Genomic DNA, 57,671 nt, shown 5'->3' with positions numbered 1-57,671 from the left:
GACTTTCATGACTTCTGCGTAAAGTCGATCTACGATTGGTTTTGGAGTGCCTGCAGGCAAGAAGAGTGCGTACCACTCATACAACTCAAAGCCTGGGAAACCTGACTCCGCGATCGTTGGGATATCCTTTAAGGCCTCAGGTCGTGTCGCACCCGTCGTTGCGATAGGACGAAGCTTTCCACTTTTAACGTGTGGAATCGTAGAGGTTGGGCTGTTGATCAACATCTGGATATGTCCAGCAAGCAGATCTGTGAGTGCTGGACCGCCACCCTTGTAGCCGATCTCGGTGATGTCTACGGCGGCAAGCTTAATCAGGTATTGCATAGAGAGCTGGCCCGAGGTCAGGCCACCTGGTGTACCGTAAGCCAAGGAGCCTGGTTTCGCTTTTGCGAGAGCAACGAGTTCTTGTAGATTCTTGGCAGGCACACTAGGGTTGACGGTAAGAATGCCAGGCATCAGCGCGAGCATTGCAAGGGGAGTGAAGTCCTTCTTGGTGTCGTAAGGCAGGCTCTTGGTGATGTGCGGATTAATGGCGTGCGCACTAATGAACAGACCAATTGTGTTTCCATCAGGCGCCGCCCTTGCAACCTCACGGGTCGCAATTGTGCTGTTCGCACCTGGTTTATTTACTACGAGCACGGGCTGTCCGAGTGCTTTGGAGAGATCGGGAGCGATCGCTCGTGCCAGTACGTCTGAGGTGCCGCCAGGTGCAAAGGTGACGATGATTTGAATGGGCTTATTCGGCCAGTCAGTTTGTGCGAAGCTTGAGAGCGCGAAACTGCTCGCCGCAAGTGCAAATAAGAACTTAATTTTTTTCATCTAAAGTCTCCAAGTGTTATCTGTTTTAGTTTTAATCGTCTGCCGCGTATCTTATTTCAAAACCTCTTGCGTGTGCGCACCCAGTTTGGGACTAGTGTTATCGGGGTTTTCGCTAAGAAAGACCGCGCTAATAGGTGTTGGCAAGGCCGGCATGCGTTGTCCGCTGGCGGCAATGAGCCCTCGCTTAAAGACTCCGCGCACATTAAAGTGCGGATCTGAGACGGCTTGCTCCAGTCCAATGACCTCTGTGACGCAAGTATCTTTTCCTTCAAACTTCTCGAGCCAATAAGCCGCGGGCTGTTGAGCGATGATTTTTGCGACACTGGCTTTCACAAGTGCTGGATTGTCGATATGTTCCAGCTCAGTCGCGCCAAGAATATTCAGAAAGTTATTCCAGAATTTATCTTCAAGCGGAGCGGCAGCAAGGTATTTGTTGTCAGCTGTTTGATAGATCTGATAGCGCGGACTGCCGCCGGTTACCAGTTCGTCTCCTGGTCTGGGCCACTGACCGGCCGCCCAACCTGCGCCTAAACCCCAGTACATCAGCGGGAACAGATTGTCAGACATGGACACATCAAGATGGCAGCCAGTGCCGTTTTGATCGCGGCTGCGCAGCCCCAAAAGAATATTCATGACCGCCGGATAGGCGCCGGCCGCTAAGTCGGCGGTAAGCACTGGCGGCACAAAAGGCGCGCCTGCTTTGTCGCCTCCCAGACCAACCATCCCGGTACGAGACTGATAATTCATGTCGTGTGCCGCAACCTGCGCGTAGGGGCCGTGCTGACCAAAGCCAGTGATTGAACAGTAGATAATTCTTGGATTGATCGCCTTGGCAGCCTCGTATCCTAAACCCAGGCGATCCATCACGCCCGGCCTAAATTGTTCAACGATGACATCTGCCTCGGCGATCAGACGTTCAATTTTTGCGCGCGTTGCTGAATCCTTTAGATCTGCGACGATCGATTTTTTTCCACGATTCAGAAGGCAAAAATTTACGCTGTCAGGGCCAACCTTTGGTTCGTAATCCCGCATATCGTCGCCCGACGCGCGCTCGATCTTAATGACATCTGCGCCCGCATCCGCTAGCAGAAGCGTACACATGGGTCCCGGCAAGAGCGTACTGAAGTCCAGTACTTTGACCCCCTCAAGCGGTTGCATCATCGTCCTCAATCAAAAGATTCTGTTTTAGCCAAGCGTTGCGCGCACGTCTGGCGGGCGCATAGGCTTCTTGACCAAGCTGCTCATAGAGGTCTTGTGTGACCTCGAAATGATGATGCAGGCCAGAGCGGTTGAGAAGGGCGATGGGACCGTCCGGGTATCCGAGACCAAGTCTAAGGGTCATGTCCATGTCGTTGGCTGTTGCGAGCCCCTCGTCTAGACGACGCAGCGCTGCGTTGTAATAAGGACGCACGAGACGATTCAGAATTCTGCCTGGAAAATCATGACAAACTGCCACGACCAGTCCGGCAGCCTCAAATGCCGCGCGCGCGGCGGCAAGCGCTTGATCGCTGGTGTAGGGCTTGCGCACGAGCTCCACGAGCTTTGTCGGCGCATCATCACCTATACGGAAACGTGCAAATCCAAGCACATTCTGAGGACCGTTGTCGTCATCAATATGAACACCTAAACATTCGTTGCCTAGTTCGATCGCGATGAATGCCGCCTTCTCGTGATCAAACACTGAATTTGCAAAGGCGTCTGCGGCATCTTGGCCGAGGTAGACCAAGCTATTGCCTTTGGAATCCGCTTGATTGATAAACGCATGCTTGTCTGGAAAAGAGTGACTGTCACCCGCTGCGATGATTTGATAGGTCATGCTGTCAGGCTCCAAAAATCTTGTTGCTATCGTAGGTGTGGAAACCCTTGCCGGATTTGCGGCCGAGGCGTCCTGCACCAATCATGCGCTTGACCAGCGGCGGGCAGGCGGCTCTGGGTTCGTTCGTCACCCCATGAAGTGCTTCACACAACAAGAGCTGCGTATCCATACCCACCATATCAAGTAGTTCAAGGGGGCCTAAGGGATAGCCCAGTGCTGTCTTGACGGCAAGATCGATATCGGCAGGTTCGGCGACCCCTTGGTCGATTAAGTTAATCACGTCGTTGTGCCATGGGACGAGAAAGTAATTAAGAATAAAGCCTGGGGTATCACGCGTGCGTACCGGACGTTGTCCCAATGCTTCGCACAGCTGCCAGGCACGCTTAAAGGTTTCGTCTGAGGTGTTCATGCCCGGGGACATTTCCACAAGTTTCATGAGCTGCGCGGGTAAGCAGAAATGCATTCCTACAAAACGATCGTCGCGACCTGTTCCACCGGCAATTTCGGTAATGGAAATTGTCGAGGTATTTGAGGCAAAAATCGTATGCGCAGGGCAAACGCCATTGAGTTGTTTGAAAATTGCGTGCTTAACTTTGAGGTCTTCGAATACGGCCTCAATGACTAAGTCGCAATCGCTGAAGTCCTGGATGTTGGTGGTGGTTAAGAACTGCGCCATAATCAGCGTGTCTTCGCCCTCGGCCAGCTTACCGCGCTCGACAGATTTTTTTAAGAAGGCGGCTGCTTGTTTCCGAGCGTTTTCTAGTGGCTCAGGCTTCAAGTCGTAAATGCGCGTTTTAAAGCCGGCACGGGCTGCCACGATGGCAATGCCGGTACCCATCGTGCCGCAGCCAACAATACCAATAGTTTGCGTGGCGTTCATTTTTTATCCTTGCGTAAGAAACTGCGTCCAATTAGTTGTCGATGGACTTGGTTCGTGCCTTCCCAAATTTGAGTAATCTTCGCGTCGCGCATCAGACGCTCTACACGATAGTCCTTGCAATAGCCGTAGCCACCTAAGAACTGCACCGCGTCAGTTGCCATGCGCATTGCAAGATCAGTCGCCTTTAACTTTAGGATCGAGGCTTCGATACCCACGTCGGGCGCGTCGTCCTGAATCAGTTGTGCGACACGCCAAAGCCAGGACTCGACCAGTACGAGTTCGGCTGCGAGATCGGCAACATTGAACTGTAACCCTTGAAACTCGAGTAAGCGTTTGCCGGACTGGCTGCGATTATTCATGTATTCAATCGCATCTTCAAAGGCAGCGCGCGCAATGCCTAGGGCATGGGCTGCGACGCTCGGTCTGGATTTGTTCAGGGAAGCAAGCAGAATCTTAAGACCATCACCGGGTGCGCAGAGTAGGTTCGCGCGGGGGATGCGGGCATGATCGAAGGCGAGTGAGGCCGTGCCAGAGGCGCGTGTGCCCATCTTGTCTTCAGTGCCAGTGACGCTGAAGCCGGGTGTGCCTTTTTCTAGCACAACGGCAGAGATGGATTCTTTGCTACCAGGAATCTCGCTCCACTTGCCGAACATAATGTAGAGGTCAGAGACGTCTCCATTAGAGATGAATATCTTGCTCCCATTGACGATGATCGAGTCTCCATCTGGTGTGAAGGTTGTCTTCATCCCTGTGGCGTCGGAGCCCGCTGTGGGTTCGGTAATCACAAGAGAAGCTAGTCCGCCTTCCGCGATGCGGGGAAGCAGACGATTTTTTTGCTCTTCGTTACCAAAGTCCATTAAAGGTTTGATTGCGTGAAAATTTGTTGCCCAGATAATGCCAGTTGAAGCGCAGGCTTGGCTCAGCTCACGTACGCAGGCGAGATAGCATGCGTATGAGAGTGGAGCGCCGCCGTACTCTTCAGGAATAAACATCGCGTTCAGACCGAGCGCATTGATCTCTTGGACGTTATCCCAAGGAAATTCTCCAGACTTGTCATAGGCGGCAGCACGTGGAGCTATTTTTTCGCGCGCAAGCTGTCGGACGGAATCAAGCAACATAGACTCCTCTTGATTCCAGTTTTGTGCGGCGTCGAGGCGGGTTAATACATTCATGATGCGTGTCCGAAGTTATTGCAACATACCGTGCCCACCATCGATATAGATGGTCTCTCCGGTCATGTAGGGTGAGTTCAGTACAAAAAGCGAGGTCACGAGTTGACCGACATCTTGCGCATTACCGGGGACACCAGCGGGAATGCGCTTGGACAGAAATTCGCCAAGCGGACCTTTCTCGATCATCTCGCGGTTAAAGTCAGTCTGAATGTAGCCAGGCGCCACATTCAATACGCGAATCGCTTTCGACGCCCATTCAACGGCCATGCAGCGCGTCATCGCAGCAACAGCCGCTTTCGTTGCGCAATAGGTGAGGTGTTGCTTGATACCAAGCTTGTCAAAAAATGAGCCGATATTAACGATCAAACCGCCTTTGTTTTCAAGCAAGTGAGGGTATACCACCTGACTTGCGGCAAGGACTGAATAGGCATTCACATCCATGACGTTCTTGAACTCCGCTTCCGCGATATTCTCAACGCGACCTTGCGAATGTATTCCTGCATTATTGACTAGCCCAACGATTGGTTGGCCACTACGCTTCACGACATCGCTGAAGGCTTCTTTTAATTGCTCAGGACGACTGACATCACATTTTGCGCTAAACCACTGTGAGCGATCGGCTTCGGTGGCGCCCTCGACTTGGGGAGCTTCACCCGATCGCGATAGGCACCCTACGGTATAGCCTGCACGTACTAACCCAAGCGAAATTGCGGCACCGATGCCGCGACTTGCCCCAGTCACGATGATGCAACCCTTTGAAGTTGAGACAGTCATTGCTATTGATCCTTGAATACAGGAGGCCGTTTTTCTAGAAAAGCGGACATGCCTTCCGTCGCATCCCCTGAACGAAAAGCCAGTGTTGAACAATCGCGTTCGATCCGAAGCCCTTCGGCAAGCGTGGTTTGCATGCCGCGCAGGATAGCCTGCTTAGCCATGTCCAGCGCGATCAGCCCATGTTTGAGGTAGGGCTTTAAAAACTCGCGACCGACAGCGGTAGGATCTTGTGAGTCGACGACGCGCGTGACAAGTCCGATGCGCTCGGCTTCGGTTGCATCGACTGTGCGCGCGGACAAAATCATATCCATTGCGCGATCTTGGCCAATCAACCGAGGTAGACGTTGCGTGCCGCCGTATCCAGGGATGAGACCAAGTTTGAGTTCAGGTAGCCCCATTTTGGCGCCGGCGGTTGCGACGCGAAAGGTGCAAGATAGCGCGAGCTCAAGTCCACCACCGAAGGCGTAGCCGTGGATGACTGCGACTGAAGGGACGCGCAATGCGGCCAAACGATCAAAGACGCTCTGACCAAAGCGCGCGCCTTCATGTTCTTGCATTAAGGTACGCCCCATGAGCTCAGTGATATCTGCCCCCGCACAAAAAGATTTCTCACCTTCGCCGGTCACAAAGACGCCGCGTACCTGACCCGCCTCGATGCCTTCTTCAATTTTTCCCAAGGTAGTGTTGAGCTGACCGAGTATTTCAAAGCTCAAGGCGTTGAGTGCTTTAGGACGATTCAAATGCAGGTGAGCGAGTTGGTCCGCAATAGTAAGTTCAATGGCCATAAGGGTTCCTAGGTGCTACGAGCTGATTCAGGATTCTTCCAGCGTACGGGGGTAGGCTGCAGGTCGCCGCGTTTTGCCATCTCTACCAGTTCACGTTTCAGGATTTTGCCACTGGCAGTTAAGGGAAACGCTGGCATCACGATAAAGAACTCGGGCATGTCGTACTTTGACAAACCAACGGCGTACAGGTGCTGCAGGACTTCCTCGGGATTGAGATCGTCATCTGTGCGTTTGAGGACAGCTAGGCATACACGTTCACCTAGCCGATCATCGGCGATCGGGAATGCTGCAGCCTTAACGATGTTTGCGTGCCGATGCGCTAAGTCCTCAATGCGTGCTGGATGAATATTGTGTCCGCCGCGGATAATCAGATCTTTCTTGCGACCGACGATTTGCAGGCATCCTTGTTCGTCCAAGACACCCAGGTCCCCACTCATGAACCAGCCCGAGCTATTGAAGGAGCGTTCGGTCGCCGTCTGATCGTCGAAGTAGCCTAAGGTTAAGACACCACCTCGTCCGCCGATCTCACCGACTTGACCGATCGGCACTTCATTGTCCGGATGTTCTGCATCAAAAATACGAACTTCATAACCAAGACCGGAGCGACCGCAGGTCGCGACAATCGTGTTGGTCGGGTCAGTGGGTAAGGTGTATTGGTGTGAGCCGTTTTCTGTCATGCCGTACACGTTCTGCGGGGTAATGCCAATGCGCAGAAACTGCTCGGCGACTTCTCGTGGAATGGGGGAGCCTGCCATGTAAAAAGATTTCACCTGGCCGAGTGTTGAGAGCCCACGTTTGCGGAACTCTTCAAGAATATCCATGGCATGGGTTGGGACCCCCATCACATAAGTCGCTTGGCTGCCGATGATCCACTCAATGGCGGGTATCCCCGATGCGTAGTTATGAATGGCGAGTTGCATGCCGGCGCTTAACCATTGTTCGGCTGCTACGGTGCCGATGTGATGGCTAAGCGGACTTAGCGTCAACAGGATGGTGTCCGTATTGTGATGCCAGTCTTTCACCATGCTGCGACCATTCGCTAGCAAGGTGTTGTCACTGTGCATCACACCTTTTGGTAAGCCTGTTGTACCAGAGGTAAATGCCAGATAGACGATCTTGTCTGGATTCTCTACTGGTGCAGGTTGTGAGCCGACATTAGCCGCTTCCTTGGGGTAGGGTACGGTTCCCACGATTGGCGAAGCTGCTTGATCGAAGTGCGCACCACACACGAAGGTCGCACGCAGAGACTTCACTTCACCGAGTTTTTCAAAAACTGGATGTTTGGCAGCATCCGATCCATAGCCTGGGGTTGTAAAGAAGGCCTTGCAGTCAACACGCTTGAGTAATGTGATGATTTCATCTGCCGTGTAACTTTGATGCATTGAGGGGCAACACACATAGCCGTTACGCGAACAGGCCAACAAAATCATGACGCTTTCTACTCGGCTGGGCAACCAAATTGCGACACGGTCGCCAGCCTGAAGGCCTGTGTTGTGCAGTGTCTCAGCCAAGGCCTCGACGGCATGGAACACTTCACGCCACGTGAGCGTCGTGAAGTTATCTCGCAACGCCACGGCGCTTGGTCTTTGTGCGACGTGCTTTGCCAGCAAGCCGTACATCGTGTCGTGTTGCCATGCTCCGCTTGCGTAATGCTCGCGCGTTTTTTGTGGATCATGCAAAGTCAGCATCATGATCGGATGATTCCTTTCAGCGTAGGCAAGCCGTTATTGACCAAACTTAGAGGCGTCAGGCTTACGACGCTCAGCAAAGGACGCGGCCATTTCGTCGTGCTCCTCTGTGTCGAGGTATCCGCGCAAAAGTAAATCATGTGCCATGCGTGAAAGGCCACCGACACCTCCATGACGTGCATTGAAGGCTGCTTTGATCGAGGCGAGTGCGAACGCACCGCGGTCAGCGATTTCAAGTGCCCATTTGCGTGTTTCGGCGCGGAGCTCCGCTGCCGGCACAACCCGGTTAATCAAGCCCATATCCACGGCTTGTTGTGGCGAGATCTTGGGGTTCGAGTACCACATCTCTTTTGCTCGTTTCTTACCGATCAAGTCTTCCAGATACCAGGTGCCGTAACCTGCATCAAAGCTGCCTACCATCGGTCCTACTTGACGGAACATAGCGTTGTCAGCGGCGATGGTGACGTCACACACCATCTGTAAAACGTTGCCTCCTCCAACTGCGTAGCCATTCACAGAAGCGATCACGGGTTTTTGCAGACGATCAATGCTTTCGTACATTTCGAGCGTTGGTAGAACGCCCGCATAGAGTTGCGTGTCTTCCATGCCGTCCTTGCGGCCACCCAAACAAAAAAAGCGGTCGCCTGCACCCGTCAGTACGATGACGCGAGTACGGGTTTCCCTTCTAATTTCATTGATGCAATCGCGAATTTCGTGGCACATCTTTTCGGTAAACATATTGCCATCTTGAGGGCGATTTAAGGTGATGGTACCGATGGGACCATCTTCTTCGTAAATAATTTCGTCGAACTTCACGGGTTGTCTCCAGTAAATAAAATTTGAATTGTTGATTTAATTAAGAATGTATCTGATTTAGAGTTGAACGCTAGCAGTACCGATCCCGTCAAACTGGGCAACGACTAAGTCACCGGCTTGGGCTGCGGGCATACCGCACCAGCTGCCAGTAGTCACAATTGAGCCTGCAGGCAAGGTGACGTTACCGTTAGTGGCATGTTGTATCCAAAAGGGGATGACCCAGCGTGGATCCTGTAACGAATGGGTTCCGATAAACTCGCGCGTTGGGTTGTCCCCGATTTTTACGGTGCAGCGTTGCTTGGACCAGTCTCGATGTACCTCGCGTTCGCTGTAGGGTAGCCAGTCACCTAAGACTAACGCGCCGTGCGATTGCATGTCAGCAAGTTTGAGTAGCGGCGAAGCTTTGTCGTTCTGGATCCAGCGCGAGTCGACAAGTTCGATAGAGACTGTCAGTGCATCGATAAGGCCATGACCTTGTTCTTGTGTCATATTGACTGCTTCTTGAGCCGTCACGCTGCGTTTGGTTTTGAAGGCGATTTCAATTTCGATCAAGCGGATATTGAAGGCGTGATCGCCTGCTTTGGCCGGGCTTGACCAAATACCGCTTTCGAGCAGTGCCGTGTTGGCGATGTCACTTTGCCTAGAGGGCCCACCTGACTTCCAGAAGCGCGCTGGTATACGTTGGTTGGGCGCAAGCGCCTCCAACACCTGCTCCTGCACTGCTTGTGCCTCTTGTGCGTTCTGTAGCTCAGTTAACAAGGGCGTAGGATCGATGGGGCTCTTGTCAGCCCGAGCTGCAAGCAAGGCATGTGTGACTGCAGCAATATGCGAATTTGTCATTAAATTTCACTCTGTGGTCGGGAATCAAGGATAATCCAGATCTCTCTTGCCGGCACCCCGCTGTCGTCCACAATCTAAGAATTCCTATGGCTCTGCGTGCAACGATTTATAAGGCTGAACTCAACGTGGCGGACTCGGATCGTCACTATTACGGAAGCCATGCGCTGACCTTGGCTAGGCATCCCTCCGAGACGGATGAGCGCATGATGGTGCGCTTGCTCGCGTTTGCCCTGTATGCACAAGAGGATCTGGCATTCACAAAGGGTTTGAGCGACACGGACGAGCCCGATGTTTGGCTCAAGGACTTAACTGGCGCGATCGATCTGTGGATAGAGGTGGGTCAACCTGAGGAGCGCCGCATCCTCAAGGCCTGCGGTCGCGCTAAGCAAGTTGTTGTTTATTGTTATGCGGGACATAACAGTAAGCTTTGGTGGGAGTCTGTGCGCAGTAAACTCGAACGCACGCGTAATCTTCGCGTGGTCTGCCTGCCTTCAGAACAAACAAAAGAGCTTGCTTCCTGGGCGCAGCGCACGATGACACTGCACGTAAACATTCAGGATGGTGAGCTATTTGTGTCAAGTGATCGAGGTCAGCTCACCATTGAGCAAGAGGTCTGGCGGGAGTAGCCCCAACGCTGCTTTAGACACCCATCTGGGTAGCGAGATCTCGGATGTCTTTGGCGACAATATCCCAGTTCTCTGAAGCACTTAGATTGGTCTTTTGTTCAGGGCCATGTTCTGTCGGTCGTGGCCAAAAAGCCGTTTTTAGTCCCACTTTGCGCGCCGCGGCTAAGTCGTCATTGTGTGCGGCACACATCATGACTTCGCTTGGGTCGAGTTGCAGGATATTGGCAACGCCCAAGTAAGACTGTGGCTGCGGTTTGTAGCAACGAAACACCTCGGTCGACAGGTTCAAATCCCAAGGCAAGCCTGTGTATTTGGCGATGTCGGTCAGCAGCGAAACATTTCCGTTAGACAGTGGCGCAATAATGTATTTGCTCTTTAGGCGTGTCAGACCTGCAACGGCATCTGGCCAGCCGTCCAGCCGATGCCAAACCTTATTGACATGCTGGCGTTGGGCTTCTGTCATTTTCTCAAGACCAAACTCTGGCAATAATTGCTCGAGTGACTCACGGTGTAATACATCAAGAATGGTCCATTCCCTCTGGCCGCTCCGTACTTTTTCCATTGAGGGCTGGTAGAGCGAGCGCCACTTCACCGCAAGTGCAGTCCAGTCGCAGCTGTAGCCGTTCTCTGCGCCCCAACGAGTGAGATCGCGCGTAATGCTGCCGCGCCAGTCCACGACGGAGCCAAAGGTGTCGAACACCATTGCTTTAACGCTAGAGGTGAGTGCGCTCATGATTACATGACCGCCGAGGTGCCGCCGTCAAGATTGACGCTGCTGCCCGTGACGTAGCTCGAAGCCTCTGAAGAAAAGAACGCCACGACGTTAGCGACCTCTTCGGCGCGACCTACACGACCGAGTGGAACCTCTTTGCCCTGTTTTTCGTACAGCTCTTCGACGGGAATTCCCGCTTTTGCTGCCTTACGCTCATGTTGACCTGCGCGAATCAGACCGATACATACGCTGTTGACCAAAATGTTGTCTGCTGCAAATTCTTTAGACAGTGCTTTGGTCATTGCCAAGCCTGCCGCACGCGTCACAGTGGTAGGCATAGACTTGGCCTTGGGTTGTTTGGCGCCGATATTTGTGACGTTGATAATGCGACCCCATTTGTTTTTGCGCATTTCTGGAATCGCGAGGCGCGACAAACGAATCGCAGCGAATAATTTAAGATCAAAATCAGCCTGCCAGTCTTTGTCGGTCACTGATTCAAACTCGCCGGTCGCTGAGGTACCAGCGTTATTGATCAGAATATCAATACGCCCATAAGCCTTCAGGACCTCTTGGATGATACGAGCACACTCTGCGTCCTGGCTGACGTCTGCTGCAATGGCTAGCACTTTGCCGCCCGCTGCGCGGATTTCTGCAGCAACTTGATCCAAAAGTTCACGGCCGCGTGCAGCGATCACCACGGTGGCGCCTTCTTCGGCTAGCTTGATCGCACAGGCCTTACCGATGCCTTGTGATCCGCCTGTCACGAGTGCGACCCGATTTTTTAGTCCGAGATCCATTTGATGTCTCCGTTGAGATATTTGTAAATTGTTATCAGTTTTACCGAAATACCGGACTGCTGACTAGTTATTTTGATTCTCGGCAGCGACTTGCCTGAGTGCTTGTTCGAAGGCGTCAGCAGGCTGCGCGCCTTGCAGCAAGTATTTCTCGTTAACGATGATCGAGGGGACAGAATGAATCCCCATCGAGGTGTATTTCACTTGCTGTGCGCGTACCTCTGCAGCGAACTCATCGGTCGCCAAGATACTTGCCGCACGGTCTGTGTCTAATTCCGCGCGGCTGACTGCGTCGAGAACGTTCTTGGGATCATCCAGATCGACCGCCAACTGAAAGTAGGTGATGAGTAATTCACGTTTAAGGCGATGCTGCGCTTGTGCACCATGTTCAAGTCCGGCCCAATACAACAATCTGTGTGCATTAAATGTGTTGTAGACGTGTTTGCGCCCTTCGGGATGGAAGGGATACCCCACCGCCGCGGCGCGCGCCTTAATGTCGTTTTGCGTGGCGCGCACTTGCTCAACCGTTTTGCCATATTTTTGGGTGAGATGTTCAAAAACCTCTTGTCCGCCCGGTGGCATATCGGGATTTAACTCGAAGGGTTGGAAGTGAATCTCAACTTCAAACTCGTCACCAATATTTTTGATGGCTTGTTCGAGGCCGCCGAGACCAACCGCGCACCAGGGGCACGCAATATCTGAAACATAATCAATTTTGACAGTCATGGGCTTTCCGAGTTTGTGCGCGCATTACATTCGTGCCATGTTAGCCCAATTGCCCGTTGGAGAAGGGTTTGAAGCCTGTATCATGGGAAAATTCCTTGCTTGTTAATTAGCCACTTTTGTGTGCGCCACCGTTCAGGAGAGATGTAATGCTTGCCAAATATCAAGTCGCCACAATCGAAGGGGATGGCATCGGTCCCGAAGTTTGTCAGGCAGCAGTTCTGGTCTTGAAGGAGGCGTTAGGGGAAGGCATCGTTTCGTTTGATGATTTTCCTGGGGGCGCAACCCATTACGTAAAGTCTGGCCAAGTGCTTCCGCCTGACACGTTTGAAGCCTGTAAAAATGCACACGCTATGTTGCATGGTGCAGCGGGTTTGCCCAATGTGACCTATCCCGACGGTACTGAGGTGGGCAACGATCTGCATTTGCAGTTGCGGTTCAAGCTCGACTTATACGCCAATGTGCGACCAATTCGGTTGTATCAAGCGGACTTTTCACCACTCAAGAATCGCCGTGCCGGGGACATTGATTATGTCATCGTGCGAGAGAACACGGAAGGTTTATACGCAAGTCGAGGCGCTGGCGTATTGCTGCGCGGGGAAGTCGCGACGGACACGCTGGTGCTCACTCGAAAAGGTTGCGAGCGGATTGCACGTTTTGCTTTTGACTTGTCACGCAAGCGAAACGGTGCGCCGTCTGATCACAAGCGACGAATAACGGTATGCGATAAGGCCAACATCCTGCGCAGCTACGCCTTCTTTCGTTCGGTGTGTGATGATGTTGCGAAAGACTATCCTGACGTGTCAATTGACTACTCGTATGTCGACGCAATGACAGTGCATTTAGTAAAACGTCCCGAGTTTTATGATGTGATCGTGGCAGAAAACCTTTTTGGGGACATCATTTCGGACTTGGGCGCAGCAACGGTCGGTGGAATGGGTATCGCCCCTTCTGGCGAGCTTGGTGACCACCACGGCTTATTTCAGGGGGCGCATGGGTCTGCCCCTGATATTGCTGGCCAAAACATTGCGAGTCCCTTAGCGACGATTTTGTCGGGCTCGTTCATGCTGCAGTGGTTGGGGGATCGCCATGCTGATCCTCGTTTGACTGAGGCGTCACAGCGAGTGGATCGGGCGGTCGAGCTTACCTTGGCACAAGGAAAGACGATTCCGAGAGATTTGGGCGGCTTGGCGTCATGCACCGAGATGACGCAGGCGATTTGCAGAAACTTAAAGTAAGCCTTGCAGCGGAGGGATTGCTGAGGTTTACCCGTATAAAATGATAAGTTCAGGCATATAAGCTAGGATTTTTCATGATCAAAGCAGTAGCGGGTGAAGCGATCTCTTTCAAGAGATTGGTCGAGGCGTCTTGGCTGATGAAGTTAGTGGTGCCGGTGTGTCTGGTCGCGGTCGCACCCCCTGTTTGGTCGCAGGGCGCACCCGCAGCACCGCTGGCGGTATCCGTTATTGAGGCGCGTGCCACCTCGGTGCCGAGCACGATTGAGGTCACTGGGCAAGCCGAAGGCGCAAAAGAGACCGAAGTTCGCGCCCGCGTGAACGGTATTTTACTGAAGCGCTTGTATGTCGAGGGGTCCGTCGTTAAAGAGGGACAGCCACTGTTTCAAATAGACCCAGTTCCATTTCAAAATGCTTTAGATGAAGCGCAGGCGCGCGCTAAGCAAACAGAGCGCGAAGCTGCGCGACTCAAAAAACTTTTTAGCCAACAAGCCGTTAGCCGGAAAGAGTTTGACGATGCGACCTCAATTAATGAGATTGCTCAAGCCACACTCAAGACTGCAAAGTTAAATCTAGCTTGGACAACGGTTACGGCACCAGTGGAAGGTGTGTCAGGTCGTGCATTACGTCCTGAGGGCCATCTCATTACGAGCACTGGTGATGCCGGCTGGCTGACATCGATTTATCAAGTTGATCCGATTTGGGTACGGTTTGGTTTATCAAGTGCAGATGCGTCCCGATTGCCGTCAGGAAAGTCAGAAGCGCCAATCGACGCGCCGGTCCAATTGTTGTTAGGGAATGGGCGAGTCTACGATCAGCCAGGCAAACTAAATTTCCGATCGGTATTTATTGATCCCAAGCTGGGCACCCAGCAGCTCAGAGCGGAGTTTCCTAATCCAGACCGTGCCATATTGCCGGGACAGTTTTTGCGCGTAAAAATTACGACAGGTAGTCTCAATAATGTGTTTTTAGTTCCGCAGCGGGCGGTCATTCAAAATGATCGCGGCTACATGGTCTGGACCGTGGGCAACGACAACAAAGTGGTGCCAACTCCCTTGAAGATGGGGACGTGGCTCGGGCAAAACTGGGTGGTGTTGTCTGGCTTGAAAGAGGGCGATCGCGTTGTCGTTGATCAGATTATCAAGATACGCCCCGGCGCGGTGGTTCAGCCCACGGTGGTTCCGCTCGAGCAACAAACCCAGGCGTCGAAGGACACTCGATGAGCTTTTCGAGCTTCTTCATCAGCCGGCCGATTTTTGCGGCTGTGATTTCCATCACCATCGTTATCGCGGGCTTGATGGCTGCACGGGGATTGCCAATCGCGCAGTACCCACAGATTGCACCTCCTACGGTCATCATCACCGCAAACTACCCCGGGGCCTCGACTGAAACGTTGACGCGAACCGTCGCTGGCCCCATTGAAGAGCAGCTTTCTGGCGTCGAAAATTTGCTCTTTTTTAATTCTGTTGCGCAATCGAGCGGAACCTTGGTGATTACGGCAACGTTCGAGGTGGGTACGAATGTTGACACAGCGACGGTCAACGTCAATAACCGCGTCAAGATCGCAGAGCCGCGTTTGCCGGATATCGTCCGTCAGTTTGGTGTTACCGCTCAAAAGCGTTCTAACGACATTTTGATGGTGGCCGCAATTACCTCGCCCAAGGATGAGCACTCCAATCTTTACTTGTCCAACTATGCGTTGGTCAATGTCTTAGATGAGCTCAAGCGCTTGCCTGGCGTAGGTGATGCGGCAGTCTTGGGCGCTAAAGATTATGCAATGCGTATTTGGCTCAAACCTGATCGCATGGCGCAGTTGGGTTTGACTGCGACCGATGTGGCTGCTGCAATCGCTGCGCAAAACAAGCAGAATGTGGCCGGCAAGATTGGTCAGGAGCCCGCCCCAGAGGGGCAGCAGCTCGTCTACACGGTTACTGCCAAGGGGCGGCTTGTGACCCCAGAGCAATTCGGCGAAATCGTGATTCGATCCACGGGTGCGGGTGGGGTGTTGCGTTTGAAGGATGTCGCGCGTGTCGAGCTCGGAGCGGCTGACTATGACGCCAATACGATGCTGCTCGGTAAGCCGGTTGCGTTGGTGGCGACGTATCTGCAATCGGGCGCAAATGCGCTTGCGGTTGCGGAAAGTGTCCGCAAGAAAATGCAAGAGCTTGAGAAAAAATTCCCGCCAGGTATTGAGTATGTAATTCCCTTTGACACCACAAAGTTTGTGACCGCCTCAATCAATGAGGTGTTGAAAACGCTCGCCGAGGCAATGGTGCTGGTGGCGATAGTCGTTTTTGTTTTCTTGCAAAATTGGCGTGCAACGCTGATTCCCCTAATAGCGGTTCCCGTATCCTTGATTGGCACGTTCGCAGGTCTTTGGGTCTTTGGCTTTTCGATCAACACGCTGACATTATTTGCAATGGTATTGTCGATTGGCATTGTGGTGGATGATGCGATCGTCGTGCTAGAAAACGTCGAGCGGTTGATGGCGGAGCGTCAATTGTCTCCGAAGGATGCAGCCTATGAAGCGATGCAGGAAGTGTCAGGCGCCGTAGTGGCGATTGTTCTTGTTTTGTCTGCCGTATTCATTCCTGTCGCATTTTTGGGCGGTATCGCTGGCAAGTTATATCAGCAGTTCGCCGTGACAGTTGCGCTTGCTGTTGTGTTGTCGGGAGTCGTGGCACTGACGCTTACGCCCGCACTATGCGGGGTGCTGCTCAAGCCTAGTCATCACGAGCCAAAGGGATTTCGTTGGTTCAATCGCGCCTTCTCCGCCTTCACAGAGAAATACACTGTTTTGGTCAAGTTCACGCTGTATCACCGACTATTTGGTGCCTCTGTGTTCGGAGCAATAGTCGTAGGTTGTTTTGTGATGTTTCGGTTGGTACCGGGTGGCTTTGTTCCGCCAGAAGATCAGGGCTATTTGATTAGCGCGCTCGTGTTGCCCGACGGTGCAAGCTTGCAGCGAACACAAGCCACAGGGGATGCCTTTCAGAAAAAAGTTGCCCAAGATCCAGGCGTGGCGAGGGTATTTGTTATCGCTGGTAATGACATTATCGGAGGGGGGCGTCGTACGAATGCAGGCACGATTTTTATTCCCTTAAAAGACTGGGATCAACGTGAGTCCTCCTCGGACCAGCTTGCGAAAAAATTTACTGGCCTGGGAATGACATTGCCCGACGGTATGGCGCTCGTATTCAACCCACCTCCAATTCGTGGTTTAGGCTCGGCTGGAGGTTTTGAGTTCTACGTGCAGTCTAAAGGCGAGCCATCGGTGCCTAATTTGGCGCTTGTCACAAATAATTTTATTGACGAACTGAAAAAGCAATCAAAGCTGACGGGTATCAATACGTTCTTTAGGCCGACATCGCCTCAGCTGTACGTTGAAGTGGATGAGGCGAAGGCGCTGTCTCTGGGTATAGCGGTGGCAGATGTGTATTTCAGTTTACAAGCGCTGATGGGCTCGCTGTATGTCAATGATTTCAACTTAAACGGACGCACCTACCGCGTGCAGATGCAGGCTGATTCCCAATATCGCGCCTCGCCCACCGATCTCGGTGAGCTTTACGTTCGCGCTGATAACGGCAGTATGGTTCCAATTGCAGCGTTGCTTACCGTGTCGAGTCTTGTCGGGCCAGAGCAGCTTGAGCGTTTTAACGGTTTCTTGGCGGCGAAGGTGCTTGGAAGTGCTGCCCCTGGTGTGAGTTCAGGCGAAGCGATCAGTCTTGTTCAAGCGGTTGCAGGAGCGAGTTTGCCGACGGGTTATGAGTTGGCATGGGCAGGTCAGGCTTATCAGCAAATTCGCACGGGTACTGCCTCAGGCTTAGCTTTTGCATTCGGAATCGTTATGGTCTTTCTGATCTTGGCTGCGCAATACGAGCGTTGGTCTTTGCCTCTTGCTGTGTTGCTTGCGGTTCCTTTTGCATTGTTTGGGGCCTTGTTTTCTATTTGGGTACGTTCGATGCCCAATGACATTTACTTTCAAATTGGCTTGATTGTATTGGTCGGACTCTCTGCGAAGAATGCGATTTTGATCGTCGAGTTTGCTGCCCAAAAGCGCGCACAAGGTTTGAGTAACATGGATGCCGCACTGCTTGCAGCAAAACAGCGCTTTAGGCCAATTGTGATGACTTCTTTGGCGTTCATTCTGGGGGTTTTTCCCTTAGTGATTTCCTCTGGTGCGGGCGCAGCAGCTCGGAAATCTATGGGGACTGGGGTGTTTGGGGGGATGTTGGTTTCTACCTTTATCGCGACAATTTTTGTGCCGATGTTCTATTTGTGGCTGACTCGCAAGCAAGACGTGGTCAAAGCAAAAGAGCCTAGTGCGAGAGCCGAAGAATCCACCCCCGAGGCAGGGCCTAAGTCATGAGGCCAATGCGTCATTTATGTGCGGCCGGGGTATTGCTCGTTTTAAGCGGCTGTCTTCTTGGGCCAGATTACAAACGCCCCGAGGTACCCTTGCCTGCCGATTTCAATACTGGCTACACGGTGAGTGGGGTGAAAAACGACACACCTTCTTCAGGTGTGTCTGTCAAACAAGATTGGTGGACGCTGTTTGAGGACCAAACACTAAGTGAGTTAGTGGAACGCGCACGTGTTGAGAATGCGGATCTTCAAATCGCGCTAGGACGTTTGGCGCAGGCAGAAGCAATAGCGCGACAGGCTGGGGCCGCGTTGTATCCATCCTTGAACATGACTGGTTCGGCCACCCGGGCCTCGACCGGGACCTCGGTGAGCCCTTCGGGCGTTGGCTTGCAGACAAATACGTCGCAGCTTGGCCTAGTGACTTCGTATGAGTTGGATGTCTGGGGGCGGGTGCGTCGCAATATTGAATCTGCGACGGCCCTAGCCACTGCGAGCACCTATGAGCGCGATAGCGTTGCGTTGACGGTCTCTGCGCTTGTGAGCAACACATATATGCGTTTGCGCTCACTAGATGCGCAAATTATGGTTGTTAGCCATTCTGTGCAGACGCGCGCCGATACCTTGCGGGTAGCACAAGCTAAGCTAGACGGAGGTTTGGTTTCACCGATCGATGTTAATCAGGCTCTTGCTGCCCGCTCTGCGTCACAGGCTACGTTATCCGAATTAAAAAGGCAGCGTGCAATCGCCCAGAATCAGTTGGGTATCCTCACGGGGAAGCTTGATCTGAAGCTTCAGCCTTTGGATCTGAGAAGCCTTCCGTTGCCACCAGTGCCTCCTGCCGGTATTCCCTCTACAATTCTTGAAAGTCGTCCTGATATCAACCGAGTAGAGCAAGAGCTGAGCGCAGCGAATGCGCGGATCGGGGTCGCAACCGCTAACTTCTTTCCCACTATTTCTTTGACGGGTGTTTTGGGTTCGCAGACGGTTGACTTTAGTGCCTTTCTTTCAGGCCGCAGCGCCGTATGGTCAGCTAGTATTGGTCTGTTACAACCGATCTTTTCTGGTGGTGCCTTGCAGGCAAGGTTGGATTTTGCTCGGGCTCAGCAGCAAGAGGTATTAGGGAATTACGTTAAGGTCGTCCGTGGCGCATTTGGCGAAGTCAGCGATGCATTGGTGTCAGTGAGCCAGACTCTTGAGACGGAGCAGTTTTTGTTGCAACAAGTTAAGGCGGCAACAAAGGCGCAGGAGCTAGCTGCTCTGCGTTACGAGGCTGGCTATGTGGACTATCTGAATGTGTTGGAGGCGCAACGGGCTGCGAATGAAGCGAACTTGGCTTTTGTCATTAATCGCTCATTGCGGCTTCAGGCTGGAGTGGATTTATTTAAGGCATTAGGCGGTGGTTGGACCGTTGGTCAATAATCGCCCATCTCGTAAATCGATCGCTATACCTAGGGGATAATTTTGATGAACGAAGCAGTCGAGAAACAATACAACCCGCGCACCACAGTAACGCCAGAGCAGTTGCTTGCCTTTACAGAACAAGGCACGCGAGCCAGTGAAGAGGCGCGCGCCCGGTATGAGGGCGTTTACGACTTGCGGTATGGCCCCGGCCCTTTAGAAACGGCTGATTTTTTTTACTCAGGAAAACCAAACCAACCTGTCATGGTGTTCTTTCATGGCGGCTACTGGAGAGCGCGTGATAAAAAGGATTACACCTTTGTTGTCAGCGGTGTCTTGCCGCTTGGCTGTTCGGTGGTGGTCATGAATTACGACCTATGTCCGGCCGTGACTGTTGCTCAGATTGTCGATCAAACGCGTCGTGGGCTCGAGTGGGTCGCTCAGCAAGCGGCGGGTTGGAATGTTGATGGAAGTAAGATCCTTGTGTCTGGCCACTCTGCTGGTGCGCACATCATTGCAGCGACCTTGGCTCAAACGGGTGCTGGTTTTCAGCTGAAGCAACACGGAATCAAAAAGGCTTATCTGATCAGTGGGGTATTCGATGTAGAGCCGGTCTTGCAAATTAGTGTGAACGAAGAGGTTCATCTTCAACCTGCGGATGTTCGGCTGCTTAGTCCTGTGCGGCATCCCTTTGCTCCCGACATCCATTACGAGGTTGTGGTTGGAGGGGCGGAGCCACGCGATTGGATCGGGGAATCAGCCAAGATGGCGGCCCATTTAAAATCGATGGGATGCGAGGTCGGCTTGCATGAGTTGGCAGGGCTGAATCACTACACCGTCTTACATGAAATGGATAGCCCATCCGGTTACATCGCTAAGCTTATCGCCCGCGATCTAAAAACACTTTAATTTGAATTATGATGTTGGTCTGACTTAGGTAAAGCACGTGGAAACAGTTGACCAGACTAAAGATACTTCAGAGCTCGGCGCCTCAATGCGTATCGAGTTGGGGATGCTTTTGCGTCAAGAGCGACTCAAACAGAAGAAAGAGATTGGCGATGTCGCCAAACGTTTGATCCTCTCCCCGAGCCAGGTGCTTAACCTTGAGGCCGGCACGATGGAGTCCTTCCATCATGAGCGCCGCTACGTGCATGCACTGAAGGGCTATCTTTTTTACCTTGGACTGAGTCGTGATCTGATCGTTAACGATAAGTTGCAGCAGCTCGAGTCGGCCAGCTTGCAGTCCGTTGCCTCCTCAGCGTCGGGTGTGGCGCGTTTGTACAAGGCGGGGCATGGCCCGGCGCCAATCGATGCATACACACAAAGACGTCGCATATATATTTTGGCCGGCAGTATTGTGGCGATTACCGTCTTTGTCCTGACGGTGAGCATCGCAGGCGGATTTTTTAGTAGTGCTGGGGATTCTGAGGTCGAGCAACGAGCTGCGCCTGACTCAGAGAAGGTCGCTGTTGCAGACACGACAGTGGTGCCGGCCCCTTCAAGCGCTGCCTCCGACTCGAGCTTGCAGCCTGGACCAACAGCGGTTCCAAGCACTACGGCCCAAAACACAGCGACCTCTCAGGGCGGCAAAGCGTCTGAGGCCGCCTCGACACCGGCAAGCGCAGGTACGCCAGCGACTAGTCTGCCTCTTGCCAGCACGACTGCCGGGCCCGCGGCATCATCACCTGGTGTGTCTGCCTCGCAGCCTGCTACGGGATCGACTGCTGATCCGTTCGCTAATTTAAAGAGTTCAACGCTTCGTATCGCGTTTGTCGGCGAGTGTTGGGCCTCACTAATCACGACGGATGGTCGCCGGACCGAGCGTATCTTTCAGGCTGGTCAGTCTATCGACGTAGAGCTTGATCGAGTCACCTCGTTAACGATCGGAAATAGTTCTCAAGCCAAGCTACAGGTAGGCGCCAAGCCTCTCGATCTTACAAAGAGTGGGGCGCTTACCGGTAACGTGGCCCGACTCAATCAAGCCATACTGCAGAAGTTAGTAAAGCAGTAGCGCGTGCTACTTGAGGATATCGATTAGGTTTGAAAAGCCATCGGTCCAGGCCTTAAAGCCAGGGCGAGGGACCAGCTTGACGCCACCTTGCAGTTCCTTGGGTAAAGTTGCGGCGCGCTCGGGTGACATCAACAGCGCCCATACTGTGTGTCGGCAAAATGGCTCACCCGAATTCTTAGGAAGGCTGTAAAGCAGACCGACTTTACCGTAATGCTGCGCGATCGCCGCCATCACCGGTTGCAGATCAAGGTACTGGTTCGTGATGTGTACGGCCAAAATGCCATCAGGCTTCATATGGCCGAGGTAGATTTTCATCGCCTCGAGCGTGAGCAAGTGTGTTGGAATCGAGTCGCCAGAAAATGCATCCATCGCAAGCAAATCGAATTGCTGGGGAGGTTCGCGCTCCAGCATCAAGCGGCCATCTCCAAGAATAGAGACCATTTTTGCGGGACTGTCGCTTAGATAAGTGAACTCAGCGCGTGCGACATCAAGAACCTGATCATTGATCTCGTACATACGCATCTCATTGCCAGGCCGTCCGTAGGTGGCAAGGGTGCCCACACCAAGGCCCACGATACCAATTTTTTGTGGCTGCGCGGTGCTCAGGCTATTTAATGCCAACCCAACACCAGACTGTGGACAATAGTATGCCGTTGGTTTGCGGCGTAAGTTCTCATCCATATATTGCTCGCCATGAATGATGTTGCCATGACGCATAATTCGTTTGATGCCATTTGCCGTCGGGACATCTTCAACGCGGAGTTGGCTGTAAAAATTACGCATGACGACACGGTAGCCACTGACATACTCGATTGAGAGATAAACGAGCCGTGCGCTAAATAGTACTAAAGCGATGGCAATTCCGATGCGTAATGCTTTGGGACTCTCTTTCCAAACCACGACGCTTGTCAGCGCTGCACATAGAAATAAGCCAATCGGTAATTCAAAATACGCATTGAAAATGGCGGGTGCGACAAGACCAACAAAGGTTCCGCCAAGTGCACCGCCTACCGACAGCATGAGATAAAAAAGTGTCAGGTATCGCACAGGTGGTTTTCTGCGGACGAGTTCGCCGTGGCACACCATGCAAAATACAAAAAGCGAAAGTGTTAGCAGCGTGACCATCACCGGAACGCTTTGGCCATGTGAAAGCACATAGTCCACCGTTACTAGCGCAATAGGCAATGCGATGAGGAATGCTGGTCTTACGTAGTAGCGCGGCGCATCAAAGCACAGAATAAAACTAAGTAGATAGATACTGAGTGGCAAAACCCAAAGAAAAGGCACAGGTGCGACGTCGTTTGTTAACTGTTGTGTCAGTGTTAACAGGAGAATCGATGCCGTTGCAGCTAGACCCACCCAAAGCAAACACTCGCGAAAGGAGGGGCGCACCGCTGGTGTCGCATCCACTTTTTTTGCCGCCCTTGGGGCGTGGCTCTTCCAAACAACGACTCCGGTTAATAGAGCACCAAGCGCGAACACGGCATAGCCCATTGACCACATGTTGGCTTGATGTTGAACACCAAAAAACGGCTCGATCACGATAGGGTATGAAAGAAGCGCCAGCATCGATGCGAGGTTCGATAGTGCATACAGGCGATAAGGCTTGATCTCTGTGCCTGGCTTGGAGAAAGCCAATGCATACCATGCTTGCATGAGGGGGCCAGTCGTGGATAGCATCAGGTAGGGAGCGCCTACGGCGATGGTCAGTACAACAAATACCGCCCAACTTGGGTCTGTCGATGCATCGCCCTTCCATGCAGGGTCTGCCGCGACAGGCAGCATCAGCAAACTCAAAATCAAAAGCGTCACATGCACAAGCACTTGTTTGTGGGGTGAGAGTTTCTCATGCAGCCAGTGCACGTAAGCGTAGCCCAGTAAAAGTTCTGCTTGAAAGAAAACCATGCAGACGCTCCAAACGGACGACGAACCCCCAAACCACGGGAGAATCATTTTGGCAACGATCGGTTGTATTTGAAAAAGTAGAAAAGCAGATAAAAAAACAGTGCTTGAAAAAATCAACATGCTTAATGCATCCCTAAATATGTTGTGAGGGAGTGGTAGAAAGAAACAGCCATTCTATTTTTTGTTATCCGTAGATAATTCAGGCTTGAGATCTCTGTAACCATCCCAGCCGCCACCTAAGGCTTTGACGAGTGCGATATTGGCTAAAAACTGGCCCCCATGCATTTGCCACTTAATACGCTGCGCAGTGAGTTGGTTTTGTTGGATTAAGGCTAGCGTTTGAGCAGTATCAAGGCCCTCACGATACCGAATCGCGCTGATTTGATAGGCCTTGTCCAGATTGCGTACGGCTTCGTCTTGTTTGTTGCGCGCACGCTCAAGTTGCTGCACGCTACTCATTGCATCTTGCGTTTCCTGGATGGCGACGGTAATTGTTTGACGGTAGCCCGCCGCTGTCGCCCGATAGCCGGCCTGGGCAAAGCGATAGTTCGCACTCGTGCGTCCGCCATCAAAGAGCGTTTGAGTTGCGGTCACGCCAAGAGTCCAAATGATTGACGGCACACTGAGTAAGTTCGCAATGTTTGTCGAGTCAGCACCCAAAAAAGTGGGCGCGATCAGGAGGGAGGGAAAGAATGCGGCTTTCGCGACACCCACTTGGGCGTTCGCCGCAGCCATTGCACGCTCGGCGGCAGCTACATCGGGTCGTCGCTCAAGAAGTGAGGAGGGTAAGCTGACAGGAAAGACCGGAGGCTGGTTGGGCAAGCGACCGGGTGCGATAGAGAATAAAGCAGCAGGCGTACCGGTGAGCGTCGCGATTAAATTTTCTTGGACATTGCGTAGCGATCGAAGCATCTCAAGCTGCGCACCACTCGACTCACTTAGGGCCATTTGCTGCGACAGCTCGGTGCGACCCGCTGCGCCTAGGTCGTAGCGCTTCTGAATGAGATCCAGTAACTTTTTCTGAATGGCAACAATATTGCTCAGAATGCGGATTTCTTCATCATATTGTCGCATTAAAAAATACGCACTAGCGAGTTGAGCAGTAAGCAACAATCGAACGTTTTCAGTATCTGCCGCCGCTTGCGCGGCCGTGTTGGAGGATGCCTCGACATCTCGACGAACCTTTCCGAGCCAGTCAATTTCATAGGTCATCACCGCTACAGGACGAAAATCGTTTTGAGTGGTGGAGGCGTTGACGCTTGTGTATGTATTGGTGGGTCTATTTTCCGATGTGCGCACACGTGTTGCCGTGGCTCCTAGGTTCAGGCTTGGCAAGAGCGCAGCGCCACGCGCCTCGCTTTGAGCAATTGCCTGATCGAGTCGAGCCAAAGAAACTTGTAAGGTATTGTTGTTGGTCAGACATTGCTCAATCAGGTCTTCAAGCATCTTGTCATTAAAGGCCTTCCACCACTTGTCTTTCGGCACATCGTCCGCTGGGGTGGCGGGCTTCCACAGTGCAGGGTTTGCACCCGGCAAGCTCTTCCAATTTTGAGGGAGTTCGATCTCTGGCCGCTCGTAATCGGGACCAATGGGCGAGCAGCCGGCACACGCAAGCGTGACTAGAGCAAGGGCAAGAGTGCGTTTCATGAACCGCGTCTAGCAGGAGCTGCTGGTGGTTTGGCAATCTGCACAATCACGCGCTGCCCATCTGTTACCGAATCGAGCGGATTTAGAATCAACCAGTCTTCCTTGGTGAGACCGCTTCGCACTTCCACTTGCATACCGAAGTCGGTCCCTAGTGTCACCTTTTTTCTTGTGACCTCATCATTTGCTACCGTTGCGACATAAGGTCCACCGGCACCAAAGATCAAGGTGTTGGTCGGTATGAGCAGATTGCTTCCAGGCGTCATCTTAAAGGCGATTTCAACATAGGTGCCGGGCATTAATGCGTTGTCGGCGTTGTCGATTTCGACATCGACTTGCAGGGTACGTGTTTGCATGTCGATAGCACCGGCCGTGCGAGCGATACGGCCTTCGACGATTTTATTGGGCATGCTCGGTTGGTATACGTCAACTTTGTCGCCCACTTTAATTTGCGACACGCGATCTTGGGGAAGGTAGGCGTAGACATGCAGTCTATCGACGCGCGCCATCGCAAACATGGCTTGAGCAGTGCCGACGTTGCCAGAATTAACCAGATCGCCCATATTGACGTTACGCTTAGTTACCCGGCCGCTAAAGGGCGCGACCACGGTGCCAAAGTCTTGTAATTGTTTTAGACGTTTTAGGACCGCTTCGCTTTGTCTGTACACGGCGGTTTTTTCATCGAGCTCTTGCTGCGATACCGCATCCTGAGCGCGCAGCTTTCTCCAGCGCTCATACGCGGTCTTCGCAAGTTGGAAGTTGGCGCTCGCCTCATCAACTTGGCGATTAATCTCCGGGATGTCGAGGACGGCGAGCGTTTCACCTTGCTTGACGTTATCGCCGATATCTTTGCGCCACTCTTTGACATAACCGTTTACGCGAGCATGTATTAGCGCTTCGTTGATTCCGAGTAATGTGCCAGGTAGAACAAGACGCAAATTCGGGTTGTTCGGATTAGGCAGAGTTGGTTGTGTCACGAGGACATGCAGTTGGGTCGCCTCCTCACTGCGTTGCGCCAAGACATCGCCATAGGACCAGCGAGAGTACAAGGTCTTACCCATGCCGAGCAGAAGAAAAATCAGCACCACTGCTGTGGCGATTTTTATTCGACGCATGGTCGCAGTCGTGCTTTGGCCTGAGTCCGTCATGTCGCTAATTCCTTGTTCAACTTGCGTGTTGCCAATCGTCCGTGAAAAGTGGCAAACAACACAGGGACAAATAAAACGGTGGAGACTGTCGCGAAGATCAGTCCTCCAATCACAGCCCGACCCAAAGGCGCATTTTGTTCGGAACCTTCACCCAGACCAATAGCCATCGGGATCATGCCAATAATCATGGCAAGCGCAGTCATCAGGACTGGACGCAGGCGCGTCGCCCCGGCCTCAAGGGCGGCCGCTAACGGTGTCAGCCCGTCGAGCAGTCGTTGTCGCGCAAAGGAAATGACAAGAACACTGTTTGCCGTTCCTACCCCCATCGTCATAATGGCTCCGGTGAGGGCGGGTACGCTTAGGTTGGTCGCCGTGAGAATCAACATCCAGGCGATGCCAGCGAGTGCTGCAATGAGCGCGGTGACAACGATAAATGGATCAAGCCAAGACTGGAAGTTAATCACTATCAATAAATAGACCAAAAGAATGGCGCCGATCAGACCGACCCCAAGACCTTTAAAGGACTCGTGCATTGTTTCAACTTGACCACGCATTTCAATGCGGCTGCCTCTGGGCAGAAGGGGCTTGGCTTCGTCGACAATGGCTTGAATCTCTTTGGCTACTGAGGCGAGGTCACGCCCACGTACGTTCGCGTAAATGTTGATCGCTGGCAGAATGTTGTAGCGCGTAAAGATTGCGAACTCTGTCGTCGGCGATGCGGTCACTAGATTTCCAAGTAATTGTGTCCCTCGCCCAGCAGCGCTATTGAGTGCCGATGCTGCATTGGATGCGGCCGCGTTTGACGGTCCGACCGGAAGTCTGAGCAGTTCATCGAGTGAACTAATGTTGGCCTGAGGCGCTTGAACCTGAATAGAGTAGTTGATGTTGTTGTTGGGGTTGAGCCAGAAGTTGGGCGAGGTCTGCGAGCTCCCAGATAACGGCAGTAAGATGTTTTGAGCTAGGTCAGCTGGCGTGAGCCCCATTGCTTGCATGCGCGTACGATCCATCGTTAACGCGATTGCGGGCCTGTCTAGGCGTTGGTGAATGTGCACATCAGCCGCGCCAGGTACGGCGGCAACTTTATTCACGAGTTTTGCGGCAAGTTGCTGGTTTGCGGCATAGTTGTTGCCAACAATCTGAACATCAATCGCTGCTGGGATGCCAAAGTTTAAAATCTGCGTAACGATGTCGGCTGCTTGATAAAAAAACTCTACGCCTGGAAAGCTCTTTCGCAACTCTGGTAAGAGCTTGTCCATGTAGTACTCGCTCGACTTTTTATGCCCACGCTTGAGCGTAATCATGATGTCTGCATCGAAAGAACCGATGGTTCCGGAGCTGCTGTAAGAGAGATTAATGCCGCTGTTTGGTTGGCCGACGTTATCTAAAATACCGTCGAGCTCTGCGGGTGGAATGACTCTTCGAATGACGTTTTGAACTTCATCAGAGATGATGGCCGTGCGCTCAACCCGGGTTCCACTTGGTGCGCGCATGTGCAATTTTATTTGCCCGGTGTCCACCGGGGGGAAGAGATCCCTGCCCAGGAGCATATAGATGCCGCACGAAAGGATGCAAAAACAGAGAAAGCCGATAATGAATCGCGTGCGATGCTCGAGTAGCTTACCCAAAAGGACGACATAGCCGGCACGAAAGTGCTCAAAGCCTTCATTGAAGCGCACATGTGCCTGATGAATGCGGTTAGTGAACCACCCTGGTGTACCTTGATTTTTTAAGAGTAGGTAAGCCATCGTTGGTACGAGCGTCCGGGACAGCACATACGAGGCCAGCATTGCGAAGCTGACGGCCTGTGCAAGCGGTACAAAGAGATAGCGTGCGACGCCTCCCAAAAAGAACATCGGTACAAAAACAATACAGATACAAAGTGTTGACACAAAGGTGGGTATAGCGATTTCTCCTGCACCATCCATCACCGCTTCATATAGACCTTTGCCCATGTGCAAATGGCGTTCGATATTTTCGATCGTGACGGTGGCGTCGTCGACCAAGATGCCGACGGCAAGAGCGAGCCCGCCGAGCGTCATGATGTTGATCGTTTGTCCAATCAGATAAAGCACGATCAGGGAAGTAAAAATTGAAAGGGGGATGGATATGGCGACGATGACGGTTGTGCGCCAATTTCCCAGGAACAGCAAGAGCATCAACGCCGTAAGTCCTCCGGCGAGAAGCGCTTCATGAACAACGCCAGAGATTGCTTGTTTAACGAAAATAGACTGATCAGCCAGCAGCGTGACATCGATACCCTCAGGTAGCAACGGCAAAAGCGTGGGGAGCCTTGTCTTGATTCTGCTGACGATATCGAGGGTCGACGCACCTCCGTTCTTTAGGGCTGTGAGCAATAAACCGCGTTCGCCGTTTTGACGAACGATATTAATTTGTGGAGAAAAGCCATCGCGTACGTGCGCCACTTCACGCAGGTAAGTTGTTGCGCCGTTAACAGTGCGCACTGGGATGTTGTTTAGCCCCGCAATGCTGACGGGCGACGAGTTCATCGAGATATTGAACTCCACATCATCAATTTTGGTTGTGCCGGAAGGGAGTGTTAAATTCTGCGTCGTAATAGCATTAATGACGTCTGAGGAGGTCATCCCTTTCGACCTTAATGCTTCTGGATCGATATCGACAGACACGGCGCGTGCCTTGCCGCCATAGGGAAATGGCATGGCAAGCCCAGGAATCGTAATCAGTTGCGGGCGAAGAATGTTGAGCGCGGCGTCGAACAGGTCCTTTTCGGATAAGGTCTTGCTCGACATCCCGACTTGAATCACTGGAATCGAGGAGGCTGTGTACTTGATCACGAGTGGCGGAGTGATGCCCGGAGGCATTTGTCGCAGTGCAGATTGGGAAACCGCAACAACCTGGGCGATCGCCATTTGTATATTTACATTTGGCTGAAAATAAATTTTGATGATTGTTAGACCACCGATTGAGCGCGACTCAATCGTTTTGATGTCACTGACCGTCGTGGTGAGAGACCGCTCGTGCGTTTGAGCGATACGGTTACCCATCTGTTGCGCCGATAAGCCGTTGTAGCTCCAGATAACGGTGACAACCGGGATGTCGATTTCTGGCAGTACGTCGACTGGGGTGCGCATGACCGCGAGCGGTGTAGAGAGCAGGATGAGGATTGCCATCACAATAAATGTGTAAGGCCGCTCTAACGCTGTCCTAACAATCCACATCCCAAATACCTATGCTAAGAATTGCCCCCACATGGTGGGGTGTCCCACCCAAAAAAGTGAGTGTTTTCCAATACTTGGTAAAGCGTTGGAGTATAGAGGAAGGCTTTCGACATGGGATAGTTGTATTTAAGACTTTTCCGGGCTGTTGCAGAACAACAATCAAGCCAAAATAAAGTAATGTTTAGTGCAATGCTTTGCTTTTTTTATCTCATCGACTGGCTGTGCATTTATGATCAATCAATCACTGATGGAGCAAAGAGCGATGAGTCATTCCAGTTTGCTGATGTTTGTTCAAGAAATGTCCCGAATGTTGCAGGGCAAGCCCGCCGAGCCGGAGATCTTGACGCGCGGCGCTGAGCTCTTGGCAACGCTTGTGGCAAACGACAACTGGTTGCCAGAGCCATTTACGAGACCTCACCCGCAGCACTACCAGCAGTACCTCCTATATGCGGATCCTTTAGACCTGTTTTCAGTTGTTAGCTTTGTGTGGGGACCGGGACAAAAAACACCAGTTCATGACCATATGACTTGGGGACTGATCGGGATGTTGCGAGGCAAAGAGGTCGATACGCACTATCACAAGCAGGCCAATGGTAGCTACTTGCCCAGTGAGAGCGTGGTCTTGCTGCCAGGTCAAGTCGGTTCGGTATCCCCAGCAACACATGATGTTCATGAAGTGGCGAATTTCTATCAAGATCGAACATCAATTAGCATCCATGTTTATGGTGGGAACATCGGTCGTATTAACCGCCATGTTTTTGATCCTGCAACGGGTCTACCGAAGTCATTTGTGTCCGGATACTGCAACAGCGTGGTCCCAAACCTGTGGAAATAATTGAAATGTCAGCGAGCGTGAGTAAACCGATTGAATTAACCCACTACGCCAATGTGCGCTCTGCATTGATTGAGCGACGAGAGATCGCCTTGCTTGATGTTCGCGAGGAAGATCCCCATGCGCAGTGTCATCCACTGTTCGCCGCAAATTTTCCGCTCTCGCGCGTGGAGGTCGACGCCTATGCCTTGTTACCTCGACGCGACGTGTGGATCGTGACGTTTGATGAGGGCGATGTCGCTGTAGAGCAAAGCGATGCAATGCTAGCCGCTCGACGATTGCGGGCGTTGGGCTACGTCAATGTATCGGTATTTCAGGGCGGCGTGAGAGCGTGGCGTGCGGCAGGTGGTGAGTTGTTTCGTGACGTGAACGTACCGAGTAAGTCCTTTGGCGAGCTTGTCGAGTCACGCAATCACACGCCCTCCTTGTCGGCGCAGGAAGTGCAGACCTTGATCGATCGGAAGGCGGATGTCGTGATTGTCGATGCCAGACGATTTGATGAATACAACACCATGAGCATCCCAACAGCGATTAGCTGCCCCGGTGCTGAGCTCGTGCTACGGATTGCAGAATTAGCCCCGCGGCCCGAAACCCAAGTTATTGTGAATTGCGCAGGACGTACGCGCAGCATTATCGGTACGCAGTCGTTAGTCAATGCAGGAATCCCTAACAAGGTGGCCGCGTTACGTAACGGCACGATAGGATGGACTCTTGCGGGCCAAACCTTAGATCGCGGACAGACACGCAAGTTCACAGAGGTGTCCGCCGCGACGACTGAGAGCGCTGGATCGCGTGCACGTCGTGTGGCTGATCGTGCTGGGGTAAAGCGTGCCACCGTTTCGAACCTCGCGGCGTGGTCACAGCAGACGGGACGTACAACCTATTTTTTTGACACGCGAACACCTGAAGAGTTTGTCTCGGGACATTTGCCCGCGTTTCGTTCTACACCTGGAGGCCAGTTGGTTCAGGAGACCGAGATGGTGGCCCCTGTTCGTGGCGCCCGGATTGTGCTTGCAGACAGCGATGGCGTGCGGGCCAACATGACGGCCTCTTGGTTGGCACAAATGGCCTGGGACGTGTATGTAGTCGATGGCATCTCGGCAGAGCAACTCTCAGAAAACGGACCCTGGGAGGCCCCCTCAGCGGCGGTGCCAGACGTAAAACCGATTAGAGCGGACGAACTGGCACAAGCGCAGAAAACGCAAGCGCTCGTTGTGATTGATCTGGGTAAGCACGCCCAGTATGTGAAAGGTCACTTGCCAGGTGCGTACTATGTGTTGCGATCGCAGTTCAAAGATGCGTTGAAGGCGTTACCGAAAGCAACGCGGTATGTATTAACGTGTGGTGATGGATTGCAATCACGATTTGCCGCAGCAGAAATCAAAGAGTTGTTGGGTGGCGAAGTGTTCGTGCTTGCAGGTGGAACAAAAGCATGGGTAGAGTCTGGCTATGCACTTGAGTCAGGATCGACCCATTTAGTTTCCGAGCCCATCGATCGTTATAAACGGCCCTATGAGGGTACGGATAACGCGCAAGCAGCGATGCAGGCTTATCTGGACTGGGAGTTTGGTCTGGTTGAGCAACTGGGCCGAGATGGCACCCATCATTTCTGGGTGCTCTGATCGTCTCTTGAACTCAGGGATGTCGAGTGATGACACCCCTGAATGTTGATGCACTAACGTAAAACTTTACTGGCGCGCGCTTGCTCGATTAACTGTGTTGCATCAATCGGGAGCAGGAATCCTTCTTTCACGGCACGCTCGGTGCCTTTGATCAAGGCGGCAACATATCCCTCGTGTGATCCGTAGCGCTCTTCTAGCGACAATCTTGGGTCGTTAGTCGCCGTCCGTTCGGCCGCTGTACGGGCAAAGGGAATCATCCCTCCGACGTAGTTGCAGATTTGTCCCTTGTGAAACGGTTTATCTCCGTCAGCAGTAATGTTCCAGCCGAGATAAGTTCCAAGCGGCGCATCGAGCAAAGCGACCGGCACACCACCAAGCTCGTTACCATCCTGATCTACTTTGGGTGCGTACATCTTGAGGACTTGCTTGACTGGAGGTGGTGCATTGGTGGGAATGCCCGAGCCATCTAACGCGTTGAACTGGGGGCCCCAATCGTAATCCAGCACCGGCATGATGAAGTCGGCTTCAGGGACCGTGGGCCGCAGACCTGGCAGCGTCGGGAACCCAATGTCCTGTTTGTTCGCTAAAGCCAGCGTTCCAGACTTCTGCCCTGGTTGCGCGGCCAGAGTCGGATAGCGGCTAGGAGGCGGCTCGATTCCTTTCATGACCCAGTTGCGAAAGTGCACGCGAATTGCATTCACTGTTTGGGTGTGCGGCACAGGATTGCTCGGTAAGATTCCCATCCCGAAGTTGTTGCCAGGGCATGTTGTTGGTGTTTTGGCCAAACCCACGCCAGGCAAGCTTGTATCGAAGCCTCCTGCACCACCGCCATGATGACTGCTAGCAATGTAATACCGTCTGACAGAGTTGGGGAGTGGTAAATCGGTTTTGCCATCCGTGCCCACCCACTCCGGAGTAAGTTTCAAAGCCCAGACCTCGGCCGAACCAAAATGCTCGACAACTTTAGGGCATGTGTCAGAAGCGGTACAGCGGCCCAAAATTCCAGCTGAAGGCAGGCCTCGCACAGGATCAGGGTGCGGCAGCCACCATTGTGGACCTTCGCTGCCGGCCTGATAGAGTTCCAGCACGCCATCAGCTTGGGCCCAACGGAAATTCAACGCGATACGACGACCCGCGATAATCGGCCAGATGCCATCGTGCACCTTGCCGCCTTGCTCGGCTTGGTTAAAACCCAAATGCAGCCAGCCGCGCAAGAAGTTTCCGGATTGGGATACCCCTCGACCAATACTGTGCTTTACGACACCAGCGATGGGATTGGCTGTTCCTGCATCATCCTTTGCGGCGGTTTTGAAAAAGTGTCCCAGATCTCGCCATGCAGCAAACCCGATGCCGAGTACATAGGGATCGGCAGCCGTAAAGACGACTTGGTAGAGACGTTTTGGGTCATAGCCATCTTTTAAACAGATCTGGGTTGCGTCTGGTGTGCCGGGGAAAGGATTCTTCTCATCGCACTTGGCCCATGCCCAATCACTATCAGCGATGCGCACCTCGTCAATAACTTGCCCGTGCATGGTTTCGCCCCCTCTGGACGTCAGTTTCGCCTTGCTCGTATCAAGTGAAACGGGTTTGTAGGGTAGGGGGTTGCTTTGAACAATGAGTGCTTGAGAGGCCTTGCCCGAGCGGTTGACGATGCGTCCAAAGACTTCACCTGTGACTGGGTCGCCGTTAGGTTGGCGTGCGACGGGAACTTGTAAGAACTGACCCGTTTTGGAGGAGTTGGTGGGACGAACGCGCGTGTTGCCGCTGTTATCACCTTGCCAGGCGGTCGCGATCATGATGTCGCCTAGCGCTTGCTCTCGCGGTGAAAATGCGTAGACGCGTCCGCGATTAGGGACATCGTGCCACATTAGGCCGCTAGCGGTTTTAAGATCAACGGGTTTGTGAATAACGAATGAGGCGACGTAGCGAACCTTACCGTCTGGATCTTTGGCCAGTTCAATATCTTGGATGATTGCGTTGTGTGGTTTGTTGGGATCGAGCTCACCAAAAGCGCGCCCAGAAATAATTTCGTAGGTGATATTGGATTGGTCTCCAGGGTGTTTGCTGCTGATTGCTGGCATCGCGACGGTTTCGTCGATGACAATTTTTGTCACGCGGGCTTGGGTAGGAGCGGCGAGTGCGAGGGTGACTGCGCCTACAAGTGATACGTGCCTAATTAACGCGTTTTGTTTTAATTTTTGCATGTTGTCTCCCTATGATTTTTTAATAGTTTGAACGCAGGTGCTCTAGAAATAATTCTTCACCATGGTTCACTTTTGTATTCCAATCTGACGCTGAATCTTCATTCGTGTGATCGGTCACATATTTCAGTGAGGTCCAAGGCAGACCATGCGCGAACGCAACTGCTGCAATGGCGTAAAGCTCCATATCGACGACATCGACCCCTTGCTCATCAAGCCAGGGGTCTTTGGCCGTGACAAAGCTGTCTCCTGTGGCGCATGTATGTTGTCCGGATTCCGCAAAATACTCGTATGGACGTTCGCAAAAGGGTACGCGTCCACGCGGCGAGAGAGGCTCTGCAATCATGTCGCGTTGTATGACGCGATTGATCTCAAGTAGTCCAGACAGATGAGGCTTGACCGACCCCACCGTTCCAAAGTTAATAATACGTTCTGGTTTGTATTGTTCAATCGCTTTGAGCGTCACCATTGTTGCATTGATTTTCCCAACGCCCGAGTACACCAACTGTGCGCCTGTCGGCAATCGTGCTTGATCGAGTTCGTTAGGCAGTGCAGTAATAATTAATGTGTTCTTTGGCATGTGGCGAGGACCATCAAGTTGCGTGTGGAGTAACCGCTCAGGCTTGTTTCGGCCAGAGAATCATTTGTGTGCAGCGAAACAAGGCAATTTTTTTTCCGGTCGCGGCATCGCTAACGATAGCATCCCACACCTGAGTGTTGCCTCCTAGGTGTTGAGCAGTTGCGGTGCACAAAATAATTTCGCCCTCGCCGCGCACGGTACCTAAGTGGTTGCTCTTGAGTTCTATCGTTGTAAAGGAGAGTGCACCAGGCGGAAGGTGTGCAACCGTCGCGTAACCACAAGTCGTATCTGCCAAGGCAATCACGCTTGCTGCATGCAAGTAGTCGTTCGGTGCGAAGTGCACCTTACGTAAGACCATTCGACTTTTAAGCGTCTTCTCAGATAGCTCAAGGATTTCGACGCCCATTAGGCCGGGTAGGTTCTCTCCACTGCGCTTATTCAACTCTTGGACGGTCATTTCGGGGCGAAGCTTAGTCATGCAGCGTATTCCTTTGGGGTGCGATGAGGGGTTTTGCCGTAAGATTATGCCGGAAGTCTGCACTATACGATGGTGCTCACTCGCGCCTCGCCCACATCAAATTTATAAAAAAATCATGACAATGTCCTCAAAGCAAACTACTTCGGCCTACACGCACCTCGCTGAGGCCGATTCTGGCCTTGTGCAAGGTCTTTCAACAACGCGTCTCGACATGATTGCAGGTGTCATGCAAGAGCAAGTTGAGGCTGATTGCTTTCCGGGTGCAGTCACAATGGTGGCGCGTCATGGCGAAATTGTGCATTATGCGGCGCACGGCTTTCTGGATGCGGCGAAATCCAAGCGTATGTCCAAAGACAGCATCTTTAGGCTTGCCTCGATGACCAAGCCGTTGGTAACCGCTGCGGCGATGATTCTGGTTGAGCGTGGTCGGATGAATATGTTCGATCCCATCGTAAAGTGGCTACCTGAGCTAAAAGATCTTAAGGTCGAGACGGCACAGGGCGACGTCCCACTCGAGCGTCCTATCTGGGTGCAGGATTTGATGCGACATACGGCGGGCTTCGTCTACGGCGGTCGGGCAGCCTCACCGCGCATCGCAAAGCTTTACACAGACCTAAATATTGAGTCACGCGAACACGACATCACGGCTCAGGACATGCTGCGTAATTTGGGGAAAATCCCTCTCGCACATCAACCTGGAAGCTTTTGGGAGTACTCGATTTCAATTGATGTGCTTGGGCTGCTCTTAGAACGGCTAGAGAATAAATCTCTCGATTTGATCGTTAAGGAGTTGCTCACGGATCCGCTTGAGATGCCAGATACGACGTGGTGGGTTGCGCCTGATCAGTTTGGTCGTGTCGCAGAAGCACTTGATAGTGATCCGCTTAAGGCAGAAATGCTTAAAGGCTATCGCCAAACGCAGAACCCTGTGGGACGTACCTATTTGCGTGGCGGTGGTGGCATGCTTGGCACGGGCCAGGACTACATGCGCTTCTTGCAAATGATGTTGAACGGGGGCGTGTTCGAAGGGCGTCGCTATTTGTCACGCAAAACGGTTGAGTACATGTTGTCGAACCATTCTGCTGGCATGGGTGGCAGCACCATCGCCAACACGGGCCCTGGCTATGGGTTCGGTTTGGGATTTGCGGTGCGGCTAGAGCAGGGTATGGGGTGGGTGCCTGGCTCCGTTGGTGATGCGATGTGGGCGGGTATTTGGGGGACGAGTTTTTGGCTTGATCCCCAAGAGAATCTTGCAGCCCTGATCATGACGCAAGGCCCTACTAGCAAGACGCACAGTCGGATGCTGTTTAAAACCTTGGTGTATGGCGCGCTAATGAAATGAGCTCAATGATTGATCCGTCGTCAGGCTTGCCGATTGCACCTAAGGTATTTAGTGCGTTTGCTGCCGCCGTCTACCGTAGCGCAGGTGTTCCAGAGGTCGATGCAGCGCTCGCGGCGGATACGTTGGTCCAGGCCGACTTGTGGGGTCATCAGTCGCACGGCATGCTCCGTCTTGGCTGGTACTACGCACGCTTGCGCTCCGGGGCCATGAAGCCGGTTACGCACACCACGCTTGCGGTCGATGCGGGTGCAATCGCCGTGATGGATGGACATGATGGTGTGGGGCAAGTGATCACGCGTCGGGCGGTTGAGGAGGCGGTGACCCGCGCAAGAAATCATGGCGTGGGCGTTGTATCGATTCGGAACTCCAATCACTTTGGTACCTGTATGTATTACACACGCATCGCGGCAGAGCAAAACTGCATCATGATGTTGATGAGTAATGCGGGACCGAATATGGCTCCGTGGGGTGGTTTGAAGAAGAAAATCGGCACGAATCCTTGGTCGATTGCCGTGCCGGGTGGTGACTATGGGCCAGTGGTCATGGACATGGCGAACTCCGGGGTTGCGCGCGGGAAGATTTATTTAGCAAACAAGCGTCGCGAGCCGATACCTGATTATTGGGCTGTCGATGCACAGGGGCGTCCTACAACCGATCCAAAAGCGGCGTTAGAAGGCTTTATCCTGCCGATGGCGGGTCACAAGGGCTACGTGATGGGCGTCATGGTTGACCTCTTGTCTGGCGTACTGTCGGGTAGCCAGTTCCTTGATACGGTACATGGGCCCTACGACCCTGTTAATCCCAGCGGTGCGGGGCATTTCATGGTGGCACTCAATGTTGCGGCTTTCATGCCAATCGCAGAGTTTCATCAGCGAATCGATGCCTACATTCGCTCGTTGAAGGACGTGCCACTCGCAGTAGGACATAAGCAGGTTTATTATCCTGGCGAGATGGAGCGTTTGGCTGACTGCGAGAATCGAGGCAAGGGTCTGCTCTTGCCTCAGGACACACTGGAAGACTTGCAGCGCGTAGGGCGCGAAGCAGGCGTACCTTTCTAATTTGGAGACCAACATGAAATTCAGCATCCAGCACGCGAAGGACAAGGCTTTTGCACATGACGGGTTACGTGAATATTTTGATTACCGTGACTTAGGTATTTTTGATGCAACGGATGGCAAAGCGGTTATGCATGTCATTCGTGCCAGTAAGGGTAGTAACGCAACCGGAGAATGGCATCGTCACGAGCTAAATTTCCAGTTTGTTTATGTATTGAAGGGTTGGGCGATTTTTGAATATGAGGGGCATGGTCAACACAAGCTCGTGGAAGGGACGTGCGTGCATCAGCCGCCGCATATCCGCCACCGCGAAATCGAACACTCGGATGACTTTGAAGTGCTTGAGATCGTCTTGCCTGGTGAGTTCAAAACCATCACCATGTGATGGCAGCGGGCGTGTTTAATGCCGATGGGACAGATCACATCGATCCGTTGCGTAGACGTGTGGTCGCGAGTGCGACTTGGGTCGCTAGCGCCATGGGGTTAAACGCGACGGTGCTTGGGCAGACTCTGGGGACGACGACTAACGGTTTAAACGTCGATCCAGACATGCTGGTGTTGATCGATCCCAAAACAAAGCGACGAATTAAGTTACGCACTCGACTTCCCGACGGCTCCGGCAAAGCGGGGTTAATCCTTTATTCGCCTGGTCTTGGTAGTGGGATCTCTAATGGTGCGGCTTGGTGCGAAGCCTGGCGGCAAGCTGGATTCGTTGTGGTCACACTCGCACACCCTGTGACTGATGATTCCCTTTGGACGATCTCACCCGGCAAGTCTTTTAAGACAAACGTTAGCGATGCGATCGCTGGACCGCAGTATGGATTGCGTGTTGCCGATTGCCGCTTCGTAATTGACTATTGCCTGGAAAAAGCAGAGTTTGCACCACGTCTTGATGCGGGGCGGATAGGATTAGCCGGACATTCTTTTGGTGCCTTAACTGCACAGTCTATCGCTGGGCAATCAGGTGGGGCTCAGTCGTTACGTGATGCACGTGTGCGCGCAGTGATTGCGTTATCGCCTACAGCGATTTCGGCAGAGCGTGCGCAAGCACTTAAGAGTGTAGACATCCCTTTCTTCTGTGTCACTGGCACGCATGACCACTATGTGACCTTTAAGAAAGGTGGGGAGTCCGTTCGTCTGGGCGTGAGCCTGGCGCAACGCGAGCTGGTGTACGAGCATCTTCCTGCCGGCGAAAAAATTCAGCTCAAACTGAACTCGGCTGATCATATGAGTTTTGCGGGTGAAGCTGTTGATACCCAAAGCTTTAGTCGTGATGTCTCAGTCACAAGTGAGACGAATGCGCAGATTTGGGAGCGCGTGAGCATGACGACAAGTCTGTTCTGGCGGTTTTATCTTGATGGGCCCCAGCTATCGGGCATTCAAACGCGTCAAGAGCTGGAGCAGCAGATGCGTCAGCTGATTGGTCCGTCTGATGAGTTGAAGTTTGGTTGAACGTGTTGGCAAGGGTACTTATCTTTGCTATATAAACGGTATTCACTTTAAAGAGAGATTGTTCATGAAAATTATTGTCCTGCCAGGTGATGGCATTGGTGCAGAGACGGTCTCTGTCGCGGTAGAGGCCCTCGAACTTGTTTCTAAGAAATTCAAACTTAACTTGAATTTGCATCATGACATCGCAGGCCATGAGAGCTTGATTAAGCATGGGACCACGATTCATGCGGGTTTACTTGATGCTGTCAAAAATGCAGATGGCTTGATACTCGGGCCAATGTCTACCTATGACTTCAAAGATGAATCTAAGGGCGAGATTAATCCATCAAAGTTTTTTCGTAAAAGCTTAGATCTCTTCGCCAATATTCGTCCGGCCAAGACCTTTCCAGGTAGTGGCGCAGTGCATAAGCCACTGGACCTCGTCGTCGTACGTGAAAACACCGAAGGCTTCTATGCTGATCGCAACGTAGAGTCTGGTGGCAGTGAGATGCTCATTACTTCTGACGTTGTGGTTTCGCTCAGACGCATTACGCGTCAGTGCTGCGAGCGCATCGCTCGCGCAGCATTTGAGCTGGCCATGACGCGACGCAAGCACGTGACGGTCGTGCATAAGGCAAACGTACTGCGTTTAGGGGATGGGATGTTCATTGACTCTTGCCGCTTAATTGGCAAGGAGTTTCCTGAAGTCCAAATCGAAGAAATCATTGTGGATGCAATGATGGCGCACGTGGTGCGTACGCCTGAGCGCTATGACGTGATCGTCACCACAAATATGTTCGGCGATATTCTGTCGGATCTGACGGCTGAGCTTTCAGGTAGTTTGGGTATGGCAGCCTCGATCAATGCCGGCGTGAACTATGCGATGGCACAGGCTGCGCATGGCTCTGCACCGGATATCGCAGGTAAAAATATTGCCAATCCTTTTTCTCAGGTCTGGTCTGCAGCGATGCTCTTAAACTGGTTTGGTCAGCGCAAGGGACGTCCCGAGTTTACACAGGCCGCACAAGTGCTAGAGACTGCGGTCGCAGGGGCTGTCGCAGCTGGCGAGTCCACCAAAGACGTGGGCGGTAAGCTGGGAACTAAAGAGACTGGTCAAGCGCTAATGGCACGTCTAGCGAAAGTGTAATTCGCTTGGTTTTAATGAGAAAGGCTGATCCCTACAGGGGATCAGCCTTTCTCTTTTTAGGGCTGTGTGCGTCGCGTTATTGCATGACGATGTTCGCAGCCTTGGCGATCGCTTGGTTCTCTTCGAAATCCTTCTTTACGTAGGCGGCGAAGGCCGAGCGATCCAGCGTGATGATGTCCACGCCAAGGCTATTGAAACGCTCTTTCACGCTTTGTTGTTGCATTGTTTTCTGAAGCGCTGCAGCGAGTTTTTCTACGACTGCAGTAGGCATGCCGGCCGGTCCGAAAATCCCTGTGTAAGTCACCATATCGAAATCTTTGATACCTAACTCTTCAAAGGTGGGTACGTTGGGTAAGAGGGGCGAGCGGGTTTTTCCCGTCTGAGCCAAGGGAATGATCGCGCCGCTCTTGATATGGGAGATCGAGGCGGTCAGTTGATCCATCATGGTCTCGATTTGTCCGCCAACCAGATCGATTAGGGCCGGGCCGCTGCCTTTGTATGGGATATGGTTGAGCTTGACGCCCATACGCAAGGCCAGCATTTCAAGTGCGAGATGCTGACTTGAGCCATTTCCTGCCGACCCGACTGAAATTTGCTCTTTGCCTGCTTTGGCCTTGGCGGCAAAGTCTGCAAAGGTTTTCATGTTCCCTTTAGCGGTCGCACTGAGAACGATCGGTACGGCGTGGATTGGTCCGATAACGGTAAGGTCTTTGACGGGGTTGTAGGGTGGGGCGGCAACGAGTGCAGGTGCAACCGAGACGGAGCCGCTAGAACCAAGTAGCAACGTGTAGCCGTCCGGGGTCGATTTCACGACGCCTGTGGAGCCAATAAAGCCACCTGCGCCTGGTTTGTTCTCAACAATCACTTGTTGACCCAGAATTTCGGAAAGGGAGGGAGCGACGGCGCGCGCGGTGATATCAACGTTTCCGCCGGGCGCCCAGGGCACGACGAGTTTGATGGGCTGCTTTGGAAAGTCTTGTGCTTGTGCCGCCGGTGCCAGGGCCGCACCGATCGAGGCGAAGACCAGCGTCAAAATAGGCAAATTTTTTGTTAGTTTCATTCCTAGCTCCGATCTGTTGGATTTCATTGCATGCACTCATCTTGAGGATGGCTTAGACTATTGGTTTTGCTGTGCCGTGACAAGAGCTTTATCGCCCTAGTGTGTGCTATGTTACAGCGCAATTATTGTGATGAATACCTTGCCCGAACGAGGGGCATTTCGCCCGAACCAAGGACTGATTGTGAACACGAACGTTAATGCTTTTAATCCCTCAGCAGATGGGGTTTATTTGATTACTGTCACACCGTTTAAAGACGGAGGTGAACTTGATCTGGCGAGTACAGATCGCATGGTGGATTTTTGTCTTGAACGCGGTGTGACGGGGCTGACGATTCTTGGCATTATGGGCGAGGCGACCAAGTTGACCGCTGAGGAATCTCGTGTTTTTGTCAAACAAGTGCTTGCCCGTGTGCAGGGTAAGGTACCGGTGGTGGTTGGTGCGTCTGCAGCAGGCTTTGCTCCCATGGGCGAGCTCACGAAAAGTGTGATGGATATGGGTGCGTCGGGTGTGATGGTCGCTCCCGCAGCCGGTTTACGCACAGATGATCAGATAAGCAGCTATTTTGATATGGTCAACGAGACCTTGGGATCCGATGTCCCTTGGTGTTTACAGGATCACCCCACATCAACGGGCGTGCAAATGTCGACGGCGGTGGTGATGCGGATTCTGAAGAACTCACCGCGATGTGTCATGCTCAAGCACGAAGATTGGCCTGGTCTGGGTAAGTTATCTGCCGTCTGCCAGGCAATACAAAAGGGCGACCTGCAAAAGATTTCGATTTTGACTGGCAATGGTGGTGGTTTGTTTTTGCCAGAAGAGCTCGTGCGCGGGGCGAATGGAGCCATGACTGGTTTTGCCTATCCTGAAATGATGGTTGATGTCTGCAAAGCCTTTGCCGCCGGGGATGTCGAGCGTGCCTTCGATATCTTTGATTGCTATTTGCCCTTGGCCAAGTACGAGCAGCAGGCCGGCGTTGGACTGGCTGTGCGTAAACATATTCTCGCCCAGCGTGGGGCGATTGCTTCGGCCGCGATACGCAAGCCTGGTCCCAAGCTTAGCGCTCAGGACATTGCAGATATTGCACGCTTAACGACACGACAGGAAAAGAAGCTCGCTGCCTTGAAATAGTTGGCCTGTTTGTTTACCTATTCCCTAGTTTTATTTAACGCATTCGGAGACCCTTTATGGTCAATATGCAACTCGATCCAAAAGTAAAAGACATTCTCGCCGCAATTTCTACCGCGACACTCACCACCGTACTGCTCAAGAAAGGTTTGCGCAATGTGTGGATGCGCGGCACAAAGCCCATTCGTAGTGGTCAGCCTCGACTTGTTGCCCGCGCCTTTACTTTGCGGTTTGTACCCGCACGTGAAGACCTTGCGACACCGGAGTCCTGGTCTTCGCCGAAATCGACACGTGGCGCCATCGAAGATATGCCTGAAGGCTGTATCGCGGTTGTGGACTCGATGGGTGTGCAGGACGCTGGCATTTTCGGAGATATTCTCTGCGCGCGTATGGCTAAGAAAAATGTTGCTGCGCTGGTGACCGATGGTGTGGTGCGCGACCTAGCGGGTGTCTTGGGCACAGGTTTGCCAGTTTGGTGTTCAGGCGCTGCGGCACCGCCATCTGTTGCAGGCTTGACCTTTGTGGATTGGCAACAGCCCATCGGTTGTGGTGGCGTTGCGGTGTTTCCTGGCGATGTAGTGGTTGTTGATGATGACGGTGCTGTGCTGATTCCTGCCGCACTGCTCGACGACGTCGTCGCGAGCGCAGCATCTCAAGAGGCGCTAGAAGTGTGGATTATGAAGCAAGTTGAAAATGGGCAGGCTTTGCCTGGTTTGTACCCACCGAACGCAGAGAATTTGGCGCGGTACAAAGCGGAAACGGGTCAGAAGTAATCTTTCTTAGTTAAGCTGTTTGGCGAGGCGAAAGCTTCGCCAAACAAATATCGTGACACTTGCGATCGCAATGATGGCAAAGAGATATTGAACGGGTTCGGCAATCTTGAAATCGATCTTGGTTGTGATGAGCATGTAAGCGCATAATGCTGCGCCAAACCCAATGAGTCGCATCAGCCATGATGTGTTTTGTACGACAGTATCAGGCAAGTGATTGCTGAAATGCCCTCCAAGAATCCCGCCAAAAATCCCTAACGCTGCGCCAGCAAAGACGTCTGACGGCCAGTGGGCTCCGAGCGCGATACGTGCGAATCCACCCAACGCTGCGATTAGAAATAACCACAAAAATGGTTTGCGGCGGTGACGATCCATCGCGAAGTAAATGCCCGATAAAACAGCAAAGGCAGTGAGAGTGTGTCCTGAGGGCATTGCGAAGGAGGTGAGAGGACGCTCCAGAATGTAGAAGGTGGAATGATCTAAAAGACCTGCAGGGCGCGGCATCTCAAGGACATGCTTAGGCCAGCGTGAGAGCGCGCCCGCGATTGCACCAGCAAACATGGCACCGATTAGTAACCGTGGAGCGAGGACTAGCAAGGGCGAAAGGAGCGCAAAGGCACTCCAGCCGTTGCCAAGCATATTGAAGCTGACCCACACAATGTCTGGCAAGAGACGGGCGGTGTGGTTGAGATAAAGGAAGAGACCAGGCTCTGGTAAGAAAAGCCAGCAAAGCGCCCAAATTACCAGAGGCGCCAGACACCAAAGAAAGTCCTTTTTTTGAATGGTCGCGACATGGCGCGTATGCGTGGCCGAACGCGGATGCGCTGTCATGCACGTGACGCCGTGAATTGGACAATCATTTTTTGCATCACTTGCTCGACGGTGATCGCACGCATACAGGCGTTATCTGAGCACGGTGTTTTGCGGTGGTTAGCCGCGCTGACGCAAGGTGAACAAGCGAGTTGAGCCGTGATCGGAATGGACTTGCCCAGCGACCCATATAAGGCAGGCGTCTCCGGTCCGAAGAGCACGACGGTATGTAGCCCGGTTACGGACGAGAAATGACCAGGACCTGAGTCGTTGGTCACCATGACATCTGCGAGCGTATACAACGCAGGAAGCTCTGCAAAACTTACTTGACCGGCGAAGTTCAGGGCATTGGGTACGTTGGCACCAAGTCGAACATTCTCGACGTAGGCGTGTTCGGAGGGTGATCCAGTAATGAGCACTAAGCAATCGGGCCAGTGGTTGACGAGCGCAATAATCAGCTTGGAGAAGCTCTCAGGTGCCCAGCGGCGCTGCACCAAAAGCTCGCTCGCATTGGGATTCACCAGAAGCAGCGGTTGAACCCCATGCTGAAATGGCCTCTGTGCTTGTGTGGCAAGTGTTTGAATTCGCTCCAGTACTGTTTGTTTAACACGGACATCAATCTGTGCTTGTGCGATTCGGATTGCAGAGTCTGGAATATGTACCTTGCTGAAAGGTTGCTCAGCGGAGGTCGCGAAGGCAGCGTGTATCAGTGACAAAAAGTTTTTGGCGATATGTGTGTGTGGGTTGTAGTGCACTTTGTGCGTCAGCATCGTGCCGCGCCATAGGCCTTCACCATGAAAAATATGGTATCCAACACGCCTGCGGGCACCGCATAACCCCGTCAGCAAGGCAGTGAAGCGAGAGAAGAGCTCTAAATCGATGACGGTATCAATTTTGTGCGCTCGTGCCTGCCACAGGAATTTGACTGTATCTCGGACTAAGCTAAAAACCGAACTCGAATCAATGGTGAAAACGTTGTTTGTGGGTACGGTATTGAGTAGGGTTAGGCTTGCACGGTTACTCTTGAAGATCAGAAAAAAGATTTCAGCACCCCGCGCCTGGGCATCACGCATCGCAGGATCGACAATGATGGCGCTTCCCATCTCGGAGAGTTCGATGAACAGCAAGCGACGTGGCGTGCCAGCTGGACCCTTAATCAGATAGGTGATCCAGTCCAGCAGGGCCACGAGTGGGCTAAAGAGGGCGCACAGGGGAACACCGACCCGGTGATCGATGGTGCGCATGGTGTCGACGCTTAGGCTCATGGGATCGTAGTTTAATGCTTTGTGCTCAGATCGTCTTGGCGTCGTCGCTGCAAAAGGGATATGGCACCGGGCAGATACGTCACTAGCGTCACAATCCCAAAGCTCACCGAGGCAAGCACGGTAATGCCGCTATCGACCCCCCAGAGTGCGAGGGTGGTGGACAGGGTTGCCTCTCGCAAGCCCCATCCCGAAATACTGATGGGCAGCATCATTAATAGACCGAGTGCGGGAAGGCCCACCATGAGTGCAGAGAATGGTGCTGTCGTTCCGAAGGCCTGCAAGCAACACCAAAATGCGGTGAGCGCGATCATGTGCGTGGCGATCGATATCGCCAATTGAGGCAAAACGGTCGGCCAACCAAGCGCGGTTTTGAGTCCTGGCATCGCTTCCGGCATACCGAGTTTGACGAGGATTTTTTGAATCCAAAGGCGTGTGCGCGGTGAACCCAGCATTAAACTCGCCAATGTCGCCCCAGCGATCATTGCACCCAGAGCCCACCACCCAAGGGACTCCCCCCAAGGTGCGATCATGATGCCACCAAGAATCAGGCCAAGAGCACCCAAAATATTGTTGCCAATCAGACCAAGCCCACGGTCAAGTGCCACGCTGATGAAGCCCAGGCGCAAACGCGGTGGAGCGCGGTTGAGATCGATGGGTTGGTGGAGTTCTTGCGCTAAGGTTGGTGTGCGCGCGCCAGCGGGTTGTCCGACCTGGCGCTGGCGAATGGTGCCTAGACGACTGCCCTCGACAGCGCGATAACTGTCTCCACCAATTGTGCTCGGCAGACCTTGGTTGATCAGACCACCTGCAAAATAAAGTGTGATGTAACGCGAGATAGGTTGACGCAGTCCCATGCTGCGCATAATCCATCCCCAGCGTACAACTGCGAGAAGGTTCGCCGATACAAGCAAGGCAAGCGCCAAAGCAAACCAGCCCGGTTCGATCGCAATCTTGGTCTCTCGTAAGGCTTGCCAGTCAATGTTTCTCGCCGCAAGCCACAGCAGGAGCAAGGACAAAACAATGCGTAAGTAAGGCCAGAGAGTTTTAAAGGTTTTTTTCACTGAACGACGTCTATTTTGAATTGGGGGCAGCCCCCCAGTTGCGGCAATGGTAGAAACTAAAATCTGAAATCGAACGCCCAAGTCGTTTGATGTCGAGTTGCTCAATTAAGGTACACGATTCAAAGGCACCCGCTTGAGTAGGTAAGTCAAAGCGCAATTGTGACCAGTTTACAAAAAGACTGTCTGCACCGACGGGAATTTCGCCGAACCAGAGGTCAAATTGGTCGAAACGCTTGTCCAGCACATAGACTGGGAGGGGCTGTGCATACCAGGCCATTCGGCTGGCGAGTGTCCAGTTGCGCACGGAGAGCGACGGAATGTTGTGCTGCTGGCTCAATGTCTGGGCGAGCACGCCGGCTTGATTCCAGCCCCACATATCGGCCAGTGGATTCTTTTTTCCCCAGGGGTGGTCTTGCCCGATGCCGGGGACTCCAACAAAAAAGAGCAAGGTGAATGCCAAGAGGCAGATGACGACCTGCGCACGCACGAAGGCCCGAATCCAGAACTGCTTGCCGCTTGCCCAATGGGCACCAAGAGCGTTTGCGGCGAAAGGAGTGATTGCTAGCCAAGCAGGCGCTGTCCAGTGTGGCAGACTGCCACCACCGGAGAGTGTTGCTGTAACGAAAAAAGGCAAGATAAAAAATAACGTCAAACCCGCGGCGAGCCATTTCTTTTCGCTGATGATGTCGCGCAGACAAAGATAGGCCCCGAGCACGAGCAGCGGTCCGTAGGCGACCAGTTGAATGCCCATGAAGGCCGCTAAGCGACGCAGCTTCCAGGTGCCGCCGCCGCCATGTTTTAGTTGATACGCAAAGGATACCCAGTCGTGTTGAGCATTCCAGAGGAAAACCGGCGTTACGATCAGCAGTGCGACTGCAACAGCAAGCCATGGGCCTTTTTTGCTAAGAAGGGCTATACCGTGTCTGCGCAGAAGAATCGCCATGACAGTAAGCGCCGGGATGATGGCGGTGTATTTGGAGAGACCAGCCAGTCCAAGCAATAAGCCGAGCGCCAGCCAGTGCTGAAGCGAGGTGGTTCGCGAATCTTGTGGGGCCTTTGCCAGCGCAAGTGTGCTGCGCATAATCAGCAAGGTGAGCACCATCAGCAGTGTGTCGGGTAATAAGCCGACCGCCAATACGTGCATAAGCGGTGCACAAAGGGTGAGCGCAACGGCCCAGAGACCTGCTGTTTCTTTTGCGGAAGCGGAGTAACTCCAACTCGGGACCATCGTATTGATATCGATGGCGAGCCCGCGCGCTAACAGACAGGCAATCAACCAAAGCGTCTGGGGGATAAGGCGAAGGAGGTAGTCTGGTGCGCCGAGCACCACAAATGGCCATTGAATCCACCCTACGAGTGGTGGATGGTCAAAGTAGCTCCAGTCAAGACGGACGGCATAGTAGGCGTAGTGCGCTTCATCAACGGAGAGTGTCAGCAGTGTCGCGAACACTAGGTGAACGAAGATGCCAAGTCCGAGTAGGCCTAGTAGTCGGCGATCCTGATGCCATGCAGGCGTGTGACCGACGTGAAGGTGGGCGTGTGGCACGTTACTGTTTGCTATTGGGCTTGCACAGGCAATACACGCCAAGTGATCTGTCGCTTACCGTCTTGAGCAAGAACCTTCGCGTTGACACGCTGAACGACGAAGCCCTCTGGAAGGTTTGCCACGCCGCTTATCGGCAAATAATGATTGAATTGCACCGCCACACGAGGCGATGGAATGGTCTCAACCCGTCCGGTCGGCCAACGGCCTTCGTACGACAGTTCTAGCCAGCCGCTGAAGTCCTGTTTCTCTGGTTTAGCGCGCAGTAGCCAAATCAAGTAAGAGAGCTGCCCACCTTTTTTTGCTTGGTTAAAGGTGCTGGTACTGACGCCGACCACCCCGAAGCGAGGATCGAACGGCAGCGTTTGGACCAGAAGGTTCAATTGTTCCTTCATGGGAGTAATAATGGCTTGGGCCGTTGAGAGTTCTTCGCGCAGGCTTTTGATGATCTCTGCGTTCTGCGCACGCTCTGCCTCGAGCGAACGTGAGTGGTTATCCACTTGTGTTTGTAGTGTTTGCCGCTCGACTGAAACTAATTTTAGTTCGTCAGTGAGTTTCTGTGCTTGTTCGGTTGTGAGGCGTTTTGCACCATAGCTTGCCTGAAGGAACAGCACACCACCGCTTCCGAGTAGTACCCCGAGGAGTAGGACGATCACCCAGCTAGGGATGCGACGTGGGCGCCTCCGCGTATCGTAGGGGGCGGGTTTGAAAACCGCACGTTTTGCTTGAACGCGAATGACCATAGGAAATTAGTTTTGCTTCTCGAGTTTGTATTCTAACGCCGCCAGACGTTCGGGTGTACCGACATCGAGCCAGAAGCTTTTGTGTAGCGCTCCAATGATCCGCCGCTCTGCCATGGCGGAGCGTAATAATGGGGCGAGTTTGGCCGGTTGTCCTGGTGTAGTTTTGGCGAAAAGTGTCGGGTTGTACACGCCAATACCCGAGAAAGTGTTGAGAGTGCTTGCTTGAGCACTGAGATGACCATCTTTGAGTAGCCCAAAATCGCCTTGCGGATGATGCTCGGGGTTATTGACCAGAAGCAGCCACGCAAGGTGATCAGTTTGTTTGAGCTGTTCAGCAATTGCCAAGGCATGCGCGGGATTCCAGTCGCACCATATATCTCCGTTTATGACGAGAAACGGGTCTGTCCCAAGCAAAGGTAAGGCAGTGGCGATTCCCCCTGCTGTTTCGAGGGCGACAGGCTCTGGCGAGTATTGAATCCGCACACCGAAAGCGGCCCCGTCACCGAGCGTTTGTTCGATGCGCTGTCCGAGCCACGCATGGTTGATGACGATTTCGGTGATGCCCGTTGCGGCGAGCCTCTCGAGATGCCAAACGATGAGTGGCTTGCCGGCAACCGGCAGCAGTGGTTTAGGAAGGTGATCGGTGAGAGGGCGCATGCGTTCGCCTCGGCCGGCTGCCAATATCATGGCTCGCATCAGAAGGTGTATCCAACTTTAGTTTGAACTTGATCCAACTGGTCCAGGACGCGGATTAAGGGTTTGAAGGCGATGTAGCGCCCGGCCACTTGTCGTACATACTGATTGACGCGTGGCATGTGCGCGAGGTACCCGGCTTTGCCGTCGCGGTGATTAAGGCGAGCGAAAACCCCCAAAATCCGCAGATTGCGTTGTAACCCCATCCACTCATAGTCTCGATGAAAGTCTGCAAAGTCCGTGGGGACCGGGAGGTTGCTTTTGCGCGCCTGCTCCCAATAGCGAATCGCCCAATCTATCTGCTGCGGCTCCTCCCAGGTGGTTCTGGCATCCATGACGAGAGAAGCCAGGTCATAGGTGATGGGACCTGCGACGGCGTCTTGGAAATCAAGTACCCCAGGATTGGCGCCGAATTTTTCCGCTTCGCACAACATTAAATTAGGCGAATGAAAGTCCCTATGTACGAACACTTGTGGTTGTGCAGCATTGTGTTTGACCAGCAGGTCGAACACGGTATCGAGGGATTGCAGGGTCTCTGGTGGTAGGGTGGTTTTGCAATGAATGGTGGTGTACCATTCGACGAAGAGACTTAACTCCTGTTTCAGTCGCGGCGCATCGTAATGCGGCAGCCCTTCGTGGTTAGCCGCTTGCATGGTTACAAGTGCAGCGAGGGCTTCGCGGTACATTTTTTGTAGGGTGGAGTCCTCTGCCCCTGAAATAATTTTGTCATAGTATGTCGTGGGCCCCAGGTCGGAAAGCAGTAAGAAACCCTGTTCTAGTTGCTGTTCTATGATTTTTGGCACATTTAGACCTGCTGCGCTCAAGCGGCCCGCGATATCGACAAAAGGTCGGCAGTCTTCTTTCGGGGGTGGGGCATCCATCACTACTAGGGTGCCGCTTGCCGACGCAATTCGGAAATATCGCCTAAAGCTCGCGTCACTAGAGGCCGGTGCAAGAGTGTCAATCTTTAGACCTAGTTTCTGAGGAATTTGATTTAACCAATTGACTAATAATGGTATTCTTTGATCTGACATTGTCTAAAAATTCCTAAATTTCGCTGCATTCAAACTATAATAGCTCTGAAGCAGCGAGAGTTTGCTGAATTTTGACGACAAACGTTGGGTAAAAGTGCCCTGAATAGGTGGCTGTTTAAAGCGTGCTGTTTCTTTTTGCTCGACTTTTTCTCGCAACGACTCTGGGGATAGGTGTGGGGGCTGCGCAAGCCCAAAACGCCGATGCAACCCCGAGCGATGCGCTTAATCAGGCGGCCTCCGGGCAGGCGCCTCCCAAGAAAGCACCCCCAAAAAAGCCGCAAGCCAATAAAAATACGACCAAACCAGCAGCAAAGGCTGCGACGCCTCCTCCCCCGCCTAGAGTGCAATTGATGGGTTTGCGGGTGGCTCCGAAGCTAGACCGTTTTGTGCCCGCGGAAAGTCAAATGCCTGGTTTTCTTGAGGCCCGTGAAATCCATGGTGATGCGCAGGGTAATGTGCGCATGATCGGTGACGCTGCGATGCGTCGCCAGGATGCTGTGCTGCGTGCCAATGTGATTGATTACAACAAAGGCACGGGTGTCTTAGATGCGCAAACAAATGCGCGCCTCATTCGGGACGGGAACGTCATCTCCGGTACCAGCATTATTTATAACTCTGAGGACGGGACAGCGAGTATTGAGCAGCCTAATTTTTGGATAGAAAACGGTGGTGCAGGCGTTGGCTCGTGGGCCGATGTCTTTAATAAAAACCAGATGAGTCTCAAGGATGTGACCTACAGTGGTTGTCCATGTCCGCAGCCCTCTTGGTATATCGAGACTGAGAAGCTTGATTTGGATTACGCCGAAAATGAGGGGGTGGCGCGCAACGGTGTTCTTTACTTCAAAAACGTTCCGATCCTGGCGGCGCCTTATCTAACCTTCCCAATCAAAAAAGAGCGCAAGAGTGGCTTGCTGCTTCCAACGTTTGGCAACACAACGAATACTGGTTTCGATTACACCCAACCGTACTATTTCAATATTGCACCCAACTACGATATGACAGCGCAGTTGCGGACGATGACCAAGCGCGGGGCACAATTGGGTGGTGAATTCCGCTATATGGGTGAGAGCTACTCTGGTCTAGCAGCGGGTACGTATCTACCCAACGATATTAAGACGGGCGAGGATCGGTGGTTGTATTCTGCCCAATACGGTCAACGCTTCGGCTACGGGTTCTATGGGGGTTATAACGTCAGTGGCGTTTCTGACGATAACTATTTCAAAGACTTCGCCAACATTGGCATAAACCAAGCGACCGTAACGGCACTACCGCGTCAAGTGGGAGCAGGCTGGGCAAACGAGTACTGGAATACCTCTGCGCAGGTAGTCACGTTTCAAACGATTCGCCCGAGTGGCACGTTTGTGACGCCTCAGTACAACAAGGTGCCCGAATACACGATTAATGGTGGGCGGTTTGATATCGCAGGCTTTGACGTGCAAAGCCAAAACACCTTGACCAAATTTGAAATGCCGCTCGACCAGCGTTTTGCATATGGTCCGATGGGCTCGTTGCGCTGGAAGCCGGACGGACAACGCGCTTTGTCGTACAACTCGATTGCCTACCCAATCGTCAAGCCGGGTTGGTACATCACGCCTAAAGTCGCGCTAACTATGGCGCAATATCAAACCGACTGGTATGGGCTTGAGAAATGGTACGGCTATGGGCAAGCGTCGAACTCTCGTGTATTACCAATTATGTCGGTTGACTCTGGTATGACCTTCGAGCGCGACACAACATTTTTTGGGAAGGCCGCGTTACAAACGCTTGAGCCACGCGCCTATTACTTGAGGGTTCCGTACCGCGATCAGTCACAGCTGCCGGTATATGACACGACCTTGGCTGACTTCAGCTTCTCGTCGGCCTTCCAGGAAAACATTTTTGCTGGTTTTGATCGTATCGCGAACGCGAATCAGGCGACACTGGCGCTAACCAGCCGTTGGCTTGATGCTAATAGTGGCTTCGAGCGCCTTCAGCTTTCGGTAGCGCAGCAATTTTACTTTGAAGATCAGTATGTTACGTTGCCGTTTCAGGTGCCCCGCACCAATACTAAGTCTCAGTTCCTGGTAGGTAGCAGCGCTGCGCTAACCGACACCTTGAACCTGTCGTCCTTGTTTCAGTACAACCCTTACAAGAGCGAACTCAGTCGCGCTCAGATCATCAGTCGCTGGCGCCCCCAGCGTTTAGCGACGCTTGCTTTGTCGTACCGTTATCAGGTCAATCCACCACCTGACGCCTTGTATCAACCACAAGGTCAGAACCAGGTGAGCGCCGGCTTCCAGTGGCCATTAACGAAGAAATGGTACTCAATCGGACGCGTAGACTATTCCTTTAACAAAGTGAACGCGCCCAGTGTGCTTGATCCATCGAATATTATTGCAATGCCTAAGGTTACGCAGGGTGTAGTGGGATTAGAGTACAAAGGTGATTGTTGCTGGACTGGGCGTGTTGTGTTCCAGCGTTATGTCGTCAGCGTGGATCAAACAAATAGCGCGGTATTTTTCCAGCTTGAGCTAGGTGGATTAGGTAATTTGGGTCAGAACCCGATGGGTATTATCGGGCGTAGCATCCCCGATTACGAGCCGATCAATCCCCCAGTCCCAAGCGTAAGTAAATTTGAAAGGTACGAATGATGCAAGCAGTTAAAACCTACCGTTTTTGGGTTGCGCTTATTGGATTTTGTATAAGCGCTACGGCAGGCATGTCTGTTTATGCCCAGCCTGCACCGGGCGGCGCTGCGCGTCAGACGACACCGCCCAAGACTGCTGCGGCTGGAGTGGAGCGAGAGGCCGACACGATCGTTGCCGTGGTCAATAAAGAAGTGATCACGCGTCGCGAGCTTGATGCCCGAGTACGGTTGGCTAAAAGAGATATGGCTGGACAACGTATGCAGCCGCCGCCAGATAATGTTTTAGAGCTTCAGGTTCTACAGCGTTTAATTACTGAGAAGCTTGAATTGCAAGAGGGGCGAAGGCTGAATATTCAGATCACACCCGCGATGATTAATAGTGCCATCGAAACAATTGCTAAGCGCAACAATGCAACGGTTGCGCAAGTCCGGCAACAACTGCAAGCGTCCGGTATTCCCTGGTCTGACTACGAAAATCTGATTCGCCGTGAATTATTGTTGGAGCGGTTGAGGCAGACCGTCGTGGATCGCACGATTCTGATTACTGACGGCGAAGTGGATGCATTTTTGCGTGAACAAAAAGCCCGTGAGGCCGGCGGTTTGCCATCCGTGCGACCGACTCCTGCGCCTGCACCACCACCGCCTCCCCCACCGAAGCCGCAGGCAGTGCAGCCAGCCATTATGGGCATCGCGCAAATTTTGGTGCGGGTGCCCGAGGGGGCTTCGGCCGAAGAGGTTGCCGCTTTACGTAAAAAGGCGCAGGACTTACTCGCTCGGGTGCGTAAGGGTGAGAGCTTTGAAAGTGTGGCTAAAGCCTCATCGGATGGACCAGAAGCTAGCCTTGGCGGCGATTTGGGCGTGCGCCCTTTGAATGGCTGGCCAGACCTTTTTCTTAAGGCTGTAGCCAATGTGCCTGACGGACGAATCAGTAATATTCTTCAAAGTCCAAACGGCTTTCACATTCTGAAGGTGGTCGGTCGTGCTGGGGGCGCTCCTCCACCACAAGCGCAGCCCGCACCTCCACCCCCACCAACGAGTGCGGATCCACAACTGCCTAAAGGTCCGATGCCTGTTGAGCAAACGCAAGCGCGCCACATTTTGCTCAAGAGTTCGACTGTGATGACGGACGACGTCGCGCGTCAACGACTATTGGGGATACGCCAGCGCATTGTTCAGGGTGGAGAGTCTTTTGGTGATTTGGCCAGGCGCTTCTCAAATGACACCTCGGCTCCGCAAGGCGGTGATTTGGGCTGGTTAAATCCAGGCGAAACAGTCCCTCCATTCGAGAAGGCCATGAATGCGCTGAAGATAGGTGAGGTCAGTGAACCTGTGAAGAGTCCATTTGGCTGGCATCTGATTCTTGTTGAAGGTCGCCGTACTCAAGATATGGCGGATCAGTATTTACGCAATCAAGTCCGTCAGCGTCTTTTCATTCAACGCTCTGATGCGGAGTTTGAGGCTTGGCTCCAACGCGTGCGTAACCTGTCCTTCATTGACAATCGCCTCGAGAAAACAGAGCGGCTGAACAGGAATTAACGCGTGACTGCGCATCAGGCACGCAAACGCTTCGGCCAAAATTTCTTGGTAGATTTAGGGGTGGTCGATGCCATTGTTAGAGCGATTGCCCCTCAACCCAAAGATCTGATGATCGAAATTGGGCCTGGGCTGTCTGCGTTGACAGCGCCGCTGCTTGATCATCTAGAAAAACTAACGGCGATTGAAATAGACCGCGACTTGGCGGCACGGCTTAGGCAGCGGTTTTCCGCTGATCGTCTGGCGGTTATCGAGGCCGATGCCTTGCAGGTGGACTTCACTCAGTTTGGTCAAGGGTTGCGCATTGTCGGCAACTTACCCTACAACATTTCCAGCCCTTTGCTTTTTGCTTTGGTCGATTGTGCGGATCTGGTCTGTGATCAGCACTTCATGCTTCAGCGCGAAGTGGTGGATAGGATGGTGGCAGAGCCTGGTAGTTCGGAATACAGTCGGCTAAGCGTGATGCTGCAGTACCGCTACCAGATTTATAAGTTGTTTGATGTTGCACCGGAGGCTTTCGATCCTCCACCGCGGGTGACGTCTGCAATCGTCAGAATGATTCCAAAAGGTGCTGAGCGTTTGCGGGCTCAAGATGACAAACTGTTTGCAACAGTTGTTCAGCGCGCTTTTTCTCAGCGCCGCAAAATGCTGCGTGGTGTGCTGGGTGAGTGGACGACACTCATTCCCTGGGAGAAACTTGGCGTTCTTCCGACATGGCGTGCCGAGCAAGTTTCGGTAACGGGTTTTGTCGGGATAGCAGACGCGTTATATGGTTCGGGTATTCGTGCCTAGGCGACTGGCAAGCCAGACGCGCATGATGTCTTGCGCGCGATCTTCAAGAAGCGTTGGCGCACGCTGACAAGCCTCGGCGAGAGTGCAGGGCCCCGACGCTAAACTAAAGGCAGCGTGGATACCCGCCTCATACAAAGCTTGATACCCATCGCCCAGCGATCCGGCAATTGCGATGACTGGAATGCCTGCTCGCTTAGCGAAGAGCGCAACGCCCATGGGAGTCTTGCCCAATAAGGTTTGCGCATCCATTCGTCCCTCACCGGTGATGACTAAATCCGCGCCTTCCATGGCGCTGGATAATCCCCCAATCTCTGCAACGACCTCTGCGCCGGGCTTGAAGGTCGTACGCAGCCAAGCGTGTGCCGCAAAGCCTAGCCCTCCTGCGGCGCCAGAACCCGGTGCATCGCGCATATCGCGACCGACTGTTTGAGCGCATAGGTCTGCAAAATGATCGAGTGCTGCATCAAGTGTTTGCACCTGAGCAGGCGTCGCGCCTTTTTGTGGTCCAAAGATTGCTGAGGCGCCCTTGGAGCCACACAAGGGGTTATTCACATCAGAGGCGATCGTGACTCGAATGTTTGCCAAGCGAGGGTCAAGCTTGCTGGCATCTAGTCTGGCAAGTTGCGCAAGCGCTAATCCGCCGCGGGCAAGCGTTTCATTGTTTGAATCCAGGAAGCGCAGCCCTAAGGCCTCAAGCATTCCCGCCCCTGCATCGTTTGTTGCAGAACCGCCAAGACCTAACACGATATGTTGAGCCCCTGCATCAAGCGCGTACTGGATGAGCTGGCCTACGCCATAGCTTGTTGCACGCAAGGGGTCACGCTCGTGGGGCGCGATGTGTTCTAAACCCGCTGCGCAGGCCATTTCGATGACTGCAGTGCCTTCCGGCAAGAGCGCCCAAGAGGCGTCAATAGGGCGCCCAAGCGCATCTAGCACAGTGTGGGTTTGACGTTCGCCAGCAGTCGCGCCCAAGATGGCCTCGACAGTGCCCTCACCGCCATCAGCCATCGGCACACGCACGATCGTTGCCTGCGGAATCGCGCGCTTAACACCGCGCTCAATCGCCAGGGCGACTTCGGGAGCCGAGAGCGATTCTTTGAAGGAATCCGGAGCGATGACGATTTTCATTTGAAAGGGCACATCAACCTGAAGAGTGTAGGTTAGTCGAATTTCTTCTGGACAAATTCGATCTTATAGCCGTCAGGGTCTTCAACAAAGGCGATCACGGTTGAGCCATGTTTCATGGGACCTGCTTCTCGCGTTACTTTTCCACCCAACTCTTTGACGCGATCGCAAGCTTCGTAGGCGTTTTCGACTTGCAGTGCGATATGGCCGTAGCCTGTCCCGAGATCGTAAGAGGAGGTATCCCAGTTGTAGGTGAGTTCAAGTGCTGGCCCATCGCGCTCGTCCTGATAGCCAACGAAGGTGTTGGTGAATCGGCCGGTAGGGTACTCGGTGCTTCGAAGTACGCGCATACCTAATACTTTTGTGTAGAACTCGATTGAGCGATCAAGATTTCCAACGCGCAGCATAGTGTGAAGAATTCGCATAATGAGACCTCGGGATTGCCTAAGTGAATTGAGAGGGAAATGTTAACCATGATAACCGTTCGCACGCACGGTTAGATTTCTGGAATGCCATCCGGCGTGTGATGGCGGAGAATATTTTTAGCGAGATGGAAATCCGGATAAAGCTGTTCGACTTCCGACCAGAAATCTTGGCTGTGATTCATTTCCCGTAGGTGCGCGAGTTCGTGAGCGATGACGTAATCAATCACCATCGGTGAAAAATGAATGAGGCGCCAGTTCAGCATGATGTTGCCGTCACTCGTACAGGAGCCCCAGCGAGTTGCAGCGGACGATAGTCGCCATCGTCGGATCGTTAATCCGGTGGTGGCGAGAAAGTGTTTGATGCGCACATCAAACCACACCGCTGCGCGAGACTGTAGCCACGCCTGCGTCATGTCACGCATGCGATGGGTGTCAGCGTCATTAGGCAACGGCAGCCAAAGTGCTTGCCCCGCTTGCGGCGCAACAGGATCGCCCTCGAAGTAAGGTGATCCATGCGGAACGTGCGGCCCTGGTACGCCACTACGCAGGACGATGCGACATCCCATATAGGGAAGTTCCCCGCCGGATTGCCAACGCGTCTCTGACATTGCTAAACGCTGTTTGCGGGATTGCCAGTCTTGAAGTTTGGATAGAATCCAAGGCATTTTTTCAACAACGGCGGCGTCGATTTGGGAGAGCGTGACCCAGTTCGGGGCAGTGACCCGTAAGCCTTCGTCGAGAATGACGAAGCCAATGCTACGGCGACGCGAGCGCATCAATATGAAGCCGACAGATTGATCACCATGGTGGACAACCCGCCATTTTGCGCCAAGCGGAATTGTGGCAGGCGCAATGGTCCAGCTGGGCTTGGGGCTGTCTGCGTCGGAAAGCAAAAGCTCGAGCTGGCTCATTGTTATTTTGAATAACGTTCGGGATTCAAGCGTTGCATTTCACCTTCGATCCATGCTTGAACTTTTTCGTTTAATTCTTCTGGGGTCAGTCCTGTTGCTTCAATGACCGGCCCGATGG

General features: G+C 52.9%; 51 protein-coding genes (2 of these 51 cut by a window edge). 19 read left to right on the top strand and 32 right to left on the bottom strand.

Going from position 1 to position 57,671, the window contains the following annotated elements; all coding sequences use genetic code 11:
* The 10 genes in view from KZZ10_RS09965 to KZZ10_RS09920 are tightly spaced (at most 57 nt apart) and all read right to left on the bottom strand, a layout consistent with a single transcriptional unit that may run on beyond the window.
* Positions 1-819 carry the 5' portion of a Bug family tripartite tricarboxylate transporter substrate binding protein gene (locus KZZ10_RS09965; RefSeq protein ID WP_259661364.1) on the bottom strand. The gene continues 147 nt to the left of window position 1, outside the view, so the window shows 819 of its 966 coding nt (coding positions 1-819); its start codon is at positions 817-819; its stop codon lies beyond the left edge, outside the window.
* 51 nt (positions 820-870) lie between these two features.
* Positions 871-1,980 carry a CaiB/BaiF CoA transferase family protein gene (locus KZZ10_RS09960; RefSeq protein ID WP_259661363.1) on the bottom strand — a complete coding sequence of 370 codons (1,110 nt, stop codon included), beginning with the start codon at positions 1,978-1,980 and terminating at the stop codon, positions 871-873.
* Positions 1,964-2,635, bottom strand: a complete 672-nt coding sequence (locus KZZ10_RS09955; protein ID WP_259661362.1) for a 3-hydroxyacyl-CoA dehydrogenase family protein — start codon at positions 2,633-2,635, stop codon at positions 1,964-1,966. The genes KZZ10_RS09960 and KZZ10_RS09955 overlap by 17 nt, the downstream gene beginning before the upstream one ends.
* Before the next feature lie 4 nt (positions 2,636-2,639).
* Entirely contained in the window at positions 2,640-3,515 is an 876-nt protein-coding gene (locus KZZ10_RS09950) for a 3-hydroxyacyl-CoA dehydrogenase family protein (protein WP_259661361.1), read from the bottom strand.
* Positions 3,512-4,687 (bottom strand): acyl-CoA dehydrogenase family protein, encoded by a 1,176-nt coding sequence (locus KZZ10_RS09945; RefSeq protein ID WP_259661360.1) that lies wholly within the window; start codon positions 4,685-4,687, stop codon positions 3,512-3,514. Before KZZ10_RS09945 ends, KZZ10_RS09950 begins: the two co-directional genes overlap by 4 nt.
* A 15-nt stretch (positions 4,688-4,702) precedes the next feature.
* Positions 4,703-5,461, bottom strand: coding sequence for an SDR family NAD(P)-dependent oxidoreductase (locus KZZ10_RS09940; RefSeq protein WP_259661359.1), 759 nt, complete (start codon positions 5,459-5,461; stop codon positions 4,703-4,705).
* Between the two features lie 2 nt (positions 5,462-5,463).
* Positions 5,464-6,246 carry an enoyl-CoA hydratase/isomerase family protein gene (locus KZZ10_RS09935; RefSeq protein WP_259661358.1) on the bottom strand — a complete coding sequence of 261 codons (783 nt, stop codon included), beginning with the start codon at positions 6,244-6,246 and terminating at the stop codon, positions 5,464-5,466.
* 8 nt (positions 6,247-6,254) lie between these two features.
* Positions 6,255-7,937: a class I adenylate-forming enzyme family protein gene (locus KZZ10_RS09930; protein WP_259661357.1), complete on the bottom strand. Its 1,683-nt coding sequence runs from the start codon at positions 7,935-7,937 to the stop codon at positions 6,255-6,257.
* Positions 7,938-7,970: 33 nt separating this feature from the next.
* Positions 7,971-8,750, bottom strand: a complete 780-nt coding sequence (locus KZZ10_RS09925; protein WP_259661356.1) for an enoyl-CoA hydratase-related protein — start codon at positions 8,748-8,750, stop codon at positions 7,971-7,973.
* A 57-nt stretch (positions 8,751-8,807) separates the two neighbouring features.
* Positions 8,808-9,590 (bottom strand): fumarylacetoacetate hydrolase family protein, encoded by a 783-nt coding sequence (locus tag KZZ10_RS09920; RefSeq protein ID WP_259661355.1) that lies wholly within the window; start codon positions 9,588-9,590, stop codon positions 8,808-8,810.
* Positions 9,591-9,676: 86 nt separating this feature from the next.
* Here KZZ10_RS09920 and KZZ10_RS09915 point away from each other — a divergent pair, with 86 nt between their 5' ends.
* Positions 9,677-10,216: a YaeQ family protein gene (locus KZZ10_RS09915; protein ID WP_259661354.1), complete on the top strand. Its 540-nt coding sequence runs from the start codon at positions 9,677-9,679 to the stop codon at positions 10,214-10,216.
* A 13-nt stretch (positions 10,217-10,229) separates the two neighbouring features.
* On the opposite strand, the gene KZZ10_RS09910 is transcribed toward KZZ10_RS09915, so the two are convergent.
* The 3 genes from KZZ10_RS09910 to KZZ10_RS09900 form a co-directional block, all read right to left on the bottom strand.
* Positions 10,230-10,949, bottom strand: coding sequence for a haloacid dehalogenase type II (locus KZZ10_RS09910; protein WP_259661353.1), 720 nt, complete (start codon positions 10,947-10,949; stop codon positions 10,230-10,232).
* Positions 10,950-10,951: 2 nt separating this feature from the next.
* Positions 10,952-11,725 (bottom strand): SDR family NAD(P)-dependent oxidoreductase, encoded by a 774-nt coding sequence (locus tag KZZ10_RS09905; protein WP_259661352.1) that lies wholly within the window; start codon positions 11,723-11,725, stop codon positions 10,952-10,954.
* 63 nt (positions 11,726-11,788) lie between these two features.
* Positions 11,789-12,448 carry a DsbA family oxidoreductase gene (locus tag KZZ10_RS09900; protein WP_259661351.1) on the bottom strand — a complete coding sequence of 220 codons (660 nt, stop codon included), beginning with the start codon at positions 12,446-12,448 and terminating at the stop codon, positions 11,789-11,791.
* Positions 12,449-12,594: 146 nt separating this feature from the next.
* Here KZZ10_RS09900 and KZZ10_RS09895 point away from each other — a divergent pair, with 146 nt between their 5' ends.
* The 6 genes from KZZ10_RS09895 (at position 12,595) to KZZ10_RS09870 (ending at position 21,454) form a co-directional block, all read left to right on the top strand.
* A complete protein-coding gene (locus tag KZZ10_RS09895; RefSeq protein WP_259661350.1) occupies positions 12,595-13,683 on the top strand; it encodes an isocitrate/isopropylmalate dehydrogenase family protein in 1,089 nt (362 codons plus the stop codon).
* 74 nt (positions 13,684-13,757) lie between these two features.
* Positions 13,758-14,903, top strand: a complete 1,146-nt coding sequence (locus KZZ10_RS09890; RefSeq protein ID WP_259661349.1) for an efflux RND transporter periplasmic adaptor subunit — start codon at positions 13,758-13,760, stop codon at positions 14,901-14,903.
* On the top strand, positions 14,900-18,049 hold the full coding sequence (locus tag KZZ10_RS09885; RefSeq protein WP_259661348.1) for an efflux RND transporter permease subunit: 3,150 nt from the start codon (positions 14,900-14,902) through the stop codon (positions 18,047-18,049). The genes KZZ10_RS09890 and KZZ10_RS09885 overlap by 4 nt, the downstream gene beginning before the upstream one ends.
* A complete protein-coding gene (locus KZZ10_RS09880) occupies positions 18,046-19,464 on the top strand; it encodes an efflux transporter outer membrane subunit (protein ID WP_259661347.1) in 1,419 nt (472 codons plus the stop codon). Before KZZ10_RS09885 ends, KZZ10_RS09880 begins: the two co-directional genes overlap by 4 nt.
* Positions 19,465-19,509: 45 nt before the next feature.
* Positions 19,510-20,352, top strand: a complete 843-nt coding sequence (locus KZZ10_RS09875; RefSeq protein ID WP_259661346.1) for an alpha/beta hydrolase — start codon at positions 19,510-19,512, stop codon at positions 20,350-20,352.
* Between the two features lie 37 nt (positions 20,353-20,389).
* Complete coding sequence (locus KZZ10_RS09870) at positions 20,390-21,454, top strand: helix-turn-helix domain-containing protein (protein ID WP_259661345.1); 1,065 nt, start codon at positions 20,390-20,392, stop codon at positions 21,452-21,454.
* A gap of 6 nt (positions 21,455-21,460) precedes the next feature.
* Here the strand turns inward: KZZ10_RS09870 and KZZ10_RS09865 are convergent, their stop codons facing one another.
* The 4 genes from KZZ10_RS09865 to KZZ10_RS09850 all read right to left on the bottom strand — a co-directional run bounded on the left by KZZ10_RS09865 (position 21,461) and on the right by KZZ10_RS09850 (position 29,348).
* Positions 21,461-23,359 (bottom strand): spermidine synthase, encoded by a 1,899-nt coding sequence (locus tag KZZ10_RS09865; protein WP_259661344.1) that lies wholly within the window; start codon positions 23,357-23,359, stop codon positions 21,461-21,463.
* 174 nt (positions 23,360-23,533) lie between these two features.
* Entirely contained in the window at positions 23,534-25,006 is a 1,473-nt protein-coding gene (locus tag KZZ10_RS09860; protein WP_259661343.1) for an efflux transporter outer membrane subunit, read from the bottom strand.
* A complete protein-coding gene (locus tag KZZ10_RS09855; RefSeq protein WP_259661342.1) occupies positions 25,003-26,151 on the bottom strand; it encodes an efflux RND transporter periplasmic adaptor subunit in 1,149 nt (382 codons plus the stop codon). Before KZZ10_RS09855 ends, KZZ10_RS09860 begins: the two co-directional genes overlap by 4 nt.
* Positions 26,148-29,348: an efflux RND transporter permease subunit gene (locus KZZ10_RS09850; RefSeq protein ID WP_259661341.1), complete on the bottom strand. Its 3,201-nt coding sequence runs from the start codon at positions 29,346-29,348 to the stop codon at positions 26,148-26,150. Before KZZ10_RS09850 ends, KZZ10_RS09855 begins: the two co-directional genes overlap by 4 nt.
* A 262-nt stretch (positions 29,349-29,610) precedes the next feature.
* Here KZZ10_RS09850 and KZZ10_RS09845 point away from each other — a divergent pair, with 262 nt between their 5' ends.
* Positions 29,611-30,183 (top strand): cysteine dioxygenase family protein, encoded by a 573-nt coding sequence (locus tag KZZ10_RS09845; protein ID WP_259661340.1) that lies wholly within the window; start codon positions 29,611-29,613, stop codon positions 30,181-30,183.
* A gap of 5 nt (positions 30,184-30,188) precedes the next feature.
* On the top strand, positions 30,189-31,802 hold the full coding sequence (locus KZZ10_RS09840; RefSeq protein WP_259661339.1) for a rhodanese homology domain-containing protein: 1,614 nt from the start codon (positions 30,189-30,191) through the stop codon (positions 31,800-31,802).
* Positions 31,803-31,855: 53 nt separating this feature from the next.
* Here the strand turns inward: KZZ10_RS09840 and KZZ10_RS09835 are convergent, their stop codons facing one another.
* Genes KZZ10_RS09835 through KZZ10_RS09825 form a run of 3 tightly spaced genes read right to left on the bottom strand, consistent with a single transcriptional unit; the run spans position 31,856 to position 35,061 of the window.
* Positions 31,856-34,006, bottom strand: coding sequence for an alpha/beta hydrolase domain-containing protein (locus KZZ10_RS09835; RefSeq protein WP_259661338.1), 2,151 nt, complete (start codon positions 34,004-34,006; stop codon positions 31,856-31,858).
* Positions 34,007-34,025: 19 nt separating this feature from the next.
* On the bottom strand, positions 34,026-34,583 hold the full coding sequence (locus KZZ10_RS09830) for a phosphorylase family protein (RefSeq protein WP_259661337.1): 558 nt from the start codon (positions 34,581-34,583) through the stop codon (positions 34,026-34,028).
* A gap of 37 nt (positions 34,584-34,620) precedes the next feature.
* Positions 34,621-35,061 (bottom strand): PaaI family thioesterase, encoded by a 441-nt coding sequence (locus KZZ10_RS09825; RefSeq protein ID WP_259661336.1) that lies wholly within the window; start codon positions 35,059-35,061, stop codon positions 34,621-34,623.
* A 115-nt stretch (positions 35,062-35,176) separates the two neighbouring features.
* On the opposite strand from KZZ10_RS09825, the gene KZZ10_RS09820 reads away from it, so the two are divergent.
* From KZZ10_RS09820 to KZZ10_RS09800, 5 genes are all read left to right on the top strand, one after another.
* A complete protein-coding gene (locus KZZ10_RS09820; RefSeq protein ID WP_259661335.1) occupies positions 35,177-36,403 on the top strand; it encodes a serine hydrolase domain-containing protein in 1,227 nt (408 codons plus the stop codon).
* Complete coding sequence (locus tag KZZ10_RS09815) at positions 36,400-37,461, top strand: Ldh family oxidoreductase (protein ID WP_259661334.1); 1,062 nt, start codon at positions 36,400-36,402, stop codon at positions 37,459-37,461. The genes KZZ10_RS09820 and KZZ10_RS09815 overlap by 4 nt, the downstream gene beginning before the upstream one ends.
* A 13-nt stretch (positions 37,462-37,474) precedes the next feature.
* The gene (locus KZZ10_RS09810; protein WP_259661333.1) at positions 37,475-37,843 is read left to right on the top strand and encodes a cupin domain-containing protein; all 369 of its coding nucleotides are present in this window, start codon (positions 37,475-37,477) and stop codon (positions 37,841-37,843) included.
* Positions 37,840-38,910 (top strand): alpha/beta hydrolase family protein, encoded by a 1,071-nt coding sequence (locus tag KZZ10_RS09805; RefSeq protein WP_259661332.1) that lies wholly within the window; start codon positions 37,840-37,842, stop codon positions 38,908-38,910. Before KZZ10_RS09810 ends, KZZ10_RS09805 begins: the two co-directional genes overlap by 4 nt.
* Positions 38,911-38,974: 64 nt before the next feature.
* Positions 38,975-40,036, top strand: a complete 1,062-nt coding sequence (locus tag KZZ10_RS09800; protein WP_259661331.1) for an isocitrate/isopropylmalate dehydrogenase family protein — start codon at positions 38,975-38,977, stop codon at positions 40,034-40,036.
* A 76-nt stretch (positions 40,037-40,112) separates the two neighbouring features.
* Here the strand turns inward: KZZ10_RS09800 and KZZ10_RS09795 are convergent, their stop codons facing one another.
* On the bottom strand, positions 40,113-41,096 hold the full coding sequence (locus KZZ10_RS09795) for a Bug family tripartite tricarboxylate transporter substrate binding protein (protein WP_259661330.1): 984 nt from the start codon (positions 41,094-41,096) through the stop codon (positions 40,113-40,115).
* A gap of 130 nt (positions 41,097-41,226) precedes the next feature.
* Here KZZ10_RS09795 and KZZ10_RS09790 point away from each other — a divergent pair, with 130 nt between their 5' ends.
* A complete protein-coding gene (locus tag KZZ10_RS09790; RefSeq protein ID WP_259661329.1) occupies positions 41,227-42,225 on the top strand; it encodes a dihydrodipicolinate synthase family protein in 999 nt (332 codons plus the stop codon).
* Positions 42,226-42,281: 56 nt separating this feature from the next.
* Complete coding sequence (locus KZZ10_RS09785) at positions 42,282-42,995, top strand: ribonuclease activity regulator RraA (protein WP_375372555.1); 714 nt, start codon at positions 42,282-42,284, stop codon at positions 42,993-42,995.
* Positions 42,996-43,001: 6 nt separating this feature from the next.
* On the opposite strand, the gene KZZ10_RS09780 is transcribed toward KZZ10_RS09785, so the two are convergent.
* The 7 genes from KZZ10_RS09780 to KZZ10_RS09750 are packed head-to-tail and all read right to left on the bottom strand — an operon-like array spanning position 43,002 to position 50,141.
* Positions 43,002-43,823 carry a phosphatase PAP2 family protein gene (locus KZZ10_RS09780; RefSeq protein ID WP_259661328.1) on the bottom strand — a complete coding sequence of 274 codons (822 nt, stop codon included), beginning with the start codon at positions 43,821-43,823 and terminating at the stop codon, positions 43,002-43,004.
* On the bottom strand, positions 43,820-45,067 hold the full coding sequence (locus KZZ10_RS09775; RefSeq protein ID WP_259661327.1) for a glycosyltransferase family 9 protein: 1,248 nt from the start codon (positions 45,065-45,067) through the stop codon (positions 43,820-43,822). The genes KZZ10_RS09780 and KZZ10_RS09775 overlap by 4 nt, the downstream gene beginning before the upstream one ends.
* Before the next feature lie 11 nt (positions 45,068-45,078).
* Positions 45,079-46,128 carry a lysylphosphatidylglycerol synthase transmembrane domain-containing protein gene (locus KZZ10_RS09770; RefSeq protein WP_259661326.1) on the bottom strand — a complete coding sequence of 350 codons (1,050 nt, stop codon included), beginning with the start codon at positions 46,126-46,128 and terminating at the stop codon, positions 45,079-45,081.
* A gap of 10 nt (positions 46,129-46,138) precedes the next feature.
* Positions 46,139-47,674, bottom strand: a complete 1,536-nt coding sequence (locus KZZ10_RS09765; protein ID WP_259661325.1) for a glycosyltransferase family 39 protein — start codon at positions 47,672-47,674, stop codon at positions 46,139-46,141.
* Between the two features lie 11 nt (positions 47,675-47,685).
* The gene (locus tag KZZ10_RS09760) at positions 47,686-48,414 is read right to left on the bottom strand and encodes a hypothetical protein (protein WP_259661324.1); all 729 of its coding nucleotides are present in this window, start codon (positions 48,412-48,414) and stop codon (positions 47,686-47,688) included.
* A gap of 6 nt (positions 48,415-48,420) precedes the next feature.
* Positions 48,421-49,110, bottom strand: a complete 690-nt coding sequence (murU, locus tag KZZ10_RS09755; RefSeq protein WP_259661323.1) for an N-acetylmuramate alpha-1-phosphate uridylyltransferase MurU — start codon at positions 49,108-49,110, stop codon at positions 48,421-48,423.
* Positions 49,110-50,141, bottom strand: coding sequence for an aminoglycoside phosphotransferase family protein (locus KZZ10_RS09750; RefSeq protein WP_259661322.1), 1,032 nt, complete (start codon positions 50,139-50,141; stop codon positions 49,110-49,112). The genes murU and KZZ10_RS09750 overlap by 1 nt, the downstream gene beginning before the upstream one ends.
* 122 nt (positions 50,142-50,263) lie before the next feature.
* Here KZZ10_RS09750 and KZZ10_RS09745 point away from each other — a divergent pair, with 122 nt between their 5' ends.
* The 3 genes from KZZ10_RS09745 to rsmA are packed head-to-tail and all read left to right on the top strand — an operon-like array spanning position 50,264 to position 55,092.
* Positions 50,264-52,771: an LPS-assembly protein LptD gene (locus tag KZZ10_RS09745; RefSeq protein ID WP_311133552.1), complete on the top strand. Its 2,508-nt coding sequence runs from the start codon at positions 50,264-50,266 to the stop codon at positions 52,769-52,771.
* Positions 52,768-54,303, top strand: coding sequence for a peptidylprolyl isomerase (locus tag KZZ10_RS09740; protein ID WP_259661321.1), 1,536 nt, complete (start codon positions 52,768-52,770; stop codon positions 54,301-54,303). Before KZZ10_RS09745 ends, KZZ10_RS09740 begins: the two co-directional genes overlap by 4 nt.
* A gap of 3 nt (positions 54,304-54,306) precedes the next feature.
* Positions 54,307-55,092: a 16S rRNA (adenine(1518)-N(6)/adenine(1519)-N(6))-dimethyltransferase RsmA gene (gene rsmA, locus KZZ10_RS09735; protein WP_259661320.1), complete on the top strand. Its 786-nt coding sequence runs from the start codon at positions 54,307-54,309 to the stop codon at positions 55,090-55,092.
* Here the strand turns inward: rsmA and KZZ10_RS09730 are convergent.
* From KZZ10_RS09730 to KZZ10_RS09715, 4 genes are all read right to left on the bottom strand, one after another.
* Positions 55,066-56,220 carry a glycerate kinase gene (locus KZZ10_RS09730; protein ID WP_259661319.1) on the bottom strand — a complete coding sequence of 385 codons (1,155 nt, stop codon included), beginning with the start codon at positions 56,218-56,220 and terminating at the stop codon, positions 55,066-55,068. The two genes, rsmA and KZZ10_RS09730, sit on opposite strands and share 27 nt — an antisense overlap.
* A 32-nt stretch (positions 56,221-56,252) precedes the next feature.
* Complete coding sequence (gene gloA / locus KZZ10_RS09725) at positions 56,253-56,642, bottom strand: lactoylglutathione lyase (protein ID WP_259661318.1); 390 nt, start codon at positions 56,640-56,642, stop codon at positions 56,253-56,255.
* 71 nt (positions 56,643-56,713) lie between these two features.
* Positions 56,714-57,553: a M48 family metallopeptidase gene (locus tag KZZ10_RS09720; RefSeq protein WP_259661317.1), complete on the bottom strand. Its 840-nt coding sequence runs from the start codon at positions 57,551-57,553 to the stop codon at positions 56,714-56,716.
* Between the two features lie 2 nt (positions 57,554-57,555).
* Positions 57,556-57,671 carry the final stretch of a lysophospholipid acyltransferase family protein gene (locus KZZ10_RS09715; RefSeq protein WP_259661507.1) on the bottom strand. Its footprint extends 610 nt past the window's final position, so the window shows 116 of its 726 coding nt (coding positions 611-726); its start codon lies beyond the right edge, outside the window; it ends in the stop codon at positions 57,556-57,558.

The sequence above is a fragment of the Zwartia hollandica genome, from assembly GCF_019923725.1.
In the GTDB taxonomy this organism is placed as follows: domain Bacteria; phylum Pseudomonadota; class Gammaproteobacteria; order Burkholderiales; family Burkholderiaceae_B; genus Zwartia; species Zwartia hollandica.
This window is presented reverse-complemented; position numbering and strand designations above follow the sequence as displayed.

What these genes read in the sequence shown, in the direction of transcription:
- KZZ10_RS09940 (WP_259661359.1), bottom strand. Translation starts at nt 5,461, where the DNA reads ATGACTGTCTCAACTTCAAAGGGTTGCATCATCGTGACTGGGGCAAGT.
- KZZ10_RS09960 (WP_259661363.1), bottom strand. Translation starts at nt 1,980, where the DNA reads ATGATGCAACCGCTTGAGGGGGTCAAAGTACTGGACTTCAGTACGCTC.
- KZZ10_RS09930 (WP_259661357.1), bottom strand. Translation starts at nt 7,937, where the DNA reads ATGATGCTGACTTTGCATGATCCACAAAAAACGCGCGAGCATTACGCA.
- KZZ10_RS09730 (WP_259661319.1), bottom strand. Translation starts at nt 56,220, where the DNA reads ATGAAAATCGTCATCGCTCCGGATTCCTTCAAAGAATCGCTCTCGGCT.
- KZZ10_RS09800 (WP_259661331.1), top strand. Translation starts at nt 38,975, where the DNA reads ATGAAAATTATTGTCCTGCCAGGTGATGGCATTGGTGCAGAGACGGTC.
- KZZ10_RS09785 (WP_375372555.1), top strand. Translation starts at nt 42,282, where the DNA reads ATGGTCAATATGCAACTCGATCCAAAAGTAAAAGACATTCTCGCCGCA.
- KZZ10_RS09795 (WP_259661330.1), bottom strand. Translation starts at nt 41,096, where the DNA reads ATGAAACTAACAAAAAATTTGCCTATTTTGACGCTGGTCTTCGCCTCG.
- KZZ10_RS09845 (WP_259661340.1), top strand. Translation starts at nt 29,611, where the DNA reads ATGAGTCATTCCAGTTTGCTGATGTTTGTTCAAGAAATGTCCCGAATG.
- KZZ10_RS09820 (WP_259661335.1), top strand. Translation starts at nt 35,177, where the DNA reads ATGACAATGTCCTCAAAGCAAACTACTTCGGCCTACACGCACCTCGCT.
- KZZ10_RS09865 (WP_259661344.1), bottom strand. Translation starts at nt 23,359, where the DNA reads ATGGTTTTCTTTCAAGCAGAACTTTTACTGGGCTACGCTTACGTGCAC.
- KZZ10_RS09720 (WP_259661317.1), bottom strand. Translation starts at nt 57,553, where the DNA reads ATGAGCCAGCTCGAGCTTTTGCTTTCCGACGCAGACAGCCCCAAGCCC.
- KZZ10_RS09815 (WP_259661334.1), top strand. Translation starts at nt 36,400, where the DNA reads ATGAGCTCAATGATTGATCCGTCGTCAGGCTTGCCGATTGCACCTAAG.
- KZZ10_RS09945 (WP_259661360.1), bottom strand. Translation starts at nt 4,687, where the DNA reads ATGAATGTATTAACCCGCCTCGACGCCGCACAAAACTGGAATCAAGAG.
- KZZ10_RS09935 (WP_259661358.1), bottom strand. Translation starts at nt 6,246, where the DNA reads ATGGCCATTGAACTTACTATTGCGGACCAACTCGCTCACCTGCATTTG.
- KZZ10_RS09900 (WP_259661351.1), bottom strand. Translation starts at nt 12,448, where the DNA reads ATGACTGTCAAAATTGATTATGTTTCAGATATTGCGTGCCCCTGGTGC.
- KZZ10_RS09890 (WP_259661349.1), top strand. Translation starts at nt 13,758, where the DNA reads ATGATCAAAGCAGTAGCGGGTGAAGCGATCTCTTTCAAGAGATTGGTC.
- KZZ10_RS09885 (WP_259661348.1), top strand. Translation starts at nt 14,900, where the DNA reads ATGAGCTTTTCGAGCTTCTTCATCAGCCGGCCGATTTTTGCGGCTGTG.
- KZZ10_RS09950 (WP_259661361.1), bottom strand. Translation starts at nt 3,515, where the DNA reads ATGAACGCCACGCAAACTATTGGTATTGTTGGCTGCGGCACGATGGGT.
- KZZ10_RS09915 (WP_259661354.1), top strand. Translation starts at nt 9,677, where the DNA reads ATGGCTCTGCGTGCAACGATTTATAAGGCTGAACTCAACGTGGCGGAC.
- KZZ10_RS09920 (WP_259661355.1), bottom strand. Translation starts at nt 9,590, where the DNA reads ATGACAAATTCGCATATTGCTGCAGTCACACATGCCTTGCTTGCAGCT.
- KZZ10_RS09810 (WP_259661333.1), top strand. Translation starts at nt 37,475, where the DNA reads ATGAAATTCAGCATCCAGCACGCGAAGGACAAGGCTTTTGCACATGAC.
- KZZ10_RS09855 (WP_259661342.1), bottom strand. Translation starts at nt 26,151, where the DNA reads ATGACGGACTCAGGCCAAAGCACGACTGCGACCATGCGTCGAATAAAA.
- KZZ10_RS09830 (WP_259661337.1), bottom strand. Translation starts at nt 34,583, where the DNA reads ATGCCAAAGAACACATTAATTATTACTGCACTGCCTAACGAACTCGAT.
- KZZ10_RS09740 (WP_259661321.1), top strand. Translation starts at nt 52,768, where the DNA reads ATGATGCAAGCAGTTAAAACCTACCGTTTTTGGGTTGCGCTTATTGGA.
- KZZ10_RS09840 (WP_259661339.1), top strand. Translation starts at nt 30,189, where the DNA reads ATGTCAGCGAGCGTGAGTAAACCGATTGAATTAACCCACTACGCCAAT.
- gloA (WP_259661318.1), bottom strand. Translation starts at nt 56,642, where the DNA reads ATGCGAATTCTTCACACTATGCTGCGCGTTGGAAATCTTGATCGCTCA.
- KZZ10_RS09760 (WP_259661324.1), bottom strand. Translation starts at nt 48,414, where the DNA reads ATGGTCATTCGCGTTCAAGCAAAACGTGCGGTTTTCAAACCCGCCCCC.
- KZZ10_RS09825 (WP_259661336.1), bottom strand. Translation starts at nt 35,061, where the DNA reads ATGACTAAGCTTCGCCCCGAAATGACCGTCCAAGAGTTGAATAAGCGC.
- KZZ10_RS09790 (WP_259661329.1), top strand. Translation starts at nt 41,227, where the DNA reads ATGAATACCTTGCCCGAACGAGGGGCATTTCGCCCGAACCAAGGACTG.
- KZZ10_RS09860 (WP_259661343.1), bottom strand. Translation starts at nt 25,006, where the DNA reads ATGAAACGCACTCTTGCCCTTGCTCTAGTCACGCTTGCGTGTGCCGGC.
- murU (WP_259661323.1), bottom strand. Translation starts at nt 49,110, where the DNA reads ATGCGAGCCATGATATTGGCAGCCGGCCGAGGCGAACGCATGCGCCCT.
- KZZ10_RS09955 (WP_259661362.1), bottom strand. Translation starts at nt 2,635, where the DNA reads ATGACCTATCAAATCATCGCAGCGGGTGACAGTCACTCTTTTCCAGAC.
- KZZ10_RS09875 (WP_259661346.1), top strand. Translation starts at nt 19,510, where the DNA reads ATGAACGAAGCAGTCGAGAAACAATACAACCCGCGCACCACAGTAACG.
- KZZ10_RS09835 (WP_259661338.1), bottom strand. Translation starts at nt 34,006, where the DNA reads ATGCAAAAATTAAAACAAAACGCGTTAATTAGGCACGTATCACTTGTA.
- KZZ10_RS09910 (WP_259661353.1), bottom strand. Translation starts at nt 10,949, where the DNA reads ATGAGCGCACTCACCTCTAGCGTTAAAGCAATGGTGTTCGACACCTTT.
- KZZ10_RS09750 (WP_259661322.1), bottom strand. Translation starts at nt 50,141, where the DNA reads ATGTCAGATCAAAGAATACCATTATTAGTCAATTGGTTAAATCAAATT.
- KZZ10_RS09780 (WP_259661328.1), bottom strand. Translation starts at nt 43,823, where the DNA reads ATGACAGCGCATCCGCGTTCGGCCACGCATACGCGCCATGTCGCGACC.
- KZZ10_RS09895 (WP_259661350.1), top strand. Translation starts at nt 12,595, where the DNA reads ATGCTTGCCAAATATCAAGTCGCCACAATCGAAGGGGATGGCATCGGT.
- KZZ10_RS09850 (WP_259661341.1), bottom strand. Translation starts at nt 29,348, where the DNA reads ATGTGGATTGTTAGGACAGCGTTAGAGCGGCCTTACACATTTATTGTG.
- KZZ10_RS09775 (WP_259661327.1), bottom strand. Translation starts at nt 45,067, where the DNA reads ATGAGCCTAAGCGTCGACACCATGCGCACCATCGATCACCGGGTCGGT.
- KZZ10_RS09905 (WP_259661352.1), bottom strand. Translation starts at nt 11,725, where the DNA reads ATGGATCTCGGACTAAAAAATCGGGTCGCACTCGTGACAGGCGGATCA.
- KZZ10_RS09880 (WP_259661347.1), top strand. Translation starts at nt 18,046, where the DNA reads ATGAGGCCAATGCGTCATTTATGTGCGGCCGGGGTATTGCTCGTTTTA.